We start from the raw sequence: 57,671 nt of genomic DNA, 5'->3' as shown, positions 1-57,671 counted from the left end.
TGAAAGAGATGTTACAGTTTATTGGCCTTACGAATTGGAAGAGTCATCGGCCGGTTCAATTGTCAGGTGGACAACAGCAACGTGTTGCTATTGGAAGAGCCTTAATAACAGCACCACCTATAGTGTTAGCAGATGAACTAACAGGAAATTTAGATTATAACACTTCAAAAGAGATACTTCAGGTCTTAGTAAATATGAAAGAGACTTTGAAACAAAGCATAGTAGTTGTTACGCATGATCCGCACGTTGCAGCATATGCTGACCGTGTTCTTTTTTTTCATGATGGACAGATTGTGAATGAATATAAATCGGCTGGAGATCAGAAGATAGATGATATATTAGAAAAGTTCGGAAAACTATTGGAGACAAGAGTATGACGAAAACATTGCGAGGAATAGCTTTGCGTTTCTTTAAAACCAATAAGTTCATTACATGGACCTCTGTCTTTAGTACTATTCTATCGGTCTGTTTAGTAATTGTTATGGTCTCCTATGCAACAAATGCAGAACGTTCGTTAAGAGAAGAAGTTCAGAAAATGTACGGTGAGATGGATCTATCGGTTGGATATGAAGCCAAGCTAAATAAAAGTGTAAATCAAGAACTTATTAATTCCTTCCGATCGAATAAGGATATTGATATGCTATCTCCAGTAATTATTACTCACTTAAAAGTAGATGCATTACAAGGGGAAATTTATTCTGTTGGTGTAGAAAATGATAATTTAGCAAAGAGTAGATATCACTTCAAACAGAATCTTCAAGAAAACTCAGTTATCATGAATAAGAGCTTAGCTGAAGCATTGCGACTAGGAATTGGTCAAAAAGTATCTATTGAGGATAATGAATTTATAGTATCGGAAATTATAGAAGACCTAAATGCAAGTGGACTTACACCAGATATACTTCTTTTTACTAAACAAACAGTGCAAAAATTAGTCAAACAAGAGACAGGTGAAGCGAAAGAAGCAACTTATGTTTTAATCAAAGCGAATGAGCAAGCTGATACTTTATTGCTTGCTAGTGAATTAAGGAAATATGATAATGGTTTAAGAATTGATATTGCAGAAGAAGATGAATTTTTAAAAAGTAATGTGCAATCCCTCAAGGTTTTTATTTTCTCTTTAACCTTTTTAATGTTAATCATTACAGCACTGCTAATTATTTCTAATTTCGAATTATTTTTATATAAATATAAAAACCAATTTGCGATTCTTCGCTCCATGGGGGCAACAACAAAACAGCTATCTAAAATTATATTAATTCAAAGCAGCATTATTACGGCAGCAGGAACAATTGGAGGTTTTTTACTGGCTTTAATTAGTCACCAATACATGAAGCCGTGGTTGGAGGCAATATTTTTATTTGATGTACCTAAGGTGAGTTTTAACTACATAGAAAGTTTAATCGTTGCATTCGTAAGTGGAATGATCATTCAGGTTTTTATGCTAATTCCAGCTTATAAGTGTTCGAGATTATTGCCAATTTTAATAATGCAACAAAATGAAAATCGTGATTTCGGCTATAAAAAAATTCGTAAAATTATTGGCTTTGCCCTTCTATTTATTGCCCTTTTATTAATATGTATTGGTAAAGCAATGATGGGAGTAGCGAGTGTGTTACTAGGAGCCATAATTTTGTTAATTAGTATTTATCTCCTATTTCCTATTTATATTGGAACTATCTTAACATGGTTCTTACCAGTAATTAAAAAGACGCTTGGAAATGTCTCTTATATTGCAATTAAAAATCTAGTACCACAAGTAAGAAAAAATACTTTTGTGATATTGACGGTCAGTGCTATGATGACTATAGCAGTATTTGGCTCGGTTATGTTAAAAACAATCCAACAAAATGAAGAGAATTATTTAAAGGAACAATATCCAACCTCTATTGTGTTGACGAGTCGATTAGGGTATGACTCCAATATAGAGCAGGAAGATTTGAAAAAGAAGGTTCAGACAATAAGTGGTGTCATCGAGGTTAGTAGTCGAAGTACGAATAATTCAGCAGAGATAATGGATGAAGAGGGAACAAAAGCTATTGATTATTCCTTGGTGGATTTTATTAAGATGGAACAACAAGGAATTATTCCAAAAATGGAGGACGATAGTGAGAACCTGATAGTGGTATCAGAAAGATTTTTAAAAGAGAATGGTTTAAAAGTAGGAGATTCTATTGACATGGGCCTGTTTTCGAATCAAAAGCAGAGTACCGATTTTGTAGATACACTTACAATAGGAGCGGTAATAAATAATCTAACTGATGCAGATGCTTATATTGACTGGAAAAATAAAAAATTTAAAAATGATTTTACAAAATTCAGTGCGATGTACATTAGCTCTGACAATGAGAAACAAACTGTTCAAGCATTAGAAACACTCAAACGGCAGTATCCTGAACTCCAGATCAATGTATACCAACAGTCTGTTGAAAAAGCGAATAAGATGTTCCTGCAAAGATGGTCTATTTTTATTGGTGTTATGGTTGTGATTCTAATATGTGTAATGCTAGGAGTATTTAGTACACTAGGAAACAACATTTATTCTAAAAGAAAAGAGTTCGCAATCTTAAGGACAATTTCTATCGATCGAAAGGGAATTAAAAAGGTCATATTAACTCAAATCAATCTCTATCTATTGATAGGCTTATTGTTGGGGATAGTTGCAGGACTAATTTTCACCTCAGTTATTCTATTAATAGATTCAGGTCAAATTTCGATTTATTATTCGCTAATAATAGGAATAGGAGTTACTATGTTTCTTGTAGGTAATAGTATATTTATACCTATTGCGACAAAATTGAGTAGAAAAAAGATATCTTTAGAACTTACAGAAGATAATAAATAATTGGAAGAAGAAGAGTGTTAGAAATAAGACAGCTGAAAACGGTTAGTAAGAGGAGGAGAAAAAACTAAATATAGATAAGTTACTCTCTAATTTAGTAGTGAACCAATCCGTTCCAAGGGATTTTTTAAGAGCCCTTAGTTGCGTTGTTTTTTTCAAAAGAGATTAATACGAAGACTCTTATAGGAGTTGCAGGAAAGTCTGAGACCGAGTGACGAGGAGGCTTGGCGCTCACCCCATAGCAAGCGAAGTGTATCCGTCTACGAGTGATTACCACTAACTTCTTTCCTAAAATAATTAAGACCTGAACAATTATGCGTAATTTATTAGCACTTCTGTGTAATTGTTCAGGTTTATTTTTGGTTGGAGTACATTATCCCAACTTTGTATTAAATCAATCATTGTCAACTATTTAGTAATCTGAGTTTATGGAAAGCAAAGTGATATTATTTAATTTAGAAAAATTTACACGAGCAATTTATTTGTCATTCCCCTTTGCTTCATGTACAGTAAAGCTCTCACCTTTTATGGTGAATGCGCGGAAGGTGGACGTCTGTAAAACTCGAATAGTTCAACTATTCAGTTGAACTGCTAGAAGTCTTTTCCTTTCACAGAGATAGAGCATACTTCAACTCTCCATAGGGAAGCAATTAAAGGGGAAATGTTAATGAAACAAGTATATAGTGATTTCATCCAGTTTCGTGGAAATCATTATGATTTTGGATATATGCAAGGAGAATTATTAAAGGATTCACCCATTCTCCCTAATCGGATAAAGCACTGGACATCTAAGCGGAAACGTTATTTTACCATAAATGAAAAAGAATCCATCCAGCTCTTAAACAAATTTATTCCTGGAATGCTAGCAGAAATCAATGGATTAGCAGACGCTCTTCAGTGGAGAACAGAGGATGCATTACGAGAATTTGGCGGTCATTATGTAGAGTATGGAAGAAGTGGATGCTCTATTTTAGCAGGCTCCCAGTATTTAATTAGAAACTATGATAGTCATCCAGGTTCCTATGAGGGTCGTTATATGATATATCAGCCAACTGATACTGGATATGCAGTAATTGGTCCATCTATGCAGATAACAGGAAGAATAGATGGGATAAATGAAAAAGGTCTCGCAATGGGCTATAACTTTATTAATCGAGTTGGTTCAGGGGATGGTTTTATTTGTAATATGATTGGTCGAATGATTTTAGAAACGTGTGCAAATGTAGAGGAGGCCATTGATTTATTAAAAGAAATACCACATCGAACATCCTTTAGCTATGTGTTATTAGATCCTAGTGGAGAGGCATTTGTTGTAGAAGCAACACCACGTTCGGTTATTGCCAGAAAATCTAATATTAGTACGAATCACTTTGAAATATTAAAAGAAGAAAACCGCTATCAGATGGATGAATCGATACAAAGAAAGCAGAATATCGAGAAGCAGCAGGGAAATCATTCAAATGTGTATGAGGCCTTTCGAATATTGAATGATAGAGACAAAGAGATATTTTCAAACAAGTATAATGCCTGGTCTGGAACACTGCACACCGCAGCATACCTGCCTAATGAAAGAAAAGCGTGGTTTGCGCTTGGGAGTGATCGAATGCCTGTTATCATCGATTTAGAATCTTTCTTAAAGGGAGAAAAGCTGAACTTGAAAAAAATTATAGGAAAGCTTGATTATGATACTCCCTTTATTAATATGGAGCTATTATAGCGTATATATATAAAGGAAGTTAGTGATGGTAAGAACAACCATAATTAACTTCCTTTGTTGCGTTTGCTGAAACTCTGAAGTAGGGAATATTGTTTGTCTGCCGTTAAATTCGTGTATCAGAAATGGCATTCCTTATTCTTTCTAATGACTGATTAGCAACATTTTTATTTAAAATCATTACATTAACATACAATGCATCTATTAAACTAAGCTGACCAATTCTTGATGATAAAGCTTCCGAACGATATTCTGTTTCCTCAGAGCTTGTGAACAGTGCTACATCTGTATTCTGGCCGATTGGTGATTTAGGATACCCAGTGATGCCGATTGTTTTGGCACCATTGTTTTTGGCTGTTTTCATTATGTTAATAGTATCTTTATTAGTGCCAGAGTGCGAAATGATTACAGCAACATCCTTCTCTGAAAGCTGAGAAGAGGACATCAGTTGAAAATGAGAGTCGACAAATGAAAACGCTTTAATTCCAGTTCGAACAAATTTATGAAAAGCATCCATCGCGATAACTGCTGAACCACCTGTACCATAAAATTCAACCCGATTTGCCTGTAAGAGAAATTCTACTGCTTTTTGAATCGAATGACCATTTAATATTTCTAATGTATTTTCTAGTGTACGTACATTAGACTTAAATACTTTTTCAGTAACGGTTTTTACACTGTCATTTTCATTAATTTCTTCATGTATTTGCTGAATAGGTTCAATTACTTCTGATGCTAATGCTATTTTCATCGCTTGATAGCCTTTAAACCCAATTCGTTTACAGAAACGAAAAACAGTAGCATCTGCTACTCCTAAATCCTCTGCTAATTCGTTAATGGTGGAATGAATGATTTTTTCTGGATTAACAAGAATATAATCAGCGATTTTTTTTTCTTTTTCACTTAGTCTAGCGTAATAGGAACGAATTTTCCCAAGACAATTTTGCGCCATTGACTTCTATCCTTTCCAAATTAATATAGTTGTAGTATAACACAATTAGTCTCTTGAAAAAAAATTTCTTATTAAAATAATTTTTTTCAAAAAAAATTTGCAAAGGGGTATATTTTCGAAAAAAATTTCTATATAATTGTATATAGAAAGAAATATTTTTTCAAAAGGAGAGGTAACGAATGAACATAGGTCTTATAGGTTTAGGAAAAATGGGCTATAGCTTGGCTTTAAATATGGTGGACCATAAGTATAGTGTAACAGCTTTTGATATAAATGAAAGCGCTGTAAAAGAAATTTCTAATAAAAATGTAACAGGAGTTAATACAATTGAAAAATTAGTAAGAAATTTGCCAGCTCCAAGAGTAATTTGGCTAATGGTACCAGCAGGAGAAGTAACGGAAAATGTCTTACGGGAAGTAAAGAAGTATGTCGAAGCGGGGGATATTATTATCGATGGCGGGAATTCCCATTATAAAGATTCCAAAAGAAGAGGATTAGATTTAGAAGAGCTAGGAGTTTTCTATTTAGATGTTGGCACAAGCGGCGGAGTAGATGGAGCTCGAAATGGTGCATGTATGATGATTGGCGGCAATAAAGAAATATTTGATGAAGTAGAAGGATTGTTTAAGGATTTATGTGTGGAAAATGGTTATATGTATACTGGAGTATCTGGAAGCGGCCATTTTCTGAAAATGGTTCATAATGGAATTGAGTATGGCATGATGCAATCCATTGCAGAAGGATTTGAGCTGTTGGAGAAAAGCGAGTATGATTTTGATAATGAAGGAGTAGCAAAGGTTTGGAATAACGGCTCTGTCATTCGTTCGTGGTTAATGGAATTAACACAAAGTGCTTTTTCTAAGGATCCAAAGCTGGAAGGGATTAAAGGAGTAATGCATTCCTCTGGTGAAGGAAAATGGACGCTAGAAACAGCCTTAGATTTACAAACTGCTATGCCAGTTACAGCCTTATCTTTAATGATGCGTTATCGTTCGTTAGAGGAAGATACCTTCTCTGGAAAAGTGGTTGCGTCCTTACGAAATGAGTTTGGTGGACATAGTGTAGAATCAAAATAGAATGACAAGAAAATCCTTTAGCAGCTAAAAAATGCTAAAGGATTTTTTTAATAAAATCAATGTAAACGGATCGGAATGTTTTTTGGCTATGGTAAGCTTACAGAAAAAGAAGGAGAAACTACATGAGAACTTTTCAGAAGTGTAATCAAAAATGGACTTATAAGAAAACTTAAAAAAACTCCTTTACATTAGATAATAAACTGATTTGCCCACATTGTGGGGAAAAGCAATATGTTACCTCTCGAACAAGAAGGATAACATTTATGGCAACTATTTTAATAATCACATTTACGCTGCTTAGCAATCTTCTTTTTGGACCTTCCTTTGTCCTTGTATTTATTCTGATAGGTTTTATCTTATTAGTTCTCGGACTATATCCTTTCTGGGGTGAACTTTCCAATAAAAAAACTGGGTCATAGCAATAGCAGCAGGCTAACTAATAAAAGGTGGAAAGATTAAATCTCTCATTTAGCAGCGAAGCCCAATTTGTTACATTACAGATTGCGGATGATCCACAAACCTTCTTTCTGAAATGGCATAAAAAATCCAAACAATTATACGATATATTGGCAGCACCGTATAATTGTTTGGTTTGAATACGACTGAAAAACTTTATATGCAAGTAATTTTCTCAAGATGTTTGTGGTGCTTATTTAACCCATTTATTCTGAAAGGATGCTATGGCATCATATTCTTTCTCCAATACTCGAGAGATACGGATATAAATAGCGGTTAAATCCTGATAGATATCAACATTATCTTGGATTGGCTGATGGGAATATGTACTGCCAACTAATTGTTTCATAATCGAAAAATCATCAATTTCTCCTAGTGCATACATACCTAAAACGATGGCACCAAGACAAGAGCTTTCAAAGCTTTCTGGAACGACTACTTCTTGATCAAAAATGTCTGCCATCATTTGTCTCCAAAGTTCAGAACGAGCAAAACCACCTGTTGCTTGAATTTGCTTTGGTGCTCCAATCACTTCTTGTAAGGCTAACATCACCGTATAAAGATTTAAGATAACTCCCTCTAATACGGCTCTCACCATATGTTCTTTTTTATGATGTAATCCTAGTCCAAAGAAGGATCCTCTTGCATTGGCATTCCATAAAGGTGCTCTTTCCCCAGCAAGATATGGATGGAATAATAAACCGTCCGCACCAGGTGTAACTCTAGAAGCAATCTTTGTTAAAACTTCATAAGGATCAATTCCGAGCCTCTTTGCCGTTTCCACTTCCGAGGAAGCTAATTCATCACGAACCCAGCGGAATGTCATTCCACCATTATTTACAGATCCACCAACTACCCACAGATCTTCTGTTAAGCAATAACAAAAGATTCTTCCTTTAGGGTCGGTTACTGGTTTATCTGTTACAGTACGAATCGCCCCGCTTGTACCGATTGTCACAGCGACAACTCCAGGGTCAATAGCATTTACCCCAAGATTAGATAGTACGCCATCACTTGCGCCAACCACAAATGGAGTTTCAGCAGGAATTCCAAGTTCCGCTGCATATTTATCCTTCAGTCCTGTTAAATAATGGGTAGTCGGAACTGGCTTTGCCAACTGCTCAGATGTTACGCCGGCAACTTTTAACGCTTCTTGATCCCAAGTTAAGTGCTCAAGATTAAACATTCCTGTTGCAGAAGCAATTGAATAATCAATTACAAATTCGTTAAATAAGCGATAGAAAATATATTCTTTAATGCCAATAAATTTAGCTGCCTTTGTAAAAATAGCTGGTTGATCATTTCTTAGCCAAGTTAACTTAGATAAAGGAGTCATAGGGTGAATTGGCGTTCCTGTTCTACGGTATATTTCCAAGCCATTGTACTCTTCTTTGATTTTTTTTGCCCAAGAGGAAGCACGGCTGTCGGCCCAAGTAATACAGCGTGTTATTGGTTTTCCCTTTTCGTCTAATGCAATAACACTGTGCATCGCTGAACTAAAGGAGACTAATTTTATTTTACTAGCATCGACGTTCGCTTTTTTAATAGCTGTTTTCATTGTTTCCAATACAGCCTGAAAAATTTGCTCTGGATCTTGCTCTGCGATGGCTGGTGCAGGGCTATGCAGCGGATATTCGACATGATGCATGCTTAATACTTTGCCAGCTTCAGCAAATAAGACAGATTTTGTACTCGTTGTACCAATGTCTACACCTAAATATAGGGATGATAATTGCATATTAAAAACTCCTTTAATAAGAAAAGTGTAAAAAATATTTCATAAAATTACATTATCATAGAAAAAAAATTCTTTATTTATATTTTAAATGAAACAAAATGATTTTGAAAGTGTTTTCATTCATTATTTTAAATTAATTTCCCCTTATTCTCCCTCAAAAGATAAAATTATTGTTGATCTCTTGATTAGTAATAAATTTTTGCCCTGGCGAACATAAAAATAAAGCAAAAATATGCTAAACTTAATTTATCTTATGGGTAAGGAGTTTTTTGAATGAATAATGAGATTGAAACGACATATGAGGCTATTTATAACCAAATACTCCATTTTCAACAGCATGTGGAAGCGTTGAGTAAACAAGCAGGTACATATCAAGAAGAGGATCATGAGCAGCTAATTAGAATGTCTATTGCCCTTCAAGCCTCAAAAGATATTTTGGAAAATATGCTTACACCAGGGAAAAAGCTGAACTTTATTTATGAAAAAGGAATGTTCAGCTTGGAAATGTTTGATGAAAAATAAGCATTAAAGAAGAATATCCTCGCTTGGCCGAATATTCTTCTTTCGAAATTCTCCAGGAGTAATACCAGTAGATTTCCGAAATACTTTTGTAAAATAGTTGGCATTCGCAAAACCTACTTGGACTGAAATGTCTTCAATAGAATATTTGGTTTGATATAATAACTCTGCTCCCTTTATGATACGGATATTCGTTAAATATTGAATCGGTGTAATTCCAAGTACCTTTTTGAATAAACGAGTGAAGTGGAAGCGGGAAAGCGCAGCAGCCTCTGCCATATCTTCTGGTCCGATTGGTTTATGATAGTGATTTTGAGCAAATAATGTCGCATTTAGTATACTTTCAGGAAGCTGGATGTCTCCAATATTCTTCTTATATTGATACAATTCCATTATAAAGGAATAAGCGAGACTTGAAGCTTGAAAAGCGTTATTTATCTGTTTATCTTTTGCTAGCTGATAAATATGCAGAAGATGCTGAATGGGTCTCGAGTCCGAAGCTAATTGAATAATCGGCTGCTCGTTTTCCGTAAAAGAGTGCCAGCATTTTTTTACCGTTTCACCATATAGTGTAATAAAAATAAATTCCCAATGCTCACTAGTTGGAGGCAGATAGTATCTGTATTCCTCTGAAATATCAATTAAAAATGCCTTTCCTGCTGTCAATTTATGATTTTTACCTCCGAGTTCAATAGCACCAATTCCAGATATGGTATATTGAAAAACATACATACTATCCTCTTTACGCTTTTTTCCTTTCCAATTATATAGATGGGAGGTTTGATTTTCCCATCCGATTGACCAAATTTGGGCTACCTCTTTTGTAATTTTTTCCGTAAATCTGTAAGCAAATACATTATTATCTTTTTTGGACAATAGAATGCTCCTTTCTTAGTAGAGCTGGCATTGGTAGAAACTTGCCTTGGATAAGATAGGAGTAATAGATAGAAATTAAGTGTTTGGCATAAAAATTTGAAATTTATTAGCAAATTATTACCCTTTTCCCTTTCTTATTTTACCATTGAGAGAGAAAGGTTTGAAGCATAAAATAAAATTGTAAACGGTTTAATGGAAGTCTAGACTTAAGAGTAAGCATAATTGTTCATATAAAAAGGAGAGATAGAAATGGCAAAAAATCTATTGGCAACTTTTACAAATATTTTTAATGAAGCAGAAACAAGCATACGTACTTTTTTTGCACCAGGACGTGTGAATTTAATAGGTGAACATACTGATTATAATGGAGGACATGTTTTTCCTTGTGCCTTATCAATTGGTACGACAGCACTTGTAAGAAAAAGATCAGATCGAGTGATTCAATTCTATTCTACAAATTTTGCGGATTTAGGTATTATTAAAGTTTCTTTAGACAATCTATCCTTTAATCAAGCAGATGATTGGGCGAATTATCCAAAGGGAGTAATAGTAACACTTGCGCAATATGGATATCAACTCGATGCTGGATTCGATGTTTTATATGAAGGAGAAATTCCCAATGGTGCTGGCTTATCTTCATCTGCATCCATTGAAGTAGTGACAGCCATTATGCTAAATGTGTTGTATTCCTTTGCAATTGATCAAGTCAGTTTAGTAAAAATGTGTCAAAAAGCAGAAAATGAATATATTGGCGTGAACTGTGGAATTATGGATCAATTTGCAATCGGAATGGGCAAAGAAAAACATGCTATATTACTAGATTGCGACACACTTGACTATGTGTATAGTCCACTAGATTTAGATGCTGCTTCCTTAATTATTGCCAATACAAATAAACGCAGGGGGTTAGCTGATTCTAAATATAATGAGAGACGAGGAGAGTGTGAAAGAGCATTAAGAGACTTGCAGGGAGAATTAGAGATTCGATCATTAGGTGAATTAACGCCAGAGGAATTCGATTCGCATGCTCATTTGATTAAGCAAGATGTCGATAGAATGAGAGCAAAGCATGCTGTGTATGAAAATGCTCGAACATTAGAAGCTGTAAAAAAACTTCAAGCAGGAGATATTGCAGGATTTGGACAATTAATGAATGCATCACATATCTCCTTACGTGATGATTATGAAGTGACCGGAAAGGAATTAGATGCATTAGTGGAAGCTGCCTGGGAACAAGCGGGCGTTATTGGATCTCGGATGACAGGTGCAGGCTTTGGAGGTTGTACGATCAGCATTGTCAACAATGAACATATTGAATCTTTTATCGAGAAGGTCGGAGCAAAATATGCGGAGCAAACAGGATTAAAGGCAGACTTTTATGTTGTTCAAGTTGGAGATGGAGCGAAGGAAATTGTTGAATAGGAACAGTTAAAAAAAGGAGAGAGAAAATATGACGATATTAGTATGTGGTGGTGCCGGTTATATCGGAAGTCATATGGTTTCTGAATTATTAGACCTAGGTGAAGAAGTAATTGTTGTTGATAATCTTCAAACTGGGCATAAAGCTGCTGTAAGAGCTGAAGCAACCCTATATATTGGGGATTTGCGGAATGAAAGCTTCTTAGAAGAGGTCTTTAAGAAACATACGATTGAAGCAGTAGTCCATTTCGCTGCTGACTCTTTAGTAGGTGAAAGTGTAACAAATCCGTTGAAATACTATGATAATAATGTAAATGGTGCGATGACTTTATTAAAAGTAATGCATGCAAATGGTGTGAAGAGAATTGTTTTCTCGTCAACTGCAGCAACTTATGGAGAGGCAAAGAATTTTCCGATTCAGGAGAGTGATGACACAATTCCAACAAATCCCTATGGAGAAACTAAACTAGCCATCGAAAAAATGCTAAAGTGGTGTGAAGCAGCATATGGGATTCATTATGTAGCTCTTCGTTATTTTAATGTAGCAGGTGCGCATATAGATGGGAGATTAGGGGAAGATCATTTTCCAGAAACGCATTTAATTCCCATTATACTGCAAGTAGCGTTAGGAAAGAGAGAAGTAATTAGTATTTTTGGAGATGATTATGAGACACATGATGGGTCATGTATAAGGGATTATATTCATGTTACTGATTTGGCCAATGCCCATATCCTTGCTTTAAAAAAATTGCAGAAAGAAGAAACAAGCGGTATTTACAATCTAGGGAGTGGAACAGGTTTCACGGTCAAAGAAGTAATTGAGGCAGCGAGAAAGGTAACAGGGCAACCTATTCCAGCAGAAATTGCTCCAAGAAGAGCAGGTGACCCGGCGCGATTAGTTGCTTCATCAGAGAAAGCGCAAGTAGAGTTAGGGTGGAATCCACAGTACACTTCACTAGAGACAATGATAGGAAGTGCCTGGAGCTGGTTCCAAGCAAATCCGAATGGCTATAAAGAATAAATGAGAATGTACTAAGAGGAAAGGAGCAATGTTAGATGACAACCACTATTTATCATCATGTTGAACAATTGCTTCATTATGGAATAGAATCAAACCTAATTACGAAATGGGATATAGATGTAGTGCGGAATAAATTACTCGAAATCTTGGAATTGGATGATTTTGTCCCATCTGAGGTTAGCGATCCAGCGGAAATAGAGTTGCGTGAACTATTAGATACTATTTTAGATTGGGCTGCAGAACATAATCTCTTGGTAGAAAATACAATAACCTATCGAGATTTATTAGATACTAAATTAATGGCTTGCTTTGTTCCATTGCCATCTGAAATAAATAATAGATTCGCCATGCTCTACAAGGATAAGGGGGCAAAGAGTGCAACTAGTTGGTTTTATGACTTTTCTAAAAAGATTGATTACATTCGCACGGATCGAATTGCTAAAAATGAAGAGTGGCTGGCACATACGAGTTATGGAGACTTAGAGATTACGATTAACTTGTCTAAGCCAGAAAAAAATCCGCAAGAAATAGCTGCTCTAAAAAAAGTAAAACAAGGCTTTTATCCTAAATGTTTATTATGTAAAGAAAATGCCGGTTATGCCGGACGAGTTAATCATCCGGCTAGACAAAATCATCGTATTATACCAGTGACTCTAGAAGGGGAACAATGGTTCCTGCAGTTTTCCCCATATGTTTACTATAATGAGCATGCCATTTGTTTTTCAGAAAGGCACGAGCCAATGACCATTTCGAAAAGAACATTTACTAGATTACTAGAATTTGTTCACCAATATCCTCATTACTTTATGGGGTCTAATGCTGATCTGCCAATAGTTGGAGGGTCCATTCTTGCCCATGAGCATTTTCAAGGGGGATATCATGAATTTCCGATGGCAAAGGCTGAAATAGAAGCTGGATTTACGTTGGAGCGGTTTCCTGCTATCCATGCCGGAATTGTTAAATGGCCGATGTCTGTTTTACGTCTAAATGGAACAGACAAACAACAATTAGTGGAAGCATCTGATTATATATTAAAAAAATGGCTGGATTATAGTGATGAAAGTGTTGATATTCTTGCATATACAAACGGTGTTCGCCATAATACCATCACACCAATTGCAAGAATGCGTAATGGCCAATATGAAATGGATTTAGTGCTCCGCAATAATCGTACAAGTGAAGAATACCCATTCGGGATCTTCCACCCACATGAGGAAGTTCATGCGATTAAACAAGAGAATATTGGCTTGATTGAAGTGATGGGGTTAGCCGTTTTGCCAGGAAGATTGAAAGAAGAAATGAGCATCCTTGCAGAGAATATCGTCAAAGTCGATTTTGAAGAGCGCATTCAACAAGAGCCTGCTATTGTAAAACACTTAGCGTGGGCAAAAACAGTAAAAGAGAAAAATCCACAGATGACAAAAGAAAATGTAAGTACTATCTTACAAACAGAAATAGGAATTGTGTTTGAAACAATCTTACATCATGCAGGTGTATTTAAAAGAAATGACAATGGAACAAAAGCTTTTTATCGATTTATTGAGACACTTTAAAAAAGCTAAGGAAAAAGATTAGACTGGCTGATGCTTGAATACAAATGGGAGAAGAAAAAGGTTTCACAGAGGCCACTCGTTTTATAGGAAAACAGGTGGTCTCTATGAAATCAACTCTTAAACCTAATATTAAAGAACCTTTAGCGCCAAGTGATTGTGAATGGTTTTATAAAAATGCTGCTTATCTGTTTGCTGCTTTTTTAACCGTAGCTTAGGGTTTGGGATATGTAATTGGACTTTATGATAATCTCTATAAGATAAATAAATAGTATAAACTGATTTTCCTAGAGGGGTAAGGAATGCTTCTGGTATCATAATTCTCTTTAAAACCCCTTCATATGGTTCAATCGGAAACATAAACTGGTTATGGATGTTGTTTCGATCGCGGAACAGGAGATGTTCAACCTCTTTTGGGTGATCACCTGCAATACGAATATCGAAACGGAAGAAACCATTCGTATATTCACAATTTATTAATTCAGCATACATAGGGACTCTAATAAAGTTATAAGGCGGGCTTAGTGGAGAAACCCAGTAAGCAGTATCGTCTTTAACTACATGTTTTTTTATTTTTTCTTGATTTATCCATCGAAACAATGTTTCGATATCCTTATAGCGTTTTTGTGAAAATAACTGATAACAAACCTTATTATAAGGATGGTAAAAATGGTCACTGATCTCATAATCCAACGAAGAAGTCGTCCGTAACATTTTTTTCATGGTGGATATATATGCTTTCCTTTTTAAAAACGAATCTAATCTTCCTTTAAACGTTTGATTATTTTCCGTTCTTAGCGTATGATACCGATTTATAAACCGATTAAAGCAATCAAACTCATACAAGCGATTAAGGACCATTCGCTTTAACTCTGAATCCATTTCTTTCTCTTTAAAGTAGTTGATTACTTTTCGATTACAATGCATTTTATTTAATACATTCGTCTGCTTCGTCAAGGATTCGTCATTTTCATCTAAGCGATTTAAATAGTAGATAACAGCTTCTGTTGTTGAGATTTTTTTACAATTAGTCAATACTTCCATGAAAAATTGCTTATCTTCTCCATACTTCATCTCAGGAAATTGAATTTGGTTCTGCTTTATAATGCTAGATTTCATCAATCTTGCTCTAGGTCCTAAATGATGAAAAATATGTGGGATACTCGCCGGGGGGATACTTCTCCTTTCTTTCCATGATTCATGTTCGCCTACTATGGCATTTTTTTTAGACGTGACTTTAATTGTTTTTCCCACTATATAATCATCATCTGTTTCATTTAGTACACTATAGAGTTTTTCCAAGCCAGTCTTTTCAAACCAATCATCTGCATCTAAAAAAGTTAAGTAAGGGGCCGATGAAAGTTCAATGCCTAAATTTCTCGGATAGCCAGGGGTGCCTGTGTTTTTCGCAAGAAGAGCGAGTTTAATATTAGGATGCTCGTTAACAAATTTTTTTAAGATAGAACGAGTTTGATCTTTAGAGCCATCATCAACAATTATGTATTCAATCTGGGGCATTATGGATTGCTGTAAAACTGATTCAATCGTCTTCTGGATTGTTTTTTCATTGTTAAATACGGGTGTGATAACGGAAATAATCGGTTGTTTTAAATAGTTCGCACTCTGAAATAGTTCATACCTATATTTATGTTTTTGTCGAAGAGATGATATATTTTTCATTGCATTCCCTACCTTCATAATTAACACTAAAAGAAACTCTTTATAGCAATCATTATGAATCAACAAGCTAAAAGGTATACTTCCATAAATAGAAAAAATAGTTCAGACGTTATTGGTTTTTATCCTGTATAATATAGAGTGATAAGAACAAATAAGGGAATCTAGCTTTACATTAAGAAAAATGAAAAGGCTTTCTTAATTAACGGGTTTCAAAGTGTGCCTGCTCTGTAACTGATTTTTCCGGAAGAAAGCAATGTATAAGGAGGTTTATAGGTGACAACTATTAGTGATATCGCTAAACTTGCGGGCGTGGCAAAAAGTACTGTTTCTCGATACTTAAATGAAGGCTCTGTCAGCGAAGCCACGAAAAGAAAAATACAGCATATTATCAAAGAAACCGGCTATACGCCTAATGCATTTGCTCAAAGCTTAAAAGCAAAGAAAACAAATATTATCGGAACGATTGTGCCTCAATTAGATTCGTACGCTTTTTCACGGACTTTAATAGGAATAGATGAAGAGTTGAAGGCAAGGAATTATCAAATGTTAATTTCTCATTCAAATCTGGATTTGGAGCGGGAAATAGAAAATATTCATTCTTTAGTAAGACAGAAGGTTGCTGGGATAATTTTATTGGCAACAGAAATTACGAATCGTCATTTAATGATCATCAAACAACTAGGAATCCCTGTACTTATTGTAGGGCAGCAACATGAGGAGATTCCAAGTTTAATTCATAATGATTATGATGCAGCATATGAATTAGGGAAATATATACTATCTCAAGGTCATCAAAGAATCGCCTTCCTTGGTCTCCATGAGAAAAATGTTGCAATAGGAATTGATCGAAAAGAAGGGTTTAAGAAAAGTATCGAGGAAACAGCAAATATCGATGTCCAATTTTTTGAGGTGAAGATGGATCAAGCACAAACATTTTCGATTGTTTCTGAAATAATCGATCGATTTCACCCTAGCATCATTGTATGTGCTACAGATAATATTGCCATGGGAACAATGAAAGCAATCTATTCAAAGGGGATTTCTATTCCTTGTGATCTTTCCATTACCGGATTTGGCGGGTATGAAATGACTGAGATGATACATCCAGGTTTAACCACTGCAAAGTTTTTTTATAAAGATGCTGGCAATCTAGCAGCCAGAAAGATGCTAAGTCTCATTAAAGGAGATGATACTCCCATGAAAACAGTTTCTGGGTATGAAATTATTTATCGCGAAAGTGTTAGGAAAATGTAAGTGCAACTAAATGATATCAGCTAAAAGCGGTTTTAGCCGATATCATTTATTCATATTTTTAGAAAAAGCAGCAAGAAGGACAATAGGAACTTGACGAAAGAAAAGGAAATAACTATAATTTGATGTGAAACTGGTTATCTCTATTTAGTTTGGGGAAATAAAAAAATAGTGGATATCTGATAGGTTAATATTTAATGGATTGAAGAAGCATTGATATAAACCAACTGGTATAGACATCTAGATATATAGACGCGCATATTTTTAAGAAAAGGAGCTTTTAGAATCATGCTAAAGGAAGAAACAAAGGCATTAATATTAAAAAATGTACGTATTTACACAGAAACGGAAATTCATTCAAATGGGTATGTAGTAGTGAAGGAAGGGAAAATCGATGCGATTGGGTTAATGGATTCCTTCCTTGAAAAAGAATGGGAAAATGCACATATACTAGATTTTCCAAAGGGCATGAATTTAATACCAGGGTTTATTGATATTCATATCCATGGAGCAAATAATGCTGACGCAATGGATGCGTCACAGCAAGCCTTAGAAATTATGGCTGAGACATTGCCAAAAGAAGGAACAACAAGCTTTTTAGCCACCACCATGACACAAGAGGTAGAAAGTATTGAAAATGCACTCACATCTATTGCCCAGTATGTCGAGACTGCTGATCAATCAGGAAAAGCAGAAATCATCGGGATTCATTTAGAAGGTCCCTTTATCTCCGAAAAGAGAGTTGGAGCACAGCCAGTCCAATCTGTTAAAAAGCCGAATGTAGAGTTATTTAAAAAATGGCAGACATTATCCAATAATCAAATCAAACTTGTGACGATGGCACCTGAGGAAGATGAAAACTTTGAGCTTGTTCGCTATTTAAAGGCAGAGAATATCGTTCCATCAATAGGGCACTCAGATGCAGTTTATGAGCAAGTATTATCAAGCATTCAAGCTGGTGTCAATCATGTTACTCATCTGTTTAATGGAATGAGAGGTCTGCATCATCGTGATCCAGGAGTTGCAGGCGCAGCCTTGCTCCATTCGGAGTTAATGGCTGAAATGATAGTCGATGGTGTTCATATTCATCCAGAAATAGTTAAACTTGCTTTTTTACAAAAAGGGGCTGATCATATCATTCTCATTACAGATAGCATGCGGGCAAAATGGCTTGAGGATGGTATTTCATCCTTAGGTGGACAAAAGGTAATTGTTCGTGATGGCAAAGCGTTATTAGAGAATGGTGCTCTTGCTGGGAGCACATTAAAAATGAAGGATGCTATCAATAATATGATGAACTTTACAGGCTGCTCTTTACAGGATGTTGTAAAGATGGCATCTTATAATCCCGCCAAGCAAATTGGTGTCTTGGATAAAAAGGGAAGTATTGCAAAAGGTAAAGATGCAGATTTAGTCGTATTAGATGAAAATAATCAAGTAGCACTAACAATATGTAAAGGGAAAATTGTATATTCGAATGGAGGATTTTCAGCATGAAATTAATTGAAGTACAAAATTATGATGAAATGAGTAAAGTAGCAGCCCAAAAAATAATAGAGCAAATACAAACGAAGCCAAATAGTGTGCTAGGACTTGCTACTGGAGGAACCCCAGTAGGAACCTATCAGTATTTAATAAAGGATTTTACGGAGAACCATACATCCTATGAAAAAGTTATTACCGTTAATTTAGATGAATATGTTGGTTTAGAAGAGGATAACCCGCAAAGTTATAGCTATTATATGAAAGAACACTTATTTAATCATATAAATATTCCGGAAAATCAAACTCATTTGCCTTTTGCCAAAAATGTAAATGATAAAGATGCTGGTGAAAATTATGAGAAACTGATTGATTCCTTTGGTGGAATGGATCTGCAAGTTTTAGGAATTGGCGAAAATGGACATATTGGTTTTAATGAACCAGGTACTTCATTCTCTTCCACGACCGATGTGGTTCAATTAGCTGATTCGACGAGAGAGGCAAATGCTCGCTATTTTACTAGTATGGATGAGGTACCAACACATGCTATTTCAATGGGGATTTCCACTATTATGAAAAGTCGGAAAATCATATTGCTTGTGTCTGGAGTGAAGAAGGCCCCTGTGCTTAATCAGTTATTTCACTCCGATATAAAAGAGGATCTTCCTGCTTCTATTTTGAAAAAGCATCCGGATGTTACAATCATCGCTGATCAGGAGGCTTTATCCATTTTGAAAGAAAATAAAGGAAGTGTGTATAGTTGATCATTAAAGATTCACATATTCCTATCTATTATCAATTAGAAATGGAGATAAAAGAAATCATTAAAGAGCTAAAACCTGGTGATCCAATTAGCTCTGAACGAGAGTTTTCCGAGAAATACGGTATTAGCAGGATGACGGTTCGTCAAGCTATTAATAACTTAGTAGCTGAAGGCGTACTTGTTCGACAAAGAGGGAAAGGGACTTTTGTTGCTGCACAAAAGGTAGAGCAAGAGCTTTCTGGATTAACAAGTTTTTCGGAGGATATGCATTCAAGAGGGTTAACACCAAAAACAAAAATTCTTGATTTTAAAACGATTCCTTGTCCAAGAGGCATCGCCAGTAAGTTGAAGATAGAAGAGGGAGACCAGGTTTATGAGGTTAGCCGATTACGTATTGCGGATGATATCCCAATGGCCCTCGAAACTTCCTACCTTCCGTCGCTCTTGATTAAGGAACTGCAGGAAGAGACTTTACATGGTTCTATATATGAATATGTGGAGCAAACTTTACATCAAAAGATTAGTCACGCTACCCAAACAATTGAATCAACTTTATCCCATAAAAATGAAAGTGCATCTCTTGGGATTAAAGAGGGGGCACCAGTGCTGCTGATGGAGCGTTTTAGTTATTTGGCCAATGGAACTCCTTTTGAATATGTGAAATCTATTTATCGCGGAGACCGGTATAAATTTATTATTGATATGAAGAGATCTTAATAAGAAAGAGTAAAAGAAGTTGAACATCGAAGAAGAGTAGGAGAAGTACTTTTCTATTTTTAAGGCAGTTTTGTAAAGGAAGTTAGAAATCCATTTTCAAAAAACAAATGAAAAACTGTTATAATGATTTTTCGAAATGGTTTGCTTTAAGTGTATCTTGGTTGAAAAATATAATTGGTGATTTTCCAGCAGATAAGGACAGTGTTATTACTAATGCAAGAAATGTTAATGAGTATTCTATTGAAGTTCGAATCGAATCCCTGTTAAATAATCCAGAATGTCGAGAATTGCTGCAAACTCATCTTCCTATTTTATTAGAAGTCGAGGTCAAGAAAGTGCGAAGGATTATTCGATAAAAATAGTGAATCAAGATTTACCTAACGCCCTATCTGAAAATCAATTGAATGAATTAAATGACCAATTAAAGAAAATAAAAGTAACGGAGTAATTTTTGTAATTAGATAGAAGTCATATAACAAAGTATCTTTCGTAATCATTTTTTACTAAGGATGCTTTGTTTTTGTTTTAAAGGCCATCAATCAAATATGAATGGTTATGTGCGACTCTAATTTGTTGATTTTTCAATTTAAAGGTATAATTTGGTCTATATTAAAGATAAGGTGAATTAAAAATGAGTAAATTTCAAAAGTCATATGAGAATATCACGATTATTTTACAAGATTCAACTAAAATCCCTATTTTATTATGGATTAGTCTTGTTTATATTGCAGCTCTATTACTTCAATCGTTTGATCATTTGTCCATAATAAATAATATTATTTTTACTTGTGCTATGATAGGACATTGTCTTGCTTATTGGCATTCAAAAACATGGAGTCGAATTTATCCCTGGCTTTATGTAATAAGCCAAGGATTTTTAATCTTCTTATCCGCATTTTGGATACCAGCAGGATCCCCAGCTATTTTAATTGGTTTACTGCCAATAATTATTGCACAGAGCATAACAGTTTTTGAAAGCAAACTAAAGATTTTTATATTTTTTATTATTTTTTATGGCCTGTTCTGTATAGAGATAGTTTTAAGTTATGGATCAGAAGAATTACCGATATTTATCCCTATTTTATTCATCATATTGACTATTGTAGTTTTTTATACGGTTATTTATAATAGGCAGGTCAATGCGAGACTGCGGATGGAATACTATTTAAAAGAGCTAGAAACTGCTCATAAGGAAGTGGAAAAACTAACACTTGCTAATGAGAGACAGCGAATGGCTAGAGATTTACACGATACATTAGCTCAAGGAATTGCGGGCTTTATTATGCAATTAGAAGCAATCCAAGTTTATATAGACAATGGAAATAAGGAAAAGTCACAGGAAATTGTTCTAAAATCTATGCAGCAAGCACGAGAAACATTAAAGGAAGCAAGAATTGTTATTGATAATTTACGATATAATTCCAATACTAGCCAAGGGGATTTTAATAGTATCGTATTGGGGAAAATTCAAAAGTATAAGGAAGCAGCTTCTGCAGAGATTACTTACACAATAGATCGCTTTCCTCCATTATCAACATTTATACTGGAACACAGTGTCCATATAGTAAGTGAATGTTTGACAAATGTTATAAAGCATTCCCAAGCGACACAAGTGAAAATACATATTAACAAAGTGGAAAAGCAAATGGTTATTAAAGTAGAAGATAACGGTGTTGGTTTTGCGGCAAATATGGTTGGCAAACACACTGGGAAATATGGTTTGTTAGGTATAACGGAAAGAGTTAGATTATTAGGTGGAAAAGTGGATGTCAAAAGTATAAAAGGAAAAGGGACGACTATTTTGGTAGAAGTCCCAATCTAAATGGAAAGTGAGAGGAAACGTCCTGTATAATGTACTAATTGTTGATGATCATTTAGTGGTAAGAGAAGGATTAAAATTAATGATAGAAACAAATGATATGTTTCGTGTGATAGGAGAAGCAGAAAATGGAGAAATAGCACTTCATTTAATAGAAGAACTATCACCTGACGTAATCTTAATGGATTTAAATATGCCTATCCTGAGTGGATTAGACACGATAAAAAAATTAAACGAAAGAAATATTTCCATTCCTGTGATCATTTTAACTACATATAATGAAGATAATTTAATTCTAGAAGGAATCAATTTAGGGGCAAAAGGTTATTTACTGAAAGATACTACTAGAGAAAATCTATTCAGGACTATTGAGGCTGCTGTGAAAGGGGAAACCCTTTTGCAGCCTAATATATTGAATACAATCTTAAATTTTAAGGATACTCAAAAGAATAATCAGAAATCTAGCCAATCTATCCTTACTGATAAAGAAACTTTTATTTTACAAGCCATAGCAAAAGGATTTCGAACAAAAGATGTTGCTTTTGATATGGGAATTGCAGAAAGAACAGTGAAGGCGCATTTAACAAATATTTATAATAAATTAGGAGTAAATACTAGGACAGAAGCTGTAGCAATATCTATTGAGAAAGGTTATATTCATCTATAAATCCCAAACTATGCCCAATCGTACATTCGGCAATTGCCCAAATGTACGATTTTTTTTATTTTCTTTTTCTGTAGTATAAAGGCAGAACATATGGAACTAATAGACGAAAGGGGATTTATATGGCAAAATTTCTTTATAGTATTGGCGAATGGGCCTTTAAGCATAGAAAAAAAGTATTAAGTGGTTCACTGATTATCCTAGTTAGCATGGTGATTATAGCTTTAAGTGTCAAACCATCATTTCAGAATGAAATCACTATTCCAGGTACTAAATCAGAAGCTGCAGGTGAATTATTGAAGGAGGAATTTCAGACTGGTGAATCTCCTGAAAATGGCCAAGTTCAATTAGTCATGAAGGCACCAAAAGGGAAAACTTTAGAAACAGACGAAGTAAATGAACAAATTAAAGAAACACTCAACGATATTAAAAAAGACAAGAAAGTAACAGAAATAGCTACACCTTCAGAGCTTGGAAACCTTAATGAATCAAAAGAAATTGGTTACGCTACAGTAACATTTAATATTCCTGCCGATGAAGTATCAGAGGAATCTAAGGAGAATATCTTAGAAAAAATAGAGCAGACACGTGGAGAAGGGATAGAAACAGAAATTGCAGGTAATGTTGCCTTTTCGGAAATGGAAATTGGTGGAATTACTGAAGTTATTGGGGTTGCAATTGCATTTCTAGTACTAGCCATCACATTTGTCTCATTCTTGGTAGCTGGACTGCCAATTATTACTGCAGCTATTGGATTAGGTATTGGGTTAATGATGATTATGATTGGGACGAAGTTTTTTGAGATTACCTCCTTTTCTTTATCATTAGCTGCTATGCTTGGACTTGCTGTTGGAATTGATTATGCGTTATTTATCATTTCTCGCTTTAGACAACAATTGCAAAAAGGTAATTCAGTTAAGAAGGAGATAGCAATTGCAACAGCTACGGCTGGAAGTGCAGTCGTGTTTGCAGGGCTGACTGTTATCATTGGTTTATTGGGCTTAGCAGTAGCGAAAATTCCCTTTCTTACTGCAATGGGAATAGCAGCCGCAGTTTGTGTGTTAATCGCAATTATAATTGCAACAGTTTTGGTTCCGGCGTTATTAGCAATATATGGTGATAAACTCCATCCTTCTAAGAAAAATAAATTAATAGGAAAATTTTCGAAAGAGAATAAGGAAAGTTCCTTAACAAGTAAGTGGGGGAAGCTGCTTTCTGTACATCCGATGATTATCTCTATTTTAAGCATCGCTTTTCTTCTTTCTGTTACTATTCCATTTTTTCATATGGAATTAGGATTGCCTGATAATGAAACAAAATCAGAGAAAACAACGGAAAGACGAGCATACGATTTGTTATCGGAAGCATATGGACCTGGTTATCATGCATCTTTAATTGTTATTGCTAAAGTAAGTGAAAAAACAGAGAATGCTGAACAAGCATTAACAGATGTGACAAATAAAATAAGTGAGCTAGAAAACGTGAAAGCCATTAGTCCGGCAATACCTAGTCCGTCTGGAAAAATCTTTATGATTAATGTAACACCAGAGACAGGGCCGAATGACGTCAAAACGAAGGATTTAGTTCATTCTATTCGAAATCATTCTAGTGAAATGGAAAAGGAATATTCTACAGAACTATTCGTAACAGGAGCAACGGCTGTTAATATTGATATCTCTGATAAGTTAAATGAAGCATTGCCAATCTTCTCTATACTGATAGTTGGATTAGCTTTTATATTATTAGTAGTTGTTTTTCGATCAATTCTAGTACCACTAAAGGCAGTTCTTGGTTTTATATTATCGTTGGGAGCGACTCTTGGTTTTGTGGTATTTGTAGTTCAAGATGGAAACTTTCTACAATTATTTGGATTTAATGCTGCGAATCCAGTGTTATGTTTCTTACCCGTCATTGTAATTGGAATTTTATTTGGATTAGCGATGGATTATGAAGTTTTCTTAGTAAGTAGAATTCGTGAGGAATATTCCCATTCCGGTGATGCAAAAAAAGCAGTATTAGTAGGTTTACAAGATAGCGGAAGAGTTGTTATTGCAGCTGGGTTCATAATGATGGCAGTATTTGCTGGCTTCATGCTTGCCCCTGACCCTATTATTAAGTCAATGGGATTTGCCCTTACCTTTGGAGTTCTCTTTGATGCTTTTATCGTCAGAATGACAATCGTACCAGCTATTATGATTTTAATGGGGAAAACAGCTTGGTATTTACCAAAATGGCTTGATAAGATTCTTCCAAGAATAGATATAGAAGGGGAATCCATTATGCAAGAGACGGAAGAAAAAGATGTTGAAAGTAATTTAGTGACAGATAAGTAAAGAGTAATAAACATTTATAAGAAGAGATGGAGGAATTGCTCCATCTTTTTTGCTTCCTTCTTTATTCAAAAGTAAAATAAAATCATCGTTATGTAATTTGAATTATCTAAATAGTAATAAAGCTTAGCAGGGAGAAAGTAGCTGATGTTTATATTTACTAAATTGAATATGGTTATATTAAATATTGCAAAGGAGTACTTATATGTCTATTGATATAAATTGTGATTTAGGTGAAAGCTATGGTGCTTATCGAATTGGGAATGATGAAACAATTATCCCCTATGTAACTAGTGTAAATATTGCTTGTGGTTTTCATGCCGGTGATCCAACTACCATGAGGAAAACGGTGAATCTTGCACTGGAGAATAAAGTGGCGATTGGTGCCCATCCAGGCTTTAATGATGTTCTTGGCTTCGGGAGGAGAGAAATAAATATATCCCCCAATGAAGTATATGATATAGTCATTTATCAAATAGGAGCATTAGAAGCATTTGTGAAAGCAGAGGGCGGAACCTTGCAGCATGTAAAGCCACATGGGGCGTTATATAATATGGCTGTAAAAGATGGACGATTAGCTGATGCAATTGCCAAGGCTATTTACAAGATAAATCCTGCGTATATTCTATTCGGTTTAGCGAACAGTGAATTGATTAGAGCAGGGAAGCGCTATGGCTTAAAAACTGCTAACGAGGTATTTGCAGATCGAACTTATCAATCAGATGGAAGTTTAACACCACGTACACATAAACAAGCTCTTATCGACTGCCCTAAACAGGCAGCTAAACAGATAATTGATATGGTTAAGAATAAAAAGGTTACCTCTGTACAAGGTGAAGAGATACCTATTCAAGCAGATACCATATGTATTCATGGTGATTCTATCCATGGTATATCCATTGTAAAAGAAGTAACATCTACGTTACTTCAATCGACAATAACCATCCGCAATTTTATGGAGAAAATATAAGTATTTGAATTTAGTATTGCTAAAAAACCCCCTCAATTAGGATGTTGGAAACTAACTACAATACCAAGAATTTAGTTGCAATTAATGACTCAATGAAATAAATAGAAAATTAATCAATTTTTAAAGAAAAAACTGGAATTTTTATTACGTTAAGATGTATAATATATTTCATTGGTGTTACAATAAAGCGGTTTTGTAATTGCTTTGTAACAAAAAAGATAAATACTATAGGATAGTAATAACTAAATGAAGAACTCGCAAGAAATACATACTTACTATTTAATAATGGAATAAAAAATGCTTTCTGGAATTTTAGTAATAGGAGTTTTTTGATTGTTATCTGTCCGTTGATTCACTGGTTTTGTTAGGGGTGGGGGAAATGGGTTCGATTGAAGAGCTCTATGAAAGGTATAGTCAAGAATTAATTCATTTTCTAATCTATTTAGGGGTGAAAAAGGAAGAGGCAGAAGATTTAGTACAAGAAGTTTTTATAAGACTGCTAAAAACAAAGTGTCTCTTTAAAGGGGAAAGTAGTGAACGAACCTGGCTATATACGATTGCGAAAAATATTGCCATCGATCATTTTCGAAAACAAAAAAATTCCTATACCTTTGATTGTGAAATACCTATCCATATAAAGGATGAACAGGCACTTCCTGATGAAGTTGCGATGAAGAAAGAACAGCTTGATTGGATTAATCATTTACTTTGTTGTTGTACAGAAGATCAAAAAAAGGTAATTTATTGTAGATATTTAAAAGAAATGTCTATAGGAGAAACAGCTTTGAATTTAGGCTGGTCTGAAAGTAAAGTGAAAACGACACAGCATCGGGCTTTAAAGCTGCTGAAAAAGAGTTTAGTAAGCATATGAAATTTGCACGGTAACAGAAGGAACTAAATGACTTAGGGAGAAATTTAACTTTTCCTTACATTAAAAAAGTGGAGGATTTCCTCCACTTTTTTTGTTTATTTTATTCCTTTCATCTTGTTTTGAATCATAGGTGATAACAAGAAAAGGATAATACTTAAGATAATAGCTACTCCACCAAGAATACCGAAATATGCAACTTCAGATATTTTTGTGAATAATGGAGCGATTTGTGCATTTAGTGCTTGTGCAGCTGCACTGGATAAGAACCAAAGGCTCATTGTCTGTGCAGAGAAAGCAGCTGGTGCCAGTTTAGTTGTTGCAGACAGGCCGACTGGAGATATACATAGCTCCCCAACTACTACAAGGAAATAGCTTAATACTAACCATAATGGGCTAACTAATGTATTTACTCCGCCTAAATAGGCTGGTAACATCATAATGATAAAGGATAAACCGGCAAACAATAAAGCAATTGAAAACTTCTTAGATACAGAAGGTTGACGATTTCCAAGCTTAACCCAAATCCATGCAAATACTGGTGCAAATATAATAATGAACAATGGATTGATGGATTGGAAAATAGTTGGTGAAAGACTAAATCCGCCAAACTCTAATTGTGTTCGTTTATCAGCATAGGCGGCAAGAATGGTTGATCCCTGTTCTTGAATCGCCCAGAACATAACGGCAGCTAAAAAGAGTGGGATATAGGCAATCAGTCTTGATCGTTCATCACGAGTAGTTTTTGGACTGCGATACATAACAATGAAATAAATAGCTGGAATTAAGAAGCCGAGAATTCCGACAATTGTGACAAATGATTCGAAAGTTAAGATTTTCAATGGAATTAAAATAGCTAGAATGATGGCAAGGACCACTATGCTAATACCGATAGAAGAATATACTTTTTTCTTTTCGTTTTTAGATAATGGATTTGGCACAATTGTACCAGCAAGTCCTAAATTCTTCTTCTTTGTCATCATGAATACTATTAATCCACATAACATACCAATTGCTGCTAGTCCGAAACCAAGATGGAAACTATAATTCATTCCGATTTCTCCAACAATAATTGGTGATAGGAATCCACCCAGATTAATTCCCATGTAGAAGATACTAAAACCAGCGTCACGGCGCGCATCCTCAGGACTGTACATTTCCCCAACAATACTTGATACATTTGGTTTTAATAATCCTGTTCCGATTACAATTAAAATCATGGAAATAAAGAACATGGTAATACTACCCGGCACAGCTAATACAATATGACCAAGCATAATGAAAATACCGCCATAGAAAACGGCCTTACTTGTCCCAAATATCCTATCTGCAAACCATCCACCGATTATCCCAGACATATAAACAAGTGAACCGTAGATAGATACAATGGCAATCGCCGTACCCTCGGAAATACCTAATCCGCCTTTAGATACTTCATAGTACATATAATAAACTAGGATGGCTCTCATCCCATAGTAGGAAAATCTTTCCCAAAATTCTGTAAAGAAAAGTGTGAACAACCCTTTAGGGTGACCAAAAAATCCCTTTTGGGGAACACTGTCCACAATTTTCTGTTTATTTAAATCTGACATTAAAGAAACCTCCTCTATTATTTTAATATAATACTGAAAAGATACTAGATTTGTCAAAAAAATTTTTGTTAGAACATAAAATTGGAATAAATTGTGGCTTTTTAGAGTCTGAATTCATAATAATCATTTTATTATGAAAAATATTAATGTTTTTAATATAATTATTTTTAAACTTTAAGTAAGGAGTTTTAATTAGATACGAAGTATATGCATAAAAAATAAGCAGAAGGAAGCATACTAAAAAAAACGAGTTGGTGAGCACGGGTGCAACAATTCAATGAGCAATCATATAGATATAAAAAGATGAATATGTCTATTATTAGAACAAATTATTTAAGAGTAAACAATCCTTTGATGCCACTATGGTGGGCTCTTGCCATGCCAGGTACTGGTCATATTATGGTTGGGAAGTTTCTGATAGGAATGCTTTTATTTATATGGGAATTTTTGATTAATACACAGGCGCATTTAAATTTAGCTATTTTGTACTCCTGTATTGGTAAATTTCAATTAGCTGCTGAATCGCTGGATATAAGATGGTTTTTTTTCTATGTAGGAATTTATATTTTTAATGTATGGGATGCATACAGAATAACTACGGATATTAATCAAATTTCGCTGTTAGCTAAAGAGGAAAGATATCCACTAATGCCATTTGTTATCCATCCATTGGAAATCAATTATTTGCAGCGAGTAAATAAATGGGTTCCAGTATTTTGGTCCATCATTACTCCAGGTCTTGGTCATTTAATTCTTAGAAACTTTTTAACTGGTTTATTTTTATTAGTTAGTCATTTAATCATACTCTACCACTCAAGAGCATTAGAAGGAATTTATTTCACTTGCAGAGGATTATACGGTTTAGCTTCCTCCACCTTAAACGTAGAATGGCTTCTGTTTCTGCCGTCCATTTATCTATTTGCTGCATGTGATACATATTACCATGCCATTGAAATGAATCAACTGTTTAAACTAGAGCAGAGCCATTATCTTGAACAAAAATATTCTTTTTATCTTAAAAGAAACTTTAAAATAAAGGACAATAATCCATGAATATTATCTCCGTCTTTGATCATTCCTTAAAAGTCGAATTGGTACTACATGAATTAGAAAAGCATCATATTCGCAAGGAAGATATATTTGTATCATCTCTTAATAAAAAAGGGGTAGAGAAAAAATATATGGATCCTTTCAATGCAGATGGTTTTAATATGTTCTTTGTTGCTAGTGTGAGTATGATTATGATGCTTTTGGGTACCATCTATGGATTTGTTCTTTATTTAGGTCCAATTCTCTGGGGATTAATTGGTTTAATAGTGGGAATTTGTATCACCATTCCGGTAGATTACTTGTATAAGCGGTGGAGAAATAAAGAAAAGATAAAACCAAGTAAAGCGGAGTTAATTATCGTTATTCATTGTGAGGAGTCTAAAGCAGCTTTAATAGAAAGTCTATTGTACCAATATCATACAATTGGGTTAGTTAAAATATAAAAAAAGGAATCTAAATTTATAGACTCCTTGTTACTATTTTATCCACGTATTGCTTTAATTGCTTCCTCACGGTTAGGATTGTTATAAATAAATGATCCAGCAACAAGAACATTCGCGCCTGCCTCTTTGACTAATACAGCAGTTTCAGTATTAATACCACCATCTACTTCAATATCAAGTGTTGGATTTAAAAGATCTGCTAACTGACGTACTTCTTTAATTTTAGGAAGGACATTAGGAATAAAAGCCTGTCCGCCAAAACCAGGATTAACTGTCATTAATAGAACCATGTCAATATCTTCGATAATATGCTTAATCATTTCTACTGGCGTACTTGGATTTAATACTACTCCAGCCTTTACGCCCTGTTCTTTTATTAATTGAATAGTACGATGCAAGTGGCGAGAGGCCTCTACATGTACGGTGATGATATCAGCGCCAGCCTTCACGAATGCTGGAATATAAGCATCTGGATTTTCAATCATTAAATGAACATCTAACGGCAAAGTTGTCACAGGACGAATTGCTTCCACAATAAGTGGGCCAATAGTTATATTTGGTACAAAATGACCATCCATTACATCCACATGAATGTAATCAGCGCCACCTCGTTCTACATCTTTCACTTCATCCCCTAGCTTAGCAAAATCAGCGGAGAGAATGGAGGGTGCAACCTTAATCATTTGTATGCCTCCCTTTCTTAATCTATGTATTACATCAAAATTATAGCAGATTGTGAGATATCGAACAAGCGGATTGGATGCGCTTGCTTGTTTTTATGAAAGGTGAGAATGAAAAATTGTAGCCACTTCGTTTGTATAAGAGGATAAATAGAAGTGGCTATCCATAAGTGAATCTCATCATGGAGAATAATTATAGTTTAGTTATGATTTCTTTTTGAATATCAGCTGGTGCTGCAGCGTAATTTGTTGAAATACATGTAATAAGCATTTCTTTATTCTTGTAGAAAGGTTCTTTGTTTTTATTATAATAAAAACGAACACTTTCTTCTTCTTTAAAAAATTCTTTCCCGATTTTTAATAGAGTAGTAACGGGTAGTTTCTCAAAGGAAACAGTGCTTATTTCTTCTTTTTTAGCAACTACAGGCTGTTCTTGGTCTGTATTCTTAAATTCTCTCACCAATTTTTTAAGAACTTTTTCTTGCGAGATTACTTGTTTCAAAAGTTTTTTACGAACTCTTTTTTTCTTCGATTGAAGTCCAAAAGTTTCTAATATATAGTGATGTAATTCTGTATTTTGTGTTACTTCTTCTTGCATCTTACTCATTGTATCCATTGCAAAACTCCTCTAATCTTTTCTTTCACCACTAAATCCATGGAAAATAGGGATTTGGCACTGAATCATTATATACTAAACTGTTAAAAGTACAAAATTTACTTCGATTAACGAAATAAAAATCTATAAAAATTAGGTTGCAAATTTAGAAAAGAAGGCATCAAAAGCCTTCTTTCCTTTATCCACGTTCTTCAAATAGGCGGACAATTTCTACGATTACATTTGTCGCTTTTACCATGTTATCGACAGAAATGAACTCATATTTACCATGGAAGTTTTCTCCACCTGTAAAAATATTAGGAGTTGGCAGTCCCATATAAGATAACTGTGAACCATCTGTACCACCGCGAATTGGTTGATCAATTGGTGTAATACCGAGATTTACCATTGCTTGATAGGCTACATCCACAATTTCTTTTACGGGTTCAATTTTTTCCCGCATATTGTAGTATTGGTCGTTTAATTCCAGTTTTACTGTTTCGACACCATACTTTTCATTTAACTCCGCTACAATTGTCTGCAGGATTCTTTTTCTCTCTTCAAAAGAAGTACGATCAAAATCGCGGATAATATAAGCAAGCTTTGTTTCTTCCACGTCTCCCTCAAAGGATAGTAAATGATAAAAACCTTCATAGCCCTCGGTATATTCAGGTGCCTCATTTGCTGGTAAGCGGTTTTGTAATTCCATCGCTATTTTCATACTATTAACCATTTTTCCTTTTGCTGTACCAGGATGAACATTCGTTCCCTTCACTGTGATTTTTGCGCCAGCAGCATTGAAGCTTTCATATTGCAATTCGCCTAATGGCCCGCCATCAACAGTGTAAGCAAAATCAGCATTGAAGGCTTTTACATTAAATTTATGTGGACCTCTGCCGATTTCCTCATCTGGTGTAAAGGCCACTCTAATTTTACCATGTTTAATTGCTGGGTTTTCTTTTAAGTAAATAAGAGCTGTTACAATTTCTGCAATACCTGCTTTGTTATCTGCTCCTAGTAAGGTTGTGCCATCCGTTGTCAACAAAGTGTGTCCTACGTAATTTTTTAATTCTGGAAAATCTTTTGGAGATAAAACAATATGTAAATCTTCGTTTAAGATAATATCCTCCCCATTATAATTTTCCACTTTTTGTGGACGAACATTTTTACCTGTAAAATCAGTAGCAGTATCTAAGTGAGCAAGGAAGCCGATTGTCGGCACTTTTTTCTCAGTATTTGCTGGCAAAGTTGCCATCACATATCCGTTTTCATCAATCGTTACTTCTTCCATACCAATTTCTTTCAGCTCTTCCACCAATAAATTGGCTAATGTTAATTGTCCTGGTGTAGACGGACATTCTAAATTATTCTCATTTGATTGGGTATCGACAACTGCATACGATACAAAACGATTTATTATATTTTCTTTCATGCGATTCAACTCCTTTATCAGATAGTTTGATTTTATCATAGGAGGAATGAATAAGACGAATATTGTGAATTTATGCTAAAAAGTCTCCCATTTCAGTTGTCGTGGGTAAATAGGTATGTTCACAATTATGTTGAATTTAGTGGAGGATTGATGCTTTATTTACAGAGCTTTTTAGATAGAATATAGTTAATAGGTTTGAAAAAGGAGATTGAGAATGAAAAGAAAAAATAGACCGGTTATTATATTTAGTGTAATTGTGTTAATTATTATTATTGGTATCGCATCTATATGGACACTAAAGAGTAAGGATAATGACGCGATTGAAGACATACAGAAAATAAATGCATCAGCTACTTTTAATCAACAAGAGGAAGAATATATCGTTTATTTCTGGCAAGCCACTTGTACATACTGTAAACAAATAGAAAAAGATGTTCTTTCTTTTAGCAATAACGGTGAAATACCTATTTATGTTGTAGATATGCAGGACGAAAAAAATGAATCGAGCTGGTATGACTGGGAAGAGCATCATAAAAAGTATGACCAAGTAATTGGGAAAATCGAAGACGGGAAAGAAGTATGGAATGAGGGCATAAACATAGAGAATTTCCAAAATGATAAAAATACTGCTTGGGGAATTGTCGCGAACGAAGAAAACCAAATCATTGCAACACATAATACTGCTTTCGGAAACGAAGCACCAGAAAACGCGGAAGGAATTGAGATTACAGGAACACCAACGATGATAAAAATCAAAGATAGGAAATTTGCAGCATATGCAGTCGGTGTAGAAGAAACTGTAGAACTGCTAGGAAAATAACAGTAAAGAAGCTTTAAGATAGGGTGAACCTGTCTTAAGCTTCTTTTTTGATGAAGAGCGATAAATTGCAGCATTCGGAGGGAAGTGGTGTTCATAAAAGGAATGAAAGCCAAAAAGTAGAGCGGGAAAAAGAAAAGTGGCATTCATTAAAAGGATGAAAGCCCAAAAAACAAAAACATTCAGAAAAGCAGTGTTCATAAAGGGAATGAAAGCCAAAAAGTAGGGCGGGAAAAAGAAAAGTGGCGTTCATTAAGAGGATGAAAGCAAAAAAACAAAAACATTCGGAAAAGTAGTGATCATAAAGGTAATGAAAGTCAGAAAGAAGAAGGTAAAAGAGAAAAGTGGCGATCATCAAAAGAATGAAAGCAAAAAACAGAAGCATCCGGGGAAGGTGGTGTTCATCAAGCAAAAGAAAGCGAAAACAACCTCATTACTCACTAAAAAACAAAAATAAACGTAAGCGTAACAGAGATATACATCATATTCTTTCTCTTTTGATAGGAATAGTCTTTAAAAAAAATAAATAAAAACAAATAAACTATTTCAAAAATAAACAAACATATTATATAATGTATTTGGGGTATAAAAAAACAATTTGTGAAGGGAGAAATATTAATGGTACAGAATTTATGGAATAATGAAAAGGCTTCTCAGTTAAATAAGGGATTAGAAGAACTTGTATATCGTTCTAACTTAATTGGGACAGATCGAGCAGTATGTAATTGGGGTGGCGGTAATACTTCTATGAAAACAACCGAAAAGGATTTCCGTGGAAGAGACATAGAAGTAATGTGGGTAAAAGGAAGTGGTTCAGATTTAGCAACAATGAAAGCGCATAATTTTACTGGTCTAAAGCTAGAGGATATAAAACCGTTAATGGAAAGAGAAGAAATGTCAGATGAGGAAATGGTTGCTTATCTATCTCATTGTATGATTGATAGTTCTCATCCAAGGGCATCTATTGAAACTTTATTACACGCATTTTTACCGTATAAACATGTAGATCATACACATCCCGATGCCATTATTAGTATTTGCTGTGCTGATAATGGAAAACAAATTGCCGAAGAAATATATGGGAATCGTTTCGTTTGGGTTCCGTATATTCGTCCTGGATTCACCTTATCTAAAATGATTGCAGAAGGGGTGAAGAATAATCCAAATGCAGAATTAGTATTAATGGAGAAACATGGTCTTGTTGTTTGGGGAGAAACTGCCGAAGAAAGCTATAACAAAACAATTGCGATTATTAACGAAGCGGAAAACTATATTCATAATAAAATAGAAGAGGAGCAAGTATTTGGCGGAGAACAATATCCTGCTTTAAATGAAGAAGAGGCAGAAGAAATTTTAAGCCAAGTAATGCCAGTAATCCGCGGTGCGGTTAGTGGAGAAAAACAAATGCTGTTAACCTACGATAGAGGGGCTGATGTGCTTCAATTTGTAAATAGTAAGGATGCCCAAACCTTATCACAAATTGGTGCAGCATGCCCAGATCATCTTGTACATACGAAAAGACAGCCTTTATATATTGAATGGAATCCGACAACGAAAGATATTGCTAGTTTAAAAGAAAAAATTAAATCAGGTGTAGCAGAATTTAAAAAAGAATATACATCGTATTTTGATAGAAACAAAGAGACTGGAGATCAAATTTCTGAAACTGCTCCGCGTGTTATTCTAATACCTGGCATTGGGATGGTTAATACTGGGAAGACACTAGCTATGGCAGAAGTAAGCGGTGCTTTATACCGCCGTGCAATTTCTGTTATGAAGGGAGCTACAGCCTTAGGTAATTTCGTCTCGTTGAATGAAAATGAATCATTTAAAATAGAGTATTGGCCACTAGAATTGTATAAATTATCCCTTGCCCCGAAAGAAGCTGAATTCTCTCGTAAAGTCGCATTTGTTACAGGTGGAGCTGGCGGGATAGGCAGTGAAACATGTCGACTATTTGCAGAGCAAGGGGCACATGTTGTTATTGCAGATCTTAATATAGAAGGTGCCGAAAAGGTTGCAGCAGAAATAAATGAGAAGTATGGTTCCGTGAGAGCATTAGCCGTTAAGATGGATGTCACGAAAGAAGATGCGGTGAAAGAAGCATACAAGAAAACAGCTCTTACCTTTGGAGGGGTGGATATCATCGTCAATAATGCTGGTCTTGCTACCTCTAGCCCATTTGACGAAACGTCTCTACAAGAATGGAATTTAAACTTAAATGTTCTTGGTACAGGGTATTTTCTAGTTGCAAGAGAAGCGTTCAAACAAATGAAGGAACAAGGACTAGGTGGAAGTATGGTCTTCATTGGTTCTAAAAACTCTGTCTACGCAGGGAAGAATGTTACGGCCTATAGTTCGGTAAAAGCAATGGAAGCGCATCTTGCACGATGTATTGCAGCAGAGGGAGGAGAATTCGGTATACGTGTTAATACTGTCTTACCTGATGCCGTATTACAAGGATCCGCTATTTGGGGCTCTAAGTGGCGCGAAGAGCGAGCAGCTAACTATGGAATTGAACCAGATCAATTAGAAGAACATTATAAAAAACGGACCACTTTATTGGTAAATATTTTTCCAAAGGATATAGCGGAAGCGATTTGTTATTTCTCTTCCTCCAAAGCGGAGAAAACTACTGGATGCATGCTGACAGTAGATGGAGGAGTTCCAGCAGCTTTTACTAGATAATATTGGTTGGATTATTATCCTAATTTGTTCTTTTGAGAGGCTCAAAGAGATAAAGATAAGCATAAAAGAAGTGTGATTTCCATGAAAATCACACTTCTTTTTAATGTTAAATAAGGTAATATATGTTAAAATATTCATGGATGTTTATTAAACTAACGGATAAAAATTGCTTAAAAGTTGTTTTGTATTAAGACGAGGGAAATGAGGACATCTCTTTGAAATAGTAACTAACGAATGACTAAAATATTTTTCTAGCTAATACCAACAATTAATGGAAGGTCAATTTGATTAAGTGGACATACCATTTGTGATGTTTCTCCTATTAGTCCTCTAAAGCCAGGGAATATTATATTTACAAAGGGGAGTAGGCGTTTATGAAAAGAATATTTTATAGTATCCTAATTCTTTTTCTATTAAGTGCATGTTCAAAAGGAGGGGGAATGAAAACGGAAGAGGAAATAGTCGATACAAATAATGTGAAGATTCCTAGTACCATTTTTTATTCTGACAAACAAAATAGTGTCATTGATGAAGAAGAAATGAAATCAAGCATAAAAACATACTTAGACACCCATGAAGAATTATATCTTGCTAGTTCCCCTTTTCAAGAGATAATAGATGAAGAAAAAGAATTAACGAAAAGTGATTTAGAGAAGTTAAAGCAAATTAACAGGCTTACAAGAGAAAATGATGAAAACTTTTTAAACTATATCTCACAAAATACATTACCCCAAGGTTATCAAGAAGAATCCGAAAGAATAAGTAGATATATTATAAGTTTAAATGAGATGCTAAATGAATTAGATACAGTGCTCGACCAACTTACAGACGACCTGAATGAAGATGTCATTCCTACAGTAAACATGGCCTCTTTAAATAAAAGAAGTAATGTAGTAAACGGAAGAGAACAGAAAAAAATAGAAGAGTTTTTGGAAAATAAAAATATCAAGACTAAAGCATTTAGACAGGAGCAATAAGAAAACAGCAGATTAGAAATGGAAAGAGGGCTATCCTTTAAAATAGAATGGCAATACAGATAAAGCAGCTTAGCTTCTTTTATAGGGAGAGCTGCTTTATGTATGCACGGTTTACAGTTGAACTTTCTGTGTGCTAGCGTTAATTCCTCCCCACCTTATTTATCAAAAAATATGTACTTTTCCTCGGAATAGTTGCTAAACCATTCTGTACCTCTCATAATAATCAAAGATAGTTAAATTAGGAGGCTGACCTTCTTGGATCATGTTTTAATGGAACAATTAAGGAAGTTAACAGAGGAAGAAATAAGCATTGTTCAGCAAAAACAAGGGGTAATGAAAGACATCTATACCAGTCAAAGTAATTTTATAATAGAAAGTGAAAAGTTTTTGCGTAATGATAAAATGATAGCGGTTAGAAAGCATACACGTTTTATTGATTTTCCTAAACATAAGCATAATTATATTGAGATTAATTATGTCGTAAATGGTCAGTTGAAGCAGAAAGTCGGGAATGATGAAATCGTGCTGAAAAGAGGAGAACTCCTATTTTTAAATCAGCACATAGAACATGAAATAGAGGCATGTGATAAGGAAGATATCGTCGTTAATTTCATCATTCAGCCGCCATTTTTTCAATTTATATTTCAATATTTACATGAAGAAAATAAGCTGACAGATTTTTTAATTAGTAGTTTATTTAAACATAAAGAGAGTGGTCAGTATTTATATTACAAGGTTTCAGAGGTCATAGAAATCCAGGATATAATTGGGAAACTATTAAAAGAAGAAAGTAATAATTCCATTTTATCTGAATCGACGATGAAGCTTTATATGGGATTATTAATGATTGAACTGATAAAAAATACTGATAAGATTCAACAAAATGAAGGAGTAACACAAGATCAGTATGTAGTCATAGAGGCTTTGACTTACATTGAAGAGCACTATCAGCTAGGGACACTGAATGAACTTGCTGGACACCTTCACCAATCAACGTCTTCATTAAGTAAAAATATTAAGAAAGCAACAGGCTATACTTTTAAGGAATTGCTGCAGGAAAAGCGACTGAGCGAAGCAAAGAATCTATTAGAGACAACTGATCTTCCGATTAAGAGAATTGTAGAAGAAGTAGGGTATGATAATATAAGTTATTTCTATCGGATATTTAAAGAAAAATATGGCATGACGCCAAAAGCGTTTCGATTGAAACTAGCAAAATAGTAATTTGCTAGTTTTTTCTTTGTAATCTGATTCCTTTTATAAAACAATGAACGAGATATGGAAAATAAGGACAATAAAAAAGAAAAGTGCGTTATTTTATTTAAAAATGAAACCCGTTACAATATCTTTAAGAAAACGTTTTCTAATTCCTTTTCAAGGAGAGGTGTAAATGATTAGATATACACTGGCAGTAGATATTGGGGCCTCAAGTGGTAGGCTTATTCTCGGGTCTGTTCAATTAGAAAAATTAGAACTGAAAGAAATTCACCGGTTCGACAATAAGATGATCAAAAAAGGACAGCATTATTGTTGGGATATAGATATGATATTTTCGGAAATAAAAAAAGGAATTAAAAAATGTAATGACATAGGAATTACTCCTGAAAGTATTGGTATCGATACATGGGCAGTAGATTTTGTATTACTAGATGAAAAGGGGGAACTTTTAACAGATGCTGTTGCTTATAGGGACGATCGAACGGATGGCATGATGGAAGAAGTATTCCAGAAAATAATGAAAGAAAGATTGTATTTAGAAACGGGAATTCAATTCCAAAAATTTAATACTATTTATCAGTTATATTCGTTAAAAAAGACACAGCCAGAAGTATTCGCACAAGCGAAAACCTTTTTAATGATACCTGATTATTTACACTATTTATTATCAGGTATTGCAGTGAATGAATACACCAATGCTACTTCGACACAGTTATTAAATGCTTTCACCAAAAAATGGGATAAAACGATACTTGATACATTAGAGATCAATAAAGAAATATTCCAAGAAATTAAAAAGCCAAATACGATTCTTGGGAATTTAAGACCAGAATTAGTGGAAGAGTTTGGCTTTGATATGAAAGTGATTTTGCCAGCGACTCATGATACAGGTTCAGCAGTAATTTCAGTTCCAGCTTTTAACGATACAATCTATATCAGTTCAGGGACATGGTCATTGATTGGGGTGGAAAATAGATTTCCAATTTGTGTGACAAAGGCTTTAGATTATAACTTTACTAATGAAGGAGGAATTGATTATCGCTATCGTTTCTTAAAAAATATTATGGGACTATGGATGATACAGGAAGTCAGACGCAATTATAATAACCAATACTCTTTTGCCAAGTTTGTTGAATTAGCAAAAGAGGCACAAGGTTTTTCAAGTATTGTAAATGTAAATGATAATCGTTTTCTAAAGCCTGACAATATGGTAGAAGAAATTCAGAACTATTGTCTAGAAACAGGACAGCAAGTTCCGACAACACCTGGAGAAATAGCGAAATGTGTTTATGATAGTTTAGTAGATAGCTATGTTACAGCGATAAATGAGATAGAAGAAATTTTTGAAAAAACTTTTCCGAGTATTAATATTATTGGCGGCGGCTGTCAGAATGAAATGCTAAACCAGCTACTTGCAGAAGCGTCTCAGAAGGATGTATATGCTGGACCGATAGAAGCGACAGCAATTGGGAATATTGTTTCTCAATTCATCGCATTAGGAGAAATAGATAGTTTATCAGAGGCTAGACAAATGATAAAGCAATCATTTGAGATAAAAGCATATAAAGCTGCGGAAGATGTAATCAAATAAAAGGAGGATACAATCATGTCGGTTAAAGAAAATTTTGATCTAGCAAAAAAACAATATGAGCAATGGGGAGTAAATGTAGAAGAAGCATTAGAAAAGCTAAAGAATATTCCGATTTCCATCCACTGCTGGCAAGGGGATGACATTGCTGGATTTGAAGTAAATCAAAGAGAATTATCTGGTGGTATTGATGTAACTGGGAATTATCCTGGGAAAGCAACGAATCCGGAGGAATTAAGAAGCGATTTAGAGAAGGCGCTCTCGCTTATTCCTGGTAGACATCGCGTGAATCTCCATGCTATTTATGCAGAAACCAATGGGCTAGCCGTAGAAAGAGATGAGTTAGAGCCAAAGCATTTTGAAAATTGGGTGCAATGGGCAAAAGAAAATGGTTTAGGGCTGGATTTTAATCCGACTTTATTCTCCCATGAAAAAGCAGCTGATGGATTAACGTTAGCTCATCCAGATCAAGAAATTCGTGATTTTTGGATTCAGCATTGTATTGCTAGTCGGAAAATTGCTGAATATTTCGGGAAAGAGCTCGGAACACCGGCATTAACGAATATATGGATACCGGATGGCTACAAAGACATTCCAAGCGACCGTTTAACCCCAAGAAAAAGATTAAAGGATTCCTTAGATAAAATTTATGCTGTAGAAACAGATGAACGCTATAACTTAGATGCAGTAGAAAGCAAGGTTTTTGGAATTGGTTCGGAATCTTATGTAGTAGGTTCCCATGAATTTTACTTAGGCTATGCCTTGAAAAATAATAAATTATGCCTCATGGATACAGGCCATTATCATCCAACCGAGACTGTTTCGAATAAAATTTCTTCCATGCTTTTATTTAGCGATAAATTGGCATTACATGTATCTCGGCCAGTAAGATGGGACAGTGACCATGTTGTTATTTTAGATGATGAACTGAAAGAAATTGCTGTTGAAATAGTACGTAATGATGCATTGGATAAAGTAATTATAGGTCTTGATTTCTTTGATGCAAGCATTAACCGAGTAGCAGCATGGACAATTGGTACAAGAAATATGATTAAAGCTCTTTTAAATGCATTATTGCTTCCAAATGATAAATTAAAACAATTACAAGAGGAAGGAAATTTCACAGAGAGATTGGCATTAATGGAAGAATTTAAAACATATCCATTTGGGGCAATATGGGATTACTATTGTGAACAAATGGATGTACCAGTGCGTGAATCTTGGCTGAGTGAAGTGAAAGTGTATGAGGAAGAAGTTCTTTCCAAAAGATAAAATATAAAGGAATCGCTCTCACCATGAGAGTGGTTTTTTTATGGTTTAAAGATGGAATTGCATGTTGGATACTTGTTTTTTCTTTTCACTGTAAATGTTTCCATGTATAATGATACATACAGTTTTTTCCTTTGGAGGTGTGGTTTTTGAAGCGGTTACTGTATGTATATATGTTTGTTTTTATATTATTTGGTATTTATTTTTATTATTCTCATTTGTATAATGCTTTAGATGATAATAACGGTATGAAAAGAGAGCGCTTACAAGGTGCAGTTAATGACGAGTACGTGATGGTAACCTTTCTGGCAGGGATGGATTACTGGAAGTCGGCATTAAAGGGATTTGAGGACGCAGCTAATGAATGGAATGTGTCTGTTGCTTATAGAGGGGGAACACAATATGACCTGCATGAGCAAATTACTATATTAGAGCAAGTGATTGCCAAGAAGCCTGCAGGGATTGCTCTTTCTGCCATAAATCCAAATAATCTAAATACTACCATTGATAAAGCTGTGGAGATGGGGATTCCAGTTGTTTTGTTCGATTCTGATGCACCATTAAGCAAAGCATCAGCCTTTTTAGGCACTAACAATTATGAAGCGGGTGTAAAGGCAGCAGGTAAGCTGGCATCTCTTATAAATAAAAAGGGAAAAGTAGCCGTTATTACGCTGCCAGATCAGTTAAACCATCAAGAAAGAACAAAAGGGTTTGTGGAAACCATTAAATCAAACTATCCGAATATAGAAGTGGTGCAAGTCCGAAACGGAGAAGGCGATCAACTGAAATCGGAAAAAATAGCAAAAGAGATAATAAAAAAATATCCAGATATTAAAGGGATATTTGTAACAGAAGCGAATGGGGGAGTCGGGGTAGCAGATGCAGCAAAAGATAACAAGGAGATAAATGTAAAGATTATCAGCTTTGATGTAGACAGAAAGACATTAGATAACATAGAAAATGGAACTATATCTGCAACCATTGCTCAGGGGACATGGAATATGGGCTATTGGTCCATGCAGTTTCTCTTTAAACTGCATCAGAAGGACATCATTAGCGACCCTCATGGCCTGCCTCCTTATGTGGATACAGGAATTACCATTGTTACAAAGGATAATGTGAAAGAATATTATGCCGAATATACAAAGTAAGGAAGAAAGGTTTAGATAAATGTTCGCGAAATTAGGGAAAGTTAATGATTTTTCACTAAGAGATAAATTGATTGCTTTGTTTTTACTAATTAGTATTATCCCAGCCATTGGTCTAGGCTTATTAGTCGGTGTAACAGTGGAAAAAATTTTAGGAGAACAGGCAACAAAAAATACCTTGCAATTAATCAATCAAGTAAATACGACATTAGAGTCGTCCATAACGAATGTACAAAATGTAAGTTATCTCATTTCGATGGATGCACAAATTAAGACGTTTTTTTCCTCAGATCGAAAGGAAGGAAACGAGACGGATCAAAGTTATTCCATTCGCCAAAAAATGCAAGGGTTTACATCCTTATATCCAGAAATTGCAGGAATCCTATTAATCAATAAGGAAGGAAAATATATTAGTAATGAACTTTATGCAGAGGATAGAGTGGATTTGACAAAGGAGGAATGGTATAAAGAGGCAGTCCGGAATAAGGGGATCTTTAAAATTATTGGGAAGCCTGAAAAGCGTCATATTATCAGTCAAATTAATTACAAGGATGAAGATGTGGTGACTGTAGTGAGGGCAATTGTCGATAGAGATACACAAGAAATAACCGGTGTCTTATTAATCGATTTAAAGTTAAGAGTCATTGGAGAAGCGATGAATAATGTCCATATTGGATTATCGGGATTTTTAACTGTAATAGATGAAAATGGCAAAGAGATTTATTCTACTTCTAATAGTGAAGCACTCGAGATTCCAGAAACGATTTTATTAGAAGACGATTGGGGGGCTTATAAAAAGGTAGTAGATGGAGAGAAGATGGAGTTTATTTATCAAAGAACCCCTTTTTCCAATTGGACTACAGTTGGGATATTTCATTCGGATGAATCAGTAGCAGAAGTAAAAGAAATTCAATTGTATTTGTTCTTTTTTGTATTTTTTCTGTGTTTTGCCGGTATAACGGTGTCTTATTATTTTTCTCATTCAATTTCCAATCCGATCATTGAATTAATGACGATGATGAGAAAAATTGAAGATGGCCAGATGGAAATCCGTTATAAGGGGAAACGAAAAGATGAGATTGGCAGACTTGGAAAAACATTTAATCATATGATTACAAAGATTAATAGTTTAATAACATTAACAGAAATGCAAGAAAAACAAAAGAGAGAAGCAGAATTAAGAAGCCTGCAAGCACATATAAAGCCACATTTTCTATACAATACATTAGATACTATTAATTGGATGGCAAGAAAGCATGGGGCAAAAGATGTTGCAGAGGTAGTTGCATCATTATCTTCCTTTTTCAGAATTGGTTTAAGTAAGGGCAATGATATGATTCCCTTAAAAGACGAAATGAAGCATATTCAAAGTTATCTTATGATTCAAAAGGCAAGATATCAGGAGAAATTAAGTTATGAAATTATATATGATTCTAATTTGACAGAAGTAACAATCCTTAAGTTGGTCCTTCAGCCTATAGTGGAGAATGCCATTTATCACGGAATAAAAGAAAGAAGAGGACCTGGAAACATAAACATCTCTGCTATTCAAGAAAATGCGTGCTTACTTTTAAAAGTAACGGATGATGGAAAAGGCATGGAAGAGGAGGAGTTACATGCACTAAGAGAAAAACTAAATACGCTTGTGATCTTAAAAAAGGAAAGGAAGGAACAGATAAATTTTGGCTATGGCATGATGAATGTACAAGCAAGAATTAAACTTACATATGGAGACGCGTATGGTCTAGCAATTGATAGTGAGCATGATAAAGGAACAACAGTAACGATAAAACTTCCCATGAATCTAGAGGAAAAGAAGGAGTGAGAATGGATGGATAAACAAATATGGAATGTGTTAATTGCTGATGATGAACCTATTATTCGGGAAGGGATACGGAATGCCATTGATTGGTCTGCACTTCAGATGAATGTTATAGCGGAAGCGGAGGATGGGGAAGAGGCGATAGAGCTTTCGCTGATGCATTCTGTCGACATCCTCCTTATAGATATAAATATGCCAATTGTAAATGGACTAATGGTGATTAAACAGGTAAAAGCAAAGCTGCCAGACTGCCAAATTATTATTATAACGGGTTATGATGAATTTAAGTATGCCCAAGAAGCCGTTCGATTAAATGTATTCGATTATTTATTAAAACCTATCGATCCAGATCATCTAATGGGATTGTTAAATAAGATTAAAATGGAGTTAGTAGAAGTAAATAAAAAAAGGGCTTTACTGGACAGAACATCCGAACAATTCACTAAAAATCTGCCGACCTTACAACATAATTTCTTCCGTGAATGGTTAGGGGGCAAATTAACGAATGAGGAAATAAAGGAACAATTAGCTTTTTACTATTTAAATACAAGTATACCTAAACAACTAGTAGTTATTTCTTGTTTAGAATTTCTCGAAAACAAGCCTATTTTAAGTGAAAAGGAAAAAGGAGAGATTCAAGAATCGTTAAAATATCATATTCTCTTATTCTTACAACACAAGGAAATAGGTTATTTTCATGATGAATCAGGACTGATTGTCCTAATTATCTGGCAAACTATCACTAATGAGGTGGCTTTACAGTTGGAGGAATCTATCAGAAAAGAACTAAAAATGTCTATTGCCACCTATATAAATAACAATGAAGTGGATTACAAACATCTCTTTTCCTTATATAAAATCTGTAAAGAAATGATCCAACAGGAAATGAATATTTCACCTATTGTGAGAAGAGCAAAGAGTATTATTGACCATCAATATGCGGATTCTTCCCTTTCACTTGAAAAAGTTGCGATCACTTTACAGGTATCTCCTGTTTATTTAAGCAGACTAATGAAGCAGGAATTAAAAGTAAGTTTCGTCCAGCTCCTTACAACGAAACGAATGAAACAGGCAATATATTTACTTCAATCAACAGATTATCCAATTATCACAATATCTCAGCTAGTCGGATATGAAACGCAGCATTATTTTAGTACAGCATTTAAAAAGATTATGGGTGTTTCCCCTAATAAATATCGCAGAAATATTATGGAGGAAACAAATAATATACAGTGAAGGAGTAGAGGCCATGAAAAAGGGGCTTCTTTTTTTATGAAATAAGACTAAACGCAGCTCGGGAAAATAGGTGGGAGATCAACTGTCCGTATAGCCAATTATTCAACTAATGATCAGTAGAGGGATAGAGAAGACAACATAGATATTATTTTCTTAATTAAAATGAAAGCGTTTTAATTTAAGTTAAAAAAGTATAAAAATAGTAAATTATTTGAAAAGACCATACTTGAGGCAGATGCTATAGTAAGTTTAGTCAAAATAAAAGCTTAAGACAAATGTAGAAAGGGGGAAGTTTGTTTGTGTAAAAAAGTGTTTACATTTATTGCTGTCATTGTACTAACATTTATTACTGCTGCATGTGGAGTTGAAAAAACTTCTGGAGAGTCAAAAGGGTTTATTGGTATTTCCATGCCTACCAAATCATCAGAAAGATGGGTAAATGATGGAGAAAATATGAAAAAACTGTTTGAAGAACTTGGCTTTAAAACAGATTTACAATATGCAGAGGATGTGATTGAGAATCAAACAGCACAAATTGAAAATATGATTACAAAAGGTGTAGATATTCTTGTCATTGCCCCCATCGATGACCGATCCGGATTAACAGGCGTTCTAGAGAGAGCACATAAGGATGGCATAAAAATTATTTCGTATGACCGTTTAATACAGCACAGTGAATATGTAGATTATTATGCAACATTCGATAATTTTAAAGTAGGAGAGCTGCAGGGTCAATATATTGAGGAGAAGTTAGGATTAAAAGATTCTGAAGGGCCATTTAATATAGAAATTTTTGCCGGATCTCCAGATGATAACAATGCATACTTTTTCTTCGATGGAGCAATGTCAGTCCTTCAGCCATATATAGATTCTGGCAAACTAGTCGTAAGAAGTAAGCAGACAAAATTTAGTCAAGGAGCGACACTCCGCTGGGATGGAGCATTAGCTCAAGCCAGAATGGATAATTTATTAAGTGCTCATTATTCCTCTGAACAGATAGATGCCGTCTTGTCTCCCTATGATGGGATTAGTATTGGGGTTATCTCGTCATTAAGGGGTGTTGGCTATGGAAGCAAAGATAAACCGATGCCGATTATAACAGGACAAGATGCAGAGCTTGCTTCTATTAAAGCAATTATAAATGGAAGACAAACGCAAACCATTTTCAAAGATACACGAGAATTAGCTAAGAAAGCAGTGGAAATGGCAAGGGCTTTACTCAATGGAGAGGAAGCAGAAGTAAATGATACGGAAACATATAACAACGGAAAAAAAGTAGTTCCTGCTTATCTTTTGAAACCGGTTTCTGTGGATGTAGAAAATTATGAAGCTGAATTAGTCGATACGAATTATTATACGAAAGAGCAGCTGGGGCAGTAATAGTAAAAAAAATAGAGGTGGTGAAGGACATGGCAAATATAATTCTTGAAATGCAAAATATTACGAAGGAGTTCCCAGGGGTTAAAGCTTTAGATGATGTTAATTTAAAGGTTAAGCAAGGAGAAATACACGCCCTTTGTGGGGAAAATGGTGCTGGTAAATCAACTTTAATGAAGGTATTGAGCGGAGTTTATCCACATGGTACTTATTCTGGAGATATTTTCTTTCATAATGAGGTTTGCACATTTAAAGACATCAAACAAAGTGAAGAGCTAGGAATCGTAATTATCCATCAAGAGCTTGCATTAGTGTCGGAATTGACGATAGCAGAAAACCTCTTTTTAGGAAATGAAATCGTTAACAAAGGCGTTATTGATTGGAATAAAACAATTTTGCGTACAAGGGAATTGCTTAAAAAAGTCGGATTAAGTGAATCACCAAATACAAAGGTAAGTGATATTGGAGTAGGTAAACAACAATTAGTAGAAATCGCAAAAGCTTTATCAAAGGATGTTAAGCTGCTTATTTTAGATGAACCAACAGCTTCTTTAAATGAGAATGACAGCGAAAACTTACTAAATTTATTATTAGAACTTAAAAAACAAGGAATGTCTGCCATCATTATATCTCATAAACTGAACGAAATTGAAAAGGTTGCCGATTCTATCACCATTTTAAGAGATGGAAAAACGATTGAGACATTGGATGTAAAGAATGATCAGGTGGATGAAAACAGAATTATCAAAGGAATGGTAGGAAGAGATCTTACCAATCGTTATCCAGAGCGAATTCCCCATATTGGAGAGGTTGTTTTTGAGGTAAAAGACTGGAATGTTTACCATCCAAAGCATATGGATAGGAAAGTAATCGATAATGTCTCCTTAACGATTAGAAGGGGAGAGATTGTCGGGATTGCTGGATTAATGGGAGCTGGACGTACCGAATTAGCAATGAGCTTATTTGGAAGAGCATATGGAAAGAATATCAATGGAAAAATAATAAAAAATGGGAAAGAAGTGCAATTCAAAGATGTAACTGCAGCAATAAATAATGGACTAGCCTATGTTTCGGAAGATAGAAAAGGTAATGGTTTAATTTTAATGGAAGACATTAAACAGAATATTACGCTTGCAACGCTTGACCGTATTTCTAAACATGCTGTGTTAGATAAGAATCAAGAGATAAAGGTTGCAGAAGAATATCGGCAGAAATTCAGAATAAAAACACCAAGCATCTTTCAAAAAGCTGGAAATCTGAGCGGCGGTAATCAACAGAAAATCGTATTAAGTAAATGGGTATTTTCAGAGCCAGATATCTTAATTTTAGATGAACCTACTAGAGGAATAGACGTTGGTTCTAAATATGAAATTTATACAATCATTAATGATCTTGTCAATGAGGGAAAAAGTATTCTGATGATTTCGTCTGAATTACCAGAGCTATTAGGGATGTGTGACCGTATTTATGTAATGAATGAAGGGCGCATAACAGGAGAAGTTCTTAAAGAAGAAGCAAATCAAGAGAAATTAATGAAATATATGACCAAAAGTAAAGTAAGGGGGTAAGCGAACAATGCAGCCACAAATAAAACCAAATCCAGTAGGTTCACAAAAAAACAAATCACTTTTTCATGTTAATTTCCGTCAATATAGTATGATTATCGCTTTAGTATTCATTATGGTATTGTTTCAAATTATTACGGATGGTTTATTACTAAAACCCTTAAATATTACAAACTTAATCTTACAAAATAGCTATATATTAGTTCTGGCAGTTGGAATGTTACTTGTTATCGTCACGGGACATATTGATTTATCGGTAGGATCGATTGCCGCATTTGTTGGCGCCATCTCTGCCATTATGATGGTAAATTATGAAATGTCTCCATTTTTAGCAATCGTCATTTCTTTAGTATTAGGTGCTGTTATCGGAGCATGGCAAGGTTTTTGGATTGCGTATGTCCGTATTCCAGCATTTATAGTCACACTAGCAGGAATGCTCCTATTTAGAGGGTTGACGATGATTGTATTAGAAGGGAAATCGATTGCTCCTTTTCCTGAATCCTTTCAGAAAATCAGCTCTGGATTTATTCCTGATATAAGTGGAGGATCATTGCATCTATTAACGATTTTAATTGGTGCTGTTTTATCTATCATCATCATTTTCCTTCAATTAAAAAACAGAAGGAATCAATTAAAACATCAATTTGATGTTCAACCATTTGGGCTGTTTGTATCGAAGTTAGTAGGAATGATTTTAATTTTGAATATCTTTACCTTTGTTCTCGCAACCTATGAGGGCATCCCCAATATTTTAATTGTATTAGGTATTCTGATTGTTATCTATACATTTGTAACAAACAAAACAAAAGCAGGAAGACATATTTATGCAATTGGAGGAAATGAGAAGGCGGCTTTGCTTTCTGGGATTAAAACGAAAAAGATGACATTTATGGTGTTTGTTAATATGGGAGTACTTTCTGCATTGTCTGGTCTCTTATTCGCTGCACGTTTGAATGCGGCTACTCCAAAAGCTGGTAATCTTTTTGAACTTGATGCCATTGCAGCTTGTTTCATCGGTGGAGCTTCTGCATATGGGGGCATTGGAACCATACCTGGAGCAATTATTGGTGGTTTGGTAATGGGAATCATGAATAATGGAATGTCACTAATGGGACTTGGCATTGACTGGCAGCAAGGAATTAAAGGGCTTGTACTTTTAGCAGCTGTAGCCTTTGATATTTATAATAAAAACAAAGCACAATAGTTTGATGGAAGGGATGGAGTAAGGATTATCTTATTTCATCCTTTTTTTATGGAAGGGCTTCTTATTAAAACGAAAAATATGCTATAGTAATAAACATATATCAACTTAATCCCAAGAAAACAAAAATGGAGGGAGAACTTCGAAAGTGCTTGTAGCAGAAAGACGTAGAAAAATTGTGGAGCTTGTGAATGAAAGATTAAGTATACGCGTATCAGAATTAAGTGAAATTTTTTCGGTAACGGAGGAAACGATTAGAAGAGATTTAGAAAAATTAGAGCAGGATAAGCTTTTGATGAGAAGTCATGGAGGGGCAGTGAGTATTGAAAAAGAACCTAGCGATACTCCTTTCATGGAGAGAGAGGTTACGAACGCAGAGCAAAAGAGAGCAATAGCCCGAGAAGCGGTAAAGCGCATACAGCCTGGAGAACAAATCATCTTGGATGGTAGTACCACTGCCTGGTATATGGCGTCACAATTACCTGATATGCCTTTAACTGTGATTACTAATTCTATTAAAGTAGCTTTGGAATTAAGTAAGAAGGAACAAATTAAAGTAATATCAACAGGTGGAATGCTTTTGTCGAAATCATTATCTTATGTAGGACCACTGGCTGAACGTTCCCTTGAACAATATTATGTTAGTAAGTTGTTTCTATCATGCAAAGGAGTAGATGTGCAAAGTGGTCTAAGTGATGCTAATGAATGGCAGGCATTATTAAAGAAGCAGATGATGAATATAACATCAGAGGTTACTCTTCTTGTTGATTCAAGCAAATTCGGAGTAAAGACATTTGCTCATATTGCCAATCTAGATCAAATACAATATGTTATTACAGATGAACGTATTCCGGAAGAATATGAAAATTGGTTTCAAGAAAAAAATATCTCTTTTCAGGTCGTTCCATCATAAAATAATCTGTTCAAGCTTACGGGCGGAAAATGAAGAAAGATAGCACCAATATTTTTGAAAATATATTGGTGCTATCTTTTTTTATTTGGAGAGAAAGTGATTTTAAAAAAACAAAAGAAAACAAAAATATTTCGCAGTAAATACGCATAGTTAAACTGTTTTTACTTTTGAATATATTGACTTATTTTTGTTTAAGTCGTAAAATAAGGATGTGAAAATCAAGATTAGCAGATTAAGGGAGTGAAGAGAAATGGTTGCGATTATGCAAAAGCAAAATATTTTAGATGCTCCATTTATTAAAGAAATGTGTGAAGCAACATTTAATATGTGGAATATGGGCTGGGATGAACGGAATGGAGGAAATATCAGTTATCTTTTAGAAGAAGAGTTAGTGGAACAATATTTGGATACTGGCAAAATTATTCGGTCTATCCCTCTAAAGTTTCCAGTGTCAGAATTGGCAGGGAAGTATTTTATTGTAACAGGCTCTGGGAAGTATTTTAAAAATGTGAAAAAAGATCCTGCAAATACACTTGGTGTTTTAAAAATAGATAAGAGTGGAGAAAAAGTGCATATACTATGGGGATTTGCAGATGGGTCGAATCCTACAAGTGAGTTACCCTCCCATTTTATGAGCCATATTGCACGTTTACGAGTAGACCCTAATCATCGGATTATCATGCATAACCATGCCACAAATATACTTGCAATGACATTTATGCATGATTTAGATGAAGCAAGTTTTACAAAAACACTATGGCAAATGTGTACCGAATGTATTGTTGTTTTTCCGGATGCAATCGGGATTCTGCCTTGGATGGTTCCTGGAACAGATGAAATTGGAGAAAAAACAGCAGTGAAAATGAGAGAGCATCGTTTAGTTGTTTGGCCACATCATGGAATATTTGGTGCCGGATCCACAATGGATGAAACATTCGGGCTGATTGAAACAGCAGAAAAAGCAGCACAAATTTATACGATTATTGGGGATGCTTCAAAGATTAAGCAAACCATTACGGACCAGCAGTTACAAGACTTAGCAGATGCTTTTCAAGTAGTACCTAGAGAAGGCGTATTACATCTATAAAAGAGTCAGGGCAAATCGCTCTTTCTTTATAAATAATTATGTGAATTATTGAACAAACAAAAGGAGGCAAATCAAATGTGTGCACATGTATTTTATGTTCCAAGTACAAATTTAATGGGAAGAGGCTGCTTGCGGGAAGTGTTGATGACAATTTACATGTTTATTCTTGCAACCAACATATATGAAAAACCGCTGGACAGTTAGCTAAAGTCTTAGATTAGAAACGATTGGAGTAAAAATAATAAAGGATGTCTTAAAGAGTTTAACTAACTATTTAAGACATCCTTATCTTATTCTACGACCCGCTTCAAGCCAATGCTAGCTAATGCCGTGTGTAAATTGGCACATGTGGTAATTTTGCTAAAGTCGATTCCTAATGAAATAATTGTTTGAGCAATTTCTGGTCTAATACCAGAAACGATGGATTTAACACCAATTAGGTCTAAGGCATGAACGACTTTAAATAAATTGTCTGCCACCATTGTATCGACGATTGGCACCCCTGAAATATCCAAAATGAGATATTCGATTTTTAAATTGGCAGATTCCTGCAACGCAACTTCTAAAATTAATTGAGACCGCTGTGTATCAATTTCCCCAATAAGAGGAATGATGGCCGTTTCTTTTGCTATTGGAACAACTGGAACAGACAGCTCTTCTAAAGCGGTATAAGCAAGCTTCATAATCTGCGTGTTATGCTCTTCATAAATATGCCCTATGTAAGCACTAATTTCATCGAGTATAGGATCAATAATCTTGCCAACATCCAACATGGTAATCGGCGCGAAAGATTTCTGTTCTAATTCCTCTGTGAATACGTCCCAGATTACATTTCGGTAAATCGATAAGGAACGCAGAGCAGATTGTAAGGGAATATGGTTCTTTACAAAGGCTTTCCCAGTTTTATCCGACCAATACTCAATTCCTTCCGAATCTTTCTTATCTTTTAACGCTTCAGCTAAGATAAAGAAAAGCTTAGCATTCCATTTATGCATATCTTCTTCAGCATATGGGAGAGAAAAATTAGATGTCTGCTGTTGTAAAAATTGTGAAAGCAGCCTATTTGTATTTTCAGCAAGGATGTCCTTGTTTTCTATGATTTTGTTCCCAATATAAGCTAATTCATCCTTCAAAATGCTCACTCCTAGTTTAAATCTATTAATAGTATACATGTTCCTACATTATATGTGGAGTAAATGAGCTTTTCCACCAGTGATAAATTAATAATTTCTCAGAAAAAAAGAATGGAGTTTAAGCTTTCTATGTCTTAATTAGCCCTTTCCTTCTACTTAATTTTTTCTGTTCTTTCTGTAAAGATAATGATCAACCGTTTTACATTTCTATTTAGCATTATCTATATCAATGTTTTTTATCTATACAAGAAAGAGAATATTATTGATTAATTAAATTAAATTCTAAAAATTATAGGGATATCTTATCAAAAAAAGCAGTAAATGACCAATGGTTTTTAAGGAATTGACAAAAATCCTTCTTTTTATGGAATACAGAAAAAAGAGCGGAAAATGTAAGGAAGTTTATACGGACAAGTTAGGGGTAGGAACTAATTGGGTTTAGGACAAAGAGGTTTTGAAAACGCATTACTAATCAGTTGACAACTTGTATATACATGTTATGATGAAAGAGAATAAAAATCATTAGTCTTGTTCAAATGCCGAATCATATCGAAGTAACATTTGCTATAATGTCAAACCGATTCGTATGCCTTTTGAGGAAGTACTAGTAATTAAATAGGAAGTAAAAAAACGTAAATATTAACTGTATTGTTTTTTTACAGACAGGAAAAAGAATATAATTTTCACATCGGTGGTGTATATAGATGAAACAAGAATGGTGGCAAAAGGCAGTTGTGTATCAAATTTATCCGAAGAGTTTTCAAGATACAACAGGAAACGGAGTAGGAGATATTCAAGGGATTATTAAAAGATTAGATTATTTAAAAGAATTAGGGGTAGATGTATTGTGGTTAACACCTATTTATACTTCTCCTCAAAAGGATAATGGCTATGATATTAGTGATTATTATTCCATTCATCATGAATATGGAACGATGGAAGATTTTGATCAGCTATTAAAGGAAGCCCATCAAAAAGGTCTGAAAGTTATTATGGATATCGTTGTTAACCATACTTCAACGGAACATGAATGGTTTAAACAAGCAGCATCTTCTAAAGATAACCCATATCGTGATTTTTATATTTGGAAAGATGGAAAAGAAGATGGCAGTGAACCAACGAATTGGCAATCTAAATTTGGCGGAAATGCATGGCAGTATGATGAAAAAACAGGCCAGTATTATTTACACCTTTTTGATGTAACGCAAGCTGATTTAAATTGGGAAAATGAGAAGCTTCGTAATGAAGTGTATAAAATGATGCAATTTTGGTTTGAAAAAGGTGTAGATGGTTTCCGTCTTGATGTCATTAATTTGATTTCAAAAAATCAAGATTTCCCAGATGATGACGGTTCCGCAGCGCCTGGAGATGGAAGGAAATTTTATACAGATGGACCTCGTGTGCATGAGTTTATCCATGAAATGAATCAAGAAGTATTTTCCAAATATGACAGTATGACAGTTGGAGAAATGTCTTCTACAACACTAGAGCATTGCGTTAAATATACAAAGCCTGAGCGAAATGAGTTAAGTATGACTTTTAATTTCCACCATCTAAAGGTTGATTATCCCGACGGAGAGAAGTGGGAAATTGGCGAAATGGATTTTCAGGCTCTGAAACAAATTTTATCTAAATGGCAAGTTGGTATGAATGAAGGGGGAGGATGGAATGCCCTTTTCTGGTGTAACCATGATCAGCCACGTATTGTTTCCCGTTATGGGAATGATGGGGAATTCCATAAGGAATCTGCAAAAATGCTTGCTACTACCATCCACATGATGCAAGGCACTCCTTATATTTACCAAGGAGAAGAATTTGGCATGACAGATCCTAAATTTACTTCGATTGATCAGTATAGAGATGTGGAATCTTTGAATATGTATAATATTTTACAAGCAAACGGTAAATCAGAAGAAGAAATTCTTGAAATTTTGCGCAGAAAATCTCGTGATAACTCTCGTACACCTGTTCAGTGGAACGGTGAGAAAAATGCTGGATTTACGGATGGAACGCCATGGATTGAAACGGCTCGAAATTATCGAGAGCTAAATGCAGAAAATGCATTAAAGGATAAAGAGTCTATTTTCTATCACTATCAAAAACTTATCCAGCTGCGGAAAGAATACAATATCATTACAGACGGAGATTATGAACTACTTGCTCCTGAAGATGATAAAATATTTGCCTATTTACGCAGTACAGATAAAGAGAAATTATTAGTCGTTAATAATTTCTATGAAGATGAAGTGACATTTACTTTACCAGAACACATTGATTGGACAGGATTAACGGGTACTATTCTTCTATCTAATTATCCTGATTCCGATTCCATGAGAGAAAGTATAAAGCTAAGAGCATATGAGTCTATTGTCTATTATATAAAGTAATAATATTTCGTGCAGATATAGGCTTTTAGAAATATTATTTATTAGATTTATGGGAAAATTTTTGTTATTAAGTTAAAATAGGAAGTGAATCTTTTATTGGAGGGTGCTACCTTGTTTAAAAATCTATTTAAGAGAAATAAGGAAGAAAAAACGAATACGACTCAAACTTATATTCAACCATTAGAAGGAAAGCTATTAAGCATTACAGAAGTTCCAGATCCAGTATTTGCGCAAAAAATGATGGGAGACGGCATAGCGGTTGATCCATCCAATGGCGTATTAGTTGCTCCAGCAGACGGACAAATTATGAATGTGTTTCCAACAAAGCATGCAGTAAGCATGACTGATAACAATGGAAAAGAAATCTTAATTCATGTTGGATTAGATACAGTTAGTTTAAAAGGGGAAGGGTTTACTTCTTTTGTTAAAGATGGAGATAAAGTAAAACAAGGACAAAAATTAATGGAAATTGATTTTGATGCAATTAAAACAAAGGTTCCTTCCATCATTACACCAATGGTATTTACTAACCTTGAAGAGAATGAAAAAGTGATAGTAGAAGGTAATGAGATTAGAATAGGATAAAGCTATGAGGTAAATTTGCCTTATAGCTTTTTTATTCAGAAAAGGGATAAACACAGCCTACAGGTAAAACTGTAGGATTTTTTATATGTGTTTGAAATTCCCCCTTATCCAGAAAAAATTATAATTTCTCCTCTTTCTTTAGATATAAATTTATAAAAAGTATTTTTTTGTCTTCGCTACAGTAATAAGCGTAAAGAACAATAATATCCTCCAAAAAAGGGACAGTCTTATAAGTTTCTCCTCCAAATTACTCAAAAATGCGCCTATATCTTACTAAACCTAAGGAAACAACCTATGCATCATTAGTAGCCTGTACATATAATGGCATGAAAATACTAAGAGAAGAGGTGAAAGAATGAAAGTTGTAATTTTATGTGGGGGCAAAGGAATGAGAATGAGAGGCTTAACAGAGAATATACCAAAAGCCTTAGCTGATGTTAATGGGAAGCCGATTATATGGCATATTATGAAGCATTATAGTGAATATGGTCATCAAGAGTTCATTTTGCCAGTGGGCTATAAAGGAGACCAGATAAAAGATTACTTTGTTAATTCAGCCTGGAGAAACAATAATATACAAATTGATTTAGCAAACAATCAATATACCATTCTAGAAAAAACAGAGCCATGGACAATAACTTGTATAGATACTGGTCAAGATACAATGACTGGAGCACGAATTAAACAGTTAGAACCATATATGGATGATGATATCTTTCTATTAACCTACGGGGATGGTTTGTCTGATATTGATTTAGATAAACTTATTGCCTTTCACAAAGAAAAAGGAAAAGCAGTTACACTTACAGGCATCAAAAAAAATAATCAATATGGAGTACTTGATATAGAAGATGGAATTGCTAATCGCTTTTCCGAAAAGCCGATTTTAGATGACTGGATTAATGGGGGATTTTTTGTTTGTAATAAGGAGTTCTTTCAGTATCTATCAGCCCAGCCAGATTGTGTGTTAGAGGAAGAGCCATTAAGAAAGTTAATTGAAAAGAGAGAACTTGCTGTCTATTTGCATGAAGGAACATGGATATCTATTGATACGCCAAAGGATTTGGAAGACGCAAGAAAGATTTGGAAAAAAGAACAATAGATATAAGGGAGAGAGAGGATTGCCATGAAATGGCTAAAAAGAAATATCATATCAGACTTTTTAAAAGCATTGTCGAGTAATGAGAAACAAGAAAAGTCAGCCACGTTAAATATTCAACTATTTTCAAAAGAGATTTCGGTGAAGTTTCACATTGATAATTTAGTTGACGTCGTAAATGGTGCTAAAAAAAATAATAAGGTGTTAGCTTTACCTTCTCCAAAGAAAGAGATTACATCAGAAAATAATGCGGATGCAAAAAGTAGTATAATTTGTGAAACGAATAATAGTTCTCCAAGAAGTAAGGAGAAATTAGCGCAAGAAGAAGCATTATCTCAAGAAAAGGTCCAAGAAGAAGCATTATTTCAAGAAAAGGCCCAAGAAGAAGCATTACCTCAAGAAAAGGCCCAAGAAGAAGCATTATCTCAAGAAAAAGCGCAAGAAGAGGTATTAGCGAAGGAAAAAGCGAAACAAGCAGCATTAGTGAAGGAAAAAGCGAAACAAGCAGCATTAGTGAAGGAAAAAGCGAAACAAGCAGCATTAGTGAAGGAAAAAGCGAAACAAGCAGCATTAGTGAAGGAGAAAGCGAAACAAGCGGCATTAGCGAAGGAGAAAGCGAAACAAGTAGCATTAGCAAAGGAAAAAACGAAACAAGGAGCATTAGCCCAAGTAAAAGTAATAGAAGAAGCCTTAGCGAAGGAAAAAGCGAAACAAGCAGCATTAGCAAAGGAGAAAGCGAAACAAGCGGCATTAGTAAAGGAACAAGCAAAACAAGCAGCATTGGCGAAGAAAAAAGCGAAACAAGCAGCATTAATAAAGGAAAAAGCGAAACAAGCAGCATTAGCCCAAGAAAAAGCAAAGCAAGCCGCACTAGCGAAGGAAAAAGCAAAGCAAGAAAAGCTAGCTCAAGAAAAAGCAAAACAAGAAGCATTAGCAAAGGAAAAAGCAAAGCAAGAAGAGCTAGCTCAAGAAAAAGCAAAACAAGAAGCATTAGCAAAGGAAAAAGCAAAACAAGAAGCATTAGCAAAGGAAAAAGCAAAACAAGAAGCATTAGCAAAGGAA

General features: G+C 34.7%; 47 protein-coding genes and 2 pseudogenes (1 of these 49 running past the window's edge). 40 read left to right on the top strand and 9 right to left on the bottom strand.

Annotation, left to right across the window (positions count from 1 at the left end; genetic code table 11):
- The 3 genes from BCI01S_RS06275 to BCI01S_RS06265 form a co-directional block, all read left to right on the top strand.
- A protein-coding gene (locus BCI01S_RS06275) for an ABC transporter ATP-binding protein (protein ID WP_235844450.1) crosses the window boundary here: on the top strand, positions 1-377 show its 3' end. Its footprint begins 382 nt before the window's first position; only the last 377 of its 759 coding nucleotides appear in the window; its start codon lies beyond the left edge, outside the window; its stop codon occupies positions 375-377.
- Positions 374-2,845, top strand: coding sequence for an FtsX-like permease family protein (locus tag BCI01S_RS06270; RefSeq protein ID WP_061797413.1), 2,472 nt, complete (start codon positions 374-376; stop codon positions 2,843-2,845). The genes BCI01S_RS06275 and BCI01S_RS06270 overlap by 4 nt, the downstream gene beginning before the upstream one ends.
- Before the next feature lie 664 nt (positions 2,846-3,509).
- Entirely contained in the window at positions 3,510-4,559 is a 1,050-nt protein-coding gene (locus tag BCI01S_RS06265) for a C45 family autoproteolytic acyltransferase/hydrolase (protein ID WP_047942407.1), read from the top strand.
- A 103-nt stretch (positions 4,560-4,662) separates the two neighbouring features.
- Here BCI01S_RS06265 and BCI01S_RS06260 read toward each other — a convergent pair whose 3' ends face one another.
- The gene (locus BCI01S_RS06260; RefSeq protein ID WP_047942406.1) at positions 4,663-5,508 is read right to left on the bottom strand and encodes a MurR/RpiR family transcriptional regulator; all 846 of its coding nucleotides are present in this window, start codon (positions 5,506-5,508) and stop codon (positions 4,663-4,665) included.
- Positions 5,509-5,687: 179 nt separating this feature from the next.
- Between BCI01S_RS06260 and gnd the strand changes: the two genes are divergently transcribed.
- Together gnd and BCI01S_RS26325 are read left to right on the top strand one after the other, a co-directional pair.
- Positions 5,688-6,584: a phosphogluconate dehydrogenase (NAD(+)-dependent, decarboxylating) gene (gnd, locus tag BCI01S_RS06255; RefSeq protein ID WP_061797411.1), complete on the top strand. Its 897-nt coding sequence runs from the start codon at positions 5,688-5,690 to the stop codon at positions 6,582-6,584.
- A 185-nt stretch (positions 6,585-6,769) separates the two neighbouring features.
- Positions 6,770-7,003 (top strand): annotated as a pseudogene (locus BCI01S_RS26325) (TIGR04104 family putative zinc finger protein); the annotation flags it as partial.
- 230 nt (positions 7,004-7,233) lie between these two features.
- Here the strand turns inward: BCI01S_RS26325 and gntK are convergent.
- On the bottom strand, positions 7,234-8,778 hold the full coding sequence (gntK, locus tag BCI01S_RS06250; RefSeq protein WP_061797408.1) for a gluconokinase: 1,545 nt from the start codon (positions 8,776-8,778) through the stop codon (positions 7,234-7,236).
- A 273-nt stretch (positions 8,779-9,051) separates the two neighbouring features.
- On the opposite strand from gntK, the gene BCI01S_RS06245 reads away from it, so the two are divergent.
- On the top strand, positions 9,052-9,300 hold the full coding sequence (locus tag BCI01S_RS06245; protein WP_047942403.1) for a hypothetical protein: 249 nt from the start codon (positions 9,052-9,054) through the stop codon (positions 9,298-9,300).
- A gap of 3 nt (positions 9,301-9,303) precedes the next feature.
- Here BCI01S_RS06245 and BCI01S_RS06240 read toward each other — a convergent pair whose 3' ends face one another.
- The gene (locus BCI01S_RS06240) at positions 9,304-10,173 is read right to left on the bottom strand and encodes an AraC family transcriptional regulator (protein WP_082810005.1); all 870 of its coding nucleotides are present in this window, start codon (positions 10,171-10,173) and stop codon (positions 9,304-9,306) included.
- Positions 10,174-10,422: 249 nt separating this feature from the next.
- Here BCI01S_RS06240 and BCI01S_RS06235 point away from each other — a divergent pair, with 249 nt between their 5' ends.
- The 3 genes from BCI01S_RS06235 to galT are packed head-to-tail and all read left to right on the top strand — an operon-like array spanning position 10,423 to position 14,166.
- Positions 10,423-11,595 carry a galactokinase gene (locus BCI01S_RS06235; RefSeq protein ID WP_047942400.1) on the top strand — a complete coding sequence of 391 codons (1,173 nt, stop codon included), beginning with the start codon at positions 10,423-10,425 and terminating at the stop codon, positions 11,593-11,595.
- 28 nt (positions 11,596-11,623) lie between these two features.
- The gene (gene galE / locus BCI01S_RS06230; RefSeq protein WP_061797399.1) at positions 11,624-12,613 is read left to right on the top strand and encodes a UDP-glucose 4-epimerase GalE; all 990 of its coding nucleotides are present in this window, start codon (positions 11,624-11,626) and stop codon (positions 12,611-12,613) included.
- Between the two features lie 35 nt (positions 12,614-12,648).
- The gene (gene galT / locus BCI01S_RS06225) at positions 12,649-14,166 is read left to right on the top strand and encodes a UDP-glucose--hexose-1-phosphate uridylyltransferase (protein ID WP_047942396.1); all 1,518 of its coding nucleotides are present in this window, start codon (positions 12,649-12,651) and stop codon (positions 14,164-14,166) included.
- A 129-nt stretch (positions 14,167-14,295) separates the two neighbouring features.
- Here the strand turns inward: galT and BCI01S_RS06220 are convergent, their stop codons facing one another.
- Positions 14,296-15,843 carry a glycosyltransferase family 2 protein gene (locus BCI01S_RS06220; RefSeq protein ID WP_167555724.1) on the bottom strand — a complete coding sequence of 516 codons (1,548 nt, stop codon included), beginning with the start codon at positions 15,841-15,843 and terminating at the stop codon, positions 14,296-14,298.
- Between the two features lie 273 nt (positions 15,844-16,116).
- On the opposite strand from BCI01S_RS06220, the gene BCI01S_RS06215 reads away from it, so the two are divergent.
- The 10 genes from BCI01S_RS06215 (at position 16,117) to BCI01S_RS06170 (ending at position 26,710) form a co-directional block, all read left to right on the top strand.
- Positions 16,117-17,097 (top strand): LacI family DNA-binding transcriptional regulator, encoded by a 981-nt coding sequence (locus tag BCI01S_RS06215; RefSeq protein WP_047942395.1) that lies wholly within the window; start codon positions 16,117-16,119, stop codon positions 17,095-17,097.
- A 285-nt stretch (positions 17,098-17,382) separates the two neighbouring features.
- The gene (gene nagA, locus BCI01S_RS06210) at positions 17,383-18,591 is read left to right on the top strand and encodes an N-acetylglucosamine-6-phosphate deacetylase (protein WP_061797386.1); all 1,209 of its coding nucleotides are present in this window, start codon (positions 17,383-17,385) and stop codon (positions 18,589-18,591) included.
- On the top strand, positions 18,588-19,340 hold the full coding sequence (gene nagB, locus BCI01S_RS06205) for a glucosamine-6-phosphate deaminase (protein WP_047942393.1): 753 nt from the start codon (positions 18,588-18,590) through the stop codon (positions 19,338-19,340). Before nagA ends, nagB begins: the two co-directional genes overlap by 4 nt.
- On the top strand, positions 19,337-20,056 hold the full coding sequence (locus BCI01S_RS06200; RefSeq protein ID WP_061797382.1) for a GntR family transcriptional regulator: 720 nt from the start codon (positions 19,337-19,339) through the stop codon (positions 20,054-20,056). Before nagB ends, BCI01S_RS06200 begins: the two co-directional genes overlap by 4 nt.
- Before the next feature lie 161 nt (positions 20,057-20,217).
- Positions 20,218-20,412: a hypothetical protein gene (locus tag BCI01S_RS06195; RefSeq protein WP_144544515.1), complete on the top strand. Its 195-nt coding sequence runs from the start codon at positions 20,218-20,220 to the stop codon at positions 20,410-20,412.
- A gap of 275 nt (positions 20,413-20,687) precedes the next feature.
- Positions 20,688-21,878, top strand: a complete 1,191-nt coding sequence (locus tag BCI01S_RS06190; RefSeq protein WP_061797377.1) for a sensor histidine kinase — start codon at positions 20,688-20,690, stop codon at positions 21,876-21,878.
- 22 nt (positions 21,879-21,900) lie between these two features.
- Positions 21,901-22,542 (top strand): response regulator, encoded by a 642-nt coding sequence (locus tag BCI01S_RS06185; RefSeq protein WP_156485399.1) that lies wholly within the window; start codon positions 21,901-21,903, stop codon positions 22,540-22,542.
- A gap of 119 nt (positions 22,543-22,661) precedes the next feature.
- Positions 22,662-24,872, top strand: coding sequence for an MMPL family transporter (locus tag BCI01S_RS06180; RefSeq protein WP_061797372.1), 2,211 nt, complete (start codon positions 22,662-22,664; stop codon positions 24,870-24,872).
- Positions 24,873-25,074: 202 nt separating this feature from the next.
- The gene (locus tag BCI01S_RS06175) at positions 25,075-25,839 is read left to right on the top strand and encodes a LamB/YcsF family protein (RefSeq protein WP_061797370.1); all 765 of its coding nucleotides are present in this window, start codon (positions 25,075-25,077) and stop codon (positions 25,837-25,839) included.
- Between the two features lie 379 nt (positions 25,840-26,218).
- Positions 26,219-26,710: an RNA polymerase sigma factor gene (locus BCI01S_RS06170; protein ID WP_047942390.1), complete on the top strand. Its 492-nt coding sequence runs from the start codon at positions 26,219-26,221 to the stop codon at positions 26,708-26,710.
- Positions 26,711-26,805: 95 nt separating this feature from the next.
- Here the strand turns inward: BCI01S_RS06170 and BCI01S_RS06165 are convergent, their stop codons facing one another.
- Complete coding sequence (locus BCI01S_RS06165) at positions 26,806-28,299, bottom strand: peptide MFS transporter (protein ID WP_061797367.1); 1,494 nt, start codon at positions 28,297-28,299, stop codon at positions 26,806-26,808.
- Positions 28,300-28,563: 264 nt separating this feature from the next.
- On the opposite strand from BCI01S_RS06165, the gene BCI01S_RS06160 reads away from it, so the two are divergent.
- Entirely contained in the window at positions 28,564-29,352 is a 789-nt protein-coding gene (locus BCI01S_RS06160) for a hypothetical protein (protein WP_141231638.1), read from the top strand.
- Positions 29,349-29,792, top strand: coding sequence for a hypothetical protein (locus BCI01S_RS06155; RefSeq protein WP_047942388.1), 444 nt, complete (start codon positions 29,349-29,351; stop codon positions 29,790-29,792). The genes BCI01S_RS06160 and BCI01S_RS06155 overlap by 4 nt, the downstream gene beginning before the upstream one ends.
- A 38-nt stretch (positions 29,793-29,830) precedes the next feature.
- On the opposite strand, the gene rpe is transcribed toward BCI01S_RS06155, so the two are convergent.
- From rpe to pepT, 3 genes are all read right to left on the bottom strand, one after another.
- A complete protein-coding gene (rpe, locus tag BCI01S_RS06150) occupies positions 29,831-30,475 on the bottom strand; it encodes a ribulose-phosphate 3-epimerase (protein WP_061797355.1) in 645 nt (214 codons plus the stop codon).
- 190 nt (positions 30,476-30,665) lie between these two features.
- Positions 30,666-31,088 (bottom strand): hypothetical protein, encoded by a 423-nt coding sequence (locus BCI01S_RS06145; RefSeq protein WP_061797353.1) that lies wholly within the window; start codon positions 31,086-31,088, stop codon positions 30,666-30,668.
- Between the two features lie 178 nt (positions 31,089-31,266).
- Positions 31,267-32,499 (bottom strand): peptidase T, encoded by a 1,233-nt coding sequence (gene pepT / locus BCI01S_RS06140; protein ID WP_061797351.1) that lies wholly within the window; start codon positions 32,497-32,499, stop codon positions 31,267-31,269.
- 214 nt (positions 32,500-32,713) lie between these two features.
- Between pepT and BCI01S_RS06135 the strand changes: the two genes are divergently transcribed.
- The 15 genes from BCI01S_RS06135 (at position 32,714) to BCI01S_RS26155 (ending at position 51,609) form a co-directional block, all read left to right on the top strand.
- Positions 32,714-33,319 carry a thioredoxin fold domain-containing protein gene (locus BCI01S_RS06135; protein WP_061797348.1) on the top strand — a complete coding sequence of 202 codons (606 nt, stop codon included), beginning with the start codon at positions 32,714-32,716 and terminating at the stop codon, positions 33,317-33,319.
- 615 nt (positions 33,320-33,934) lie between these two features.
- Positions 33,935-36,004: a bifunctional aldolase/short-chain dehydrogenase gene (locus BCI01S_RS06130; protein ID WP_061797341.1), complete on the top strand. Its 2,070-nt coding sequence runs from the start codon at positions 33,935-33,937 to the stop codon at positions 36,002-36,004.
- A 374-nt stretch (positions 36,005-36,378) separates the two neighbouring features.
- Positions 36,379-36,981 (top strand): NDxxF motif lipoprotein, encoded by a 603-nt coding sequence (locus BCI01S_RS06125; protein ID WP_047942379.1) that lies wholly within the window; start codon positions 36,379-36,381, stop codon positions 36,979-36,981.
- Positions 36,982-37,236: 255 nt separating this feature from the next.
- Entirely contained in the window at positions 37,237-38,202 is a 966-nt protein-coding gene (locus tag BCI01S_RS06120) for an AraC family transcriptional regulator (RefSeq protein ID WP_061797339.1), read from the top strand.
- Between the two features lie 169 nt (positions 38,203-38,371).
- Positions 38,372-39,790: a rhamnulokinase gene (rhaB, locus tag BCI01S_RS06115; RefSeq protein WP_172885226.1), complete on the top strand. Its 1,419-nt coding sequence runs from the start codon at positions 38,372-38,374 to the stop codon at positions 39,788-39,790.
- A gap of 15 nt (positions 39,791-39,805) precedes the next feature.
- Positions 39,806-41,059, top strand: a complete 1,254-nt coding sequence (gene rhaA / locus BCI01S_RS06110) for an L-rhamnose isomerase (RefSeq protein ID WP_061797337.1) — start codon at positions 39,806-39,808, stop codon at positions 41,057-41,059.
- A gap of 146 nt (positions 41,060-41,205) precedes the next feature.
- Positions 41,206-42,207: a substrate-binding domain-containing protein gene (locus BCI01S_RS06105; protein WP_061797334.1), complete on the top strand. Its 1,002-nt coding sequence runs from the start codon at positions 41,206-41,208 to the stop codon at positions 42,205-42,207.
- Positions 42,208-42,226: 19 nt separating this feature from the next.
- Positions 42,227-44,029: a cache domain-containing sensor histidine kinase gene (locus BCI01S_RS06100; RefSeq protein WP_061797330.1), complete on the top strand. Its 1,803-nt coding sequence runs from the start codon at positions 42,227-42,229 to the stop codon at positions 44,027-44,029.
- Positions 44,030-44,035: 6 nt separating this feature from the next.
- On the top strand, positions 44,036-45,262 hold the full coding sequence (locus tag BCI01S_RS06095; protein ID WP_047942375.1) for a response regulator transcription factor: 1,227 nt from the start codon (positions 44,036-44,038) through the stop codon (positions 45,260-45,262).
- Positions 45,263-45,592: 330 nt separating this feature from the next.
- The gene (gene chvE / locus BCI01S_RS06090; RefSeq protein ID WP_235844463.1) at positions 45,593-46,642 is read left to right on the top strand and encodes a multiple monosaccharide ABC transporter substrate-binding protein; all 1,050 of its coding nucleotides are present in this window, start codon (positions 45,593-45,595) and stop codon (positions 46,640-46,642) included.
- A gap of 29 nt (positions 46,643-46,671) precedes the next feature.
- Entirely contained in the window at positions 46,672-48,207 is a 1,536-nt protein-coding gene (gene mmsA / locus BCI01S_RS06085) for a multiple monosaccharide ABC transporter ATP-binding protein (protein ID WP_047942373.1), read from the top strand.
- 88 nt (positions 48,208-48,295) lie between these two features.
- Entirely contained in the window at positions 48,296-49,408 is a 1,113-nt protein-coding gene (gene mmsB, locus BCI01S_RS06080) for a multiple monosaccharide ABC transporter permease (RefSeq protein WP_235844462.1), read from the top strand.
- A 145-nt stretch (positions 49,409-49,553) separates the two neighbouring features.
- Positions 49,554-50,318, top strand: a complete 765-nt coding sequence (locus BCI01S_RS06075; RefSeq protein ID WP_047942371.1) for a DeoR/GlpR family DNA-binding transcription regulator — start codon at positions 49,554-49,556, stop codon at positions 50,316-50,318.
- A gap of 250 nt (positions 50,319-50,568) precedes the next feature.
- Positions 50,569-51,405, top strand: a complete 837-nt coding sequence (gene rhaD, locus BCI01S_RS06070) for a rhamnulose-1-phosphate aldolase (protein WP_047942370.1) — start codon at positions 50,569-50,571, stop codon at positions 51,403-51,405.
- A 75-nt stretch (positions 51,406-51,480) separates the two neighbouring features.
- Positions 51,481-51,609 carry an iron-containing alcohol dehydrogenase gene (locus BCI01S_RS26155; RefSeq protein ID WP_141232318.1) on the top strand — a complete coding sequence of 43 codons (129 nt, stop codon included), beginning with the start codon at positions 51,481-51,483 and terminating at the stop codon, positions 51,607-51,609.
- Between the two features lie 86 nt (positions 51,610-51,695).
- Here the strand turns inward: BCI01S_RS26155 and BCI01S_RS06065 are convergent, their stop codons facing one another.
- Positions 51,696-52,538 carry an STAS domain-containing protein gene (locus BCI01S_RS06065; protein WP_047942369.1) on the bottom strand — a complete coding sequence of 281 codons (843 nt, stop codon included), beginning with the start codon at positions 52,536-52,538 and terminating at the stop codon, positions 51,696-51,698.
- 704 nt (positions 52,539-53,242) lie between these two features.
- On the opposite strand from BCI01S_RS06065, the gene treC reads away from it, so the two are divergent.
- From treC to BCI01S_RS06045, 4 genes and pseudogenes are all read left to right on the top strand, one after another.
- Entirely contained in the window at positions 53,243-54,925 is a 1,683-nt protein-coding gene (gene treC / locus BCI01S_RS06060) for an alpha,alpha-phosphotrehalase (protein WP_047942368.1), read from the top strand.
- A 111-nt stretch (positions 54,926-55,036) separates the two neighbouring features.
- On the top strand, positions 55,037-55,510 hold the full coding sequence (locus BCI01S_RS06055; RefSeq protein WP_047942367.1) for a PTS sugar transporter subunit IIA: 474 nt from the start codon (positions 55,037-55,039) through the stop codon (positions 55,508-55,510).
- A 355-nt stretch (positions 55,511-55,865) separates the two neighbouring features.
- A complete protein-coding gene (locus BCI01S_RS06050; RefSeq protein ID WP_047942366.1) occupies positions 55,866-56,612 on the top strand; it encodes a sugar phosphate nucleotidyltransferase in 747 nt (248 codons plus the stop codon).
- 24 nt (positions 56,613-56,636) lie between these two features.
- A pseudogene (locus BCI01S_RS06045) lies at positions 56,637-57,671 on the top strand (hypothetical protein); the annotation flags it as partial.

This window comes from Niallia circulans NBRC 13626 (assembly GCF_001591585.1).
In the GTDB taxonomy this organism is placed as follows: domain Bacteria; phylum Bacillota; class Bacilli; order Bacillales; family Cytobacillaceae; genus Niallia; species Niallia circulans.
This window is presented reverse-complemented; position numbering and strand designations above follow the sequence as displayed.

Coding starts and splice junctions, on each gene's coding strand:
- BCI01S_RS06270 (WP_061797413.1), top strand. CDS start 374: ATGACGAAAACATTGCGAGGAATAGCTTTGCGTTTCTTTAAAACCAAT.
- BCI01S_RS06265 (WP_047942407.1), top strand. CDS start 3,510: ATGAAACAAGTATATAGTGATTTCATCCAGTTTCGTGGAAATCATTAT.
- BCI01S_RS06260 (WP_047942406.1), bottom strand. CDS start 5,508: ATGGCGCAAAATTGTCTTGGGAAAATTCGTTCCTATTACGCTAGACTA.
- gnd (WP_061797411.1), top strand. CDS start 5,688: ATGAACATAGGTCTTATAGGTTTAGGAAAAATGGGCTATAGCTTGGCT.
- gntK (WP_061797408.1), bottom strand. CDS start 8,778: ATGCAATTATCATCCCTATATTTAGGTGTAGACATTGGTACAACGAGT.
- BCI01S_RS06245 (WP_047942403.1), top strand. CDS start 9,052: ATGAATAATGAGATTGAAACGACATATGAGGCTATTTATAACCAAATA.
- BCI01S_RS06235 (WP_047942400.1), top strand. CDS start 10,423: ATGGCAAAAAATCTATTGGCAACTTTTACAAATATTTTTAATGAAGCA.
- galE (WP_061797399.1), top strand. CDS start 11,624: ATGACGATATTAGTATGTGGTGGTGCCGGTTATATCGGAAGTCATATG.
- galT (WP_047942396.1), top strand. CDS start 12,649: ATGACAACCACTATTTATCATCATGTTGAACAATTGCTTCATTATGGA.
- BCI01S_RS06220 (WP_167555724.1), bottom strand. CDS start 15,843: ATGAAAAATATATCATCTCTTCGACAAAAACATAAATATAGGTATGAA.
- nagA (WP_061797386.1), top strand. CDS start 17,383: ATGCTAAAGGAAGAAACAAAGGCATTAATATTAAAAAATGTACGTATT.
- nagB (WP_047942393.1), top strand. CDS start 18,588: ATGAAATTAATTGAAGTACAAAATTATGATGAAATGAGTAAAGTAGCA.
- BCI01S_RS06190 (WP_061797377.1), top strand. CDS start 20,688: ATGAGTAAATTTCAAAAGTCATATGAGAATATCACGATTATTTTACAA.
- BCI01S_RS06180 (WP_061797372.1), top strand. CDS start 22,662: ATGGCAAAATTTCTTTATAGTATTGGCGAATGGGCCTTTAAGCATAGA.
- BCI01S_RS06175 (WP_061797370.1), top strand. CDS start 25,075: ATGTCTATTGATATAAATTGTGATTTAGGTGAAAGCTATGGTGCTTAT.
- BCI01S_RS06170 (WP_047942390.1), top strand. CDS start 26,219: ATGGGTTCGATTGAAGAGCTCTATGAAAGGTATAGTCAAGAATTAATT.
- BCI01S_RS06165 (WP_061797367.1), bottom strand. CDS start 28,299: ATGTCAGATTTAAATAAACAGAAAATTGTGGACAGTGTTCCCCAAAAG.
- BCI01S_RS06155 (WP_047942388.1), top strand. CDS start 29,349: ATGAATATTATCTCCGTCTTTGATCATTCCTTAAAAGTCGAATTGGTA.
- rpe (WP_061797355.1), bottom strand. CDS start 30,475: ATGATTAAGGTTGCACCCTCCATTCTCTCCGCTGATTTTGCTAAGCTA.
- BCI01S_RS06145 (WP_061797353.1), bottom strand. CDS start 31,088: ATGGATACAATGAGTAAGATGCAAGAAGAAGTAACACAAAATACAGAA.
- pepT (WP_061797351.1), bottom strand. CDS start 32,499: ATGAAAGAAAATATAATAAATCGTTTTGTATCGTATGCAGTTGTCGAT.
- BCI01S_RS06135 (WP_061797348.1), top strand. CDS start 32,714: ATGAAAAGAAAAAATAGACCGGTTATTATATTTAGTGTAATTGTGTTA.
- BCI01S_RS06130 (WP_061797341.1), top strand. CDS start 33,935: ATGGTACAGAATTTATGGAATAATGAAAAGGCTTCTCAGTTAAATAAG.
- BCI01S_RS06125 (WP_047942379.1), top strand. CDS start 36,379: ATGAAAAGAATATTTTATAGTATCCTAATTCTTTTTCTATTAAGTGCA.
- rhaB (WP_172885226.1), top strand. CDS start 38,372: ATGATTAGATATACACTGGCAGTAGATATTGGGGCCTCAAGTGGTAGG.
- rhaA (WP_061797337.1), top strand. CDS start 39,806: ATGTCGGTTAAAGAAAATTTTGATCTAGCAAAAAAACAATATGAGCAA.
- BCI01S_RS06100 (WP_061797330.1), top strand. CDS start 42,227: ATGTTCGCGAAATTAGGGAAAGTTAATGATTTTTCACTAAGAGATAAA.
- BCI01S_RS06095 (WP_047942375.1), top strand. CDS start 44,036: ATGGATAAACAAATATGGAATGTGTTAATTGCTGATGATGAACCTATT.
- mmsA (WP_047942373.1), top strand. CDS start 46,672: ATGGCAAATATAATTCTTGAAATGCAAAATATTACGAAGGAGTTCCCA.
- mmsB (WP_235844462.1), top strand. CDS start 48,296: ATGATTATCGCTTTAGTATTCATTATGGTATTGTTTCAAATTATTACG.
- rhaD (WP_047942370.1), top strand. CDS start 50,569: ATGGTTGCGATTATGCAAAAGCAAAATATTTTAGATGCTCCATTTATT.
- BCI01S_RS26155 (WP_141232318.1), top strand. CDS start 51,481: ATGTGTGCACATGTATTTTATGTTCCAAGTACAAATTTAATGGGAAGA.
- treC (WP_047942368.1), top strand. CDS start 53,243: ATGAAACAAGAATGGTGGCAAAAGGCAGTTGTGTATCAAATTTATCCG.
- BCI01S_RS06050 (WP_047942366.1), top strand. CDS start 55,866: ATGAAAGTTGTAATTTTATGTGGGGGCAAAGGAATGAGAATGAGAGGC.